Origin of the sequence: Bacteroides sp. 41_26, assembly GCF_949740115.1 — a bacterium.
In the GTDB taxonomy this organism is placed as follows: domain Bacteria; phylum Bacteroidota; class Bacteroidia; order Bacteroidales; family Bacteroidaceae; genus Bacteroides; species Bacteroides nordii.
Map to the genome: position 1 here is coordinate 1 of NZ_CATJGZ010000091.1, position 41,365 is coordinate 41,365.

A 41,365-nucleotide genomic window follows, 5' to 3' on the forward strand; every position below is an offset into this window, starting at 1 on the left:
CCTTCAGATTGCATTTCCTGTACCAATACTGTTTCGCCGAAGATGTTCTTACGTCCTGCGGCAGCCCATTCGTCTACATATTCAGCCATTGTAGAAGAGGGGGTGATGGGGTAGATGGCAGCTACTTCAGAAAACATATACGAGATATGTGCAGCAGCCTGGTTACCATCACAAGTGATGAATTTCTTCTGTTTAGTCATAACTAAAAATTAATATTTAAGTAAATAAATCATTTCAAAATTCGCATAGAGAGTGGATACTTCCACGTTTTTCCATTCAGCCCGTTAATGCCTCCTATAATGGGGAAGGCAACTGCCATGATACCGATGAGCAATGTGATCGGCCAGAAAGTGAAGATTACACCTAACGGAGAACCTATTCCACCGATTAGTCCCGGTATGAAACATGCAAAGAATATAGCCAGAAGAATGATTCCGAAAATAAACCAGGAAATATACCAATTCAGGATATATTTTCCCTGTTCGTCCACTTTTTCTGATTTCTCTTTGCCCATAACCCATAGTACAAGCGGTGCGACCCAGCCTACATAGGGGACAAATATCAGAAAATTCATTAATCCTAAGTATGAACTTTCCTGTAACCCGAATGGTAGTGGCTCTGCTATGGGAGGAAAGTCTTCATCATACAGTTTCTTTTTCTCTGTTTCAAATTCTTCTTCAGTCAGTGCTCCTGACAGACGCAAATTGTTTAACTCTTCTAATTTCTTGTAATCCATGGCATTTTATTAAGTGTTAGTATAAAAAGCCGAACATCCAAAGAGGTATCTGGTTACTTCTGCCTATTTCCGCTTTTTGCAAAGCATACGTCACACCGGGATTGTTCTTTATTTTCACCCCTTCGCAACATATCCTGAACGGCATCACTTCATCCACCAGGAACGAGGCATTCTTGTCTCCCTTATATACCTTGTGGTCTTTCCACAATGAATTTACAAAGAAAGTGTCGAGTACGTCTTGTTCTTCTACTTTCACCGGATAAATGGAATACATCAGATTGGAGTTGTGCATCATAATCTTTGACGGTTTCTTGGGGAATTCTTCTCCCTTTGGATATACCAGATTAATAAGACGGGCATCTGCCAGATACTTGATGTAGTTCATTACCGTAGCACGTGATGTCTGTATATCGGTAGCCAATTGGCTCACGTTGGGGGCCTTGGGACCGTCTACAGCCAACAAATATAGTAATTTTTTTATCTTTGAGAGATATTTCAGTTCAATTTGTTTGATAAGAAGAATATCTACCTCTACCATCATATTCATGGTTTTGAGTAGGTTTTCCGAGAAATTACGTTTTTCAAGAAAGAACGGATAGAAACCATGGTGCAGATAATCCTGAAAAAAGTCCAAGGGGCGAACTTTGGAAAGTATCCCTTTGGCTATCTGTTCGTGGTTACTGAGCAGTTCTTCAAGCGAGTAGGCACGGAACTTCATTCCGGTCTGAAGATTTAGGTATTCACGGAAGGAGAATCCCCGCAGGTTATAACTCTTCACAATGTCACGAAGTTCGAGGTTTTCTTCTTTCAGTCGCATCACCGATGAACCTGTGAAAACAATTTTCACATTGGGGAAACGGTCGTAACACATCCGTAGTTCTTTGCTCCAGTCCGGATGTTTGAACACCTGGTCTATCAGTAATACCTTTCCACCCCGGCGTTGAAACTCATTGACGAAATCGACAAGGCTATGGCCGGAGAAATAGAAGTTGTTCATGTTGATAAAAAGACATGAACGGTCTGTTCCGAATTTCTCTTTAGCGTATTGGAGGAGGAAAGTGGTTTTTCCTACGCCACGGGTCCCTTTGATACCAATCAAGCGGTCGCTCCAGTCTATTTCGTCCATTAGGTCACGACGGACAGGAGCATTGGTGTGCTCAACAAGGTAAGCATGTGTGCGGTAGAATGATTCCATTTCTTTTCTTAGGTTTTACGGGTGGCAAATATAGTTCTTTTTCTGGTAATTGCAAAGTAGAGATAGCAAAATTGTACTTTTATTTAAGTAAGTTTGTACTTCATCTACAAGGAGGTATGCTTCCCGTGCGGGAAAAGTTCACCAGGTGATGGTGATCGGAACTGGATTTTGTCGTTTTGTCAAAGTGATATTCCTGTTGTTTCGGGAAGGGTTTTGGGTGATCACCGGGGCGATTGAAACGAAAAAACTCAGTTATTTCAATTAGGGATTTGTTCTTTTGCTACTCTCTTTGTATGTTGGGTTGCAAATGTAGTAAAAGTTTGCTTATTTGGGGCTATTTGTGAGAATAAATATTGTTTCTTCTTTCTTTTTGCCTGCCGGATAGATCGATGGGAATTTTGCTAATAAATGGATGCAGGTGAAAAAAAGGGCGGTTTGGAGGCAAAAAGGCTTTCATAGGAAGATAATAAAGTTTTCTTCGGATGAAAAGAGGCTTTTCTCGGTATGATATTGCGATTCTCTTCGGTTGATATTGCGATTCAACTTGACCGAAAGTGCATTGGAATTCGGAGGAAGTACCGGTTTTACTACTGGAAAGTGCTATTTCTTGTGTATATTTGCGAAATGTGAACTGCCTTATTCGCTGGTCTGTCCTTTAGACAGGGAATGCTTGTTAGTCAGGAGTGGGAAAAGATGGATATGTGTAAGTAATATGTGAATAATGAAAATAAAATGATAAATCGTTCTCTCTATATCTTTAATCCGGACCATGATCTGGCATTGGCAAGTGGGGATGTGAATTATATGCCTCCTGCCTCTGCCCGGCAGATGGCGGCAGATCTGGCATTATTGCCGGTATGGTATGCTTCTCCCGGAAGTGCGGTACTGGCACCTTCGGCTTATAATCTTGACTTTCTTCGCGAGATGCAGCAGCATTTGTCGTTACCTGTAGAATTGATGACGGAGCCGGAAGTAGCTTCGGAAGAGAACTTGCAACCGATGCCTTGGGGGTGGAACCCGGCTTTAAGAAAGAGGTTACAACTTTTGGGAGTACTGGAGTCGGAATTACCAGCATTATCTCAATTGGAAAAACTGCGTGTCCTTTCACACAGAAGTCGTGCGGTGGAGTTATTATCTCATTTGCAGTTGGATGAGCTTTTCTGCGGAGAATCTTTTTATCTGACCGCTCTGGAGGAGTGGCAGCAGTTTGTAGAACGGCATTCGTCTTGTTTGCTGAAAGCCCCGCTTTCGGGTAGTGGAAAGGGCTTGAACTGGTGTAAAGGCGTATTTACTCCTTTTATCGCCGGCTGGTGTAAGCGTGTGGCAGCTTTACAGGGTGGAGTAGTGGCAGAACCTATATATAATAAGGTGGCGGACTTTGCTATGGAATTCTATTCGGACGGGAGAGGAAAGGTGGACTTTGTCGGTTATTCTGTATTCTCCACTAATGGCAGCGGAGCATACGAAGGCAATTTACTGCTATCGGATGAAGAGATTGAACGCAGGCTTTCCGTTTATGTCTGCAAGGAAGCTTTCAGCAAGTTAAGGTATCAGTTGGAAGAAGAGTTATCGGCTTGTTTTGGTTTTGGTTATTCGGGGTATCTTGGGGTAGATATGATGATTTGCCGGTTTCCTTCAACGGAGGTAGAATATAGAATTCATCCTTGTGTAGAGGTCAATTTGCGGATGAATATGGGGGTGGTAGCTCACCTCATTCATAAAAAGTATATTGCTTCCGGGACCACCGGACGCTTTTCCATTACTTACCATCCGGTCTCCGGTGAAGCTTTGCAGATACACGAAGAGATGAAGACTAAATTCCCTTTACAGATAAAAGACGGAAGAGTGGTTGATGGTTACATGGCACTGACTCCGGTCACGAATAAAAGTGTGTACCGGGCCTGGATAATGTGTGAGATGACGCTTTGATTATCTTTCTTGTATGGCTTTTCCTTCATTTCCATATCTGTCTATAGCTGTTACTGCAAAGTATTTCTTTCTGTCCCATGGCAGGAGAGAAGTATATACATATTCTGTACCCCGCACACTTTGGGCGATGATATTTTCTGGTTTTGTAGTATCTACAGGATAAGTTTCCGAAGCATAAATGACATAACGGGGGGCATTCACCGGGTCATTGTCTTTGGCAGCTTTCCAGGTCAACTGGGTGTATCCGTCTGCTGTTTCTGTAATACGCAGTTCCTCCGGGGCAGTGGGGGGAACATTGTCCAGCCAGGGCATGGCCGGTTGCAGTGCCGGATAGGCATAAAAGTTTTCTGCCAGTTCATCGTAGACTCCCTGTGTGTTGTCCATTAAGAATTTGGCACGATAATGTCCTTCTCCTGCCAGCTTATGTGCACGAATGAAGTTTATTTGTCGGTCTACGTCCTCCCGTACCCAGTTTCCTTCGCTCGGGTGCAGAAAGTAAATACCTAATCCCGGTATGATCTGCCGTCCGTTAGATTGTTCCTGCCAGTCGAGAGCAAAGGGGTAGAAATTATTTTGGCGGAAATACATCATTGGGTAAATCTGGTCTTGTATACCTTCGCCCAACCAGCCTTGTGGGTCCTGATAGACAGTATGGAAGGCATTCCAGCCTCTGGAAGAGTAGCGTGATGTGTCTTTGTACTTTCCTACCGGGCAGGTACTTACCTTAACCCACGGTTTAATCTCTTTTACACCTTTATATATATAGCGCACAATATCTGTGATATTGTCACGGCGCCATTGGTCCAGCGTCCTGCCTTTTCCATAGCGGCGAAAATCGTAGTTGTCCGGAAAGCGGGGAGCATTCTCCGGATAGCGCAGATAATCAAAGTGTACACCGTCTATATCATAGCGGGTTACGACTTCGCGCACCAGTTTCATTAGGTATTCTTTGGTAGACGGATGCCCCGGATTGAGGAAATATTCATTCTTATAGGGGATGCAGATCTCCTTTCTTTGTTTAGTAACGGATTTATTTCCTAAGCTGGCCACGTGCTTTTTGTTTCCCAAAGGAATAGCTACCATCCAGGCATGACATTCCATTCCACGTTTGTGGCATTCGCGCACAGCAAAGGCAAGCGGGTCGTATCCCGGATCGCCATCTACTTTTCCGGTCAAGATAGAATTATAGGGCTCGATAGAAGAATGGTAAAGTACATCTCCTCGCGTACGTGTCTGGAAAAGAACAGTATTGAAATTGGCAGCTTTCAGTTTATCGAGTATATCAGTCAGTTCTTCTTGTTGGCGTCGGATGGCAGTAGGGGTGGTTGCTTTGGTACGTGGCCAGTCCAATCCATATACAGCCGTCACCCAGGCTGCACGAACTTCATATTTGGGCTGTGCCTCTACAGGAGCTAGCAACAGTAGAAAGAGTAAAATAGTGAGATACCGGCGCATTGCAGTTTGAATATTGTTATAAATGGCAGCAAAGTTAGCAAAAGCGTCGGTATTCTTGTACGTTTCGTGAGATTATGTTACATTTGCCACAGTTAAACGAATAACACGCCATGATTACATTCACACTGTGCTTATTGGCACTTATTATCGGGTACTTCACTTACGGACGCTTTATGGAACGCGTTTTCGGACCCGATGACCGTAAAACTCCCGCCCTTACTAAGGCAGATGGAGTGGATTATATTCCACTACCCACCTGGAAGATTTTTATGATTCAGTTTCTCAATATCGCTGGATTAGGTCCTATCTTCGGTGCGATAATGGGAGCAAAGTTTGGTATCTCCTCTTATTTGTGGATTGTGTTCGGTAGTATTTTTGCCGGTGCTGTTCATGATTACTTTGCCGGAATGCTTTCACTGAGGAATGGGGGAGAAAGTCTGCCCGAAATCGTAGGCCGTTACCTGGGATTGACGACAAAGCAGGTCATGCGCGGTTTTACCGTAATTCTGATGATTTTGGTAGGTTCTGTATTTGTAGCTGGTCCTGCCGGGTTACTTGCCAAACTTACGCCGGAATCGCTGGACGCTACTTTCTGGATTATAGTGGTTTTTGCTTATTATATCATTGCTACTTTATTGCCGGTCGATAAGATTATTGGCAAGATCTATCCTATTTTTGCTGTTGCACTGTTGTTTATGGCAGTAGGTATTGTAGTGATGCTTTATGTACATCATCCTGCTTTGCCGGAATTGTGGGACGGATTGCAGAATACCAATCCTGATGCTGCCGTACTGCCAATCTTTCCAATCATGTTTGTTAGTATTGCTTGTGGGGCTATATCTGGCTTCCACGCTACACAAAGCCCTTTGATGGCACGTTGTATGACCTCCGAACGTCACGGTCGCCCTGTCTTTTACGGCGCTATGATTACTGAAGGCATTGTGGCTTTGATTTGGGCGGCAGCTGCTACTTATTTTTTCCACGAAAACGGGATGGAGGAGAACAATGCTTCGGTGATTGTAGATTCGATAACGAAAGGCTGGTTAGGTGTTGTAGGTGGTGTACTCGCTATTCTGGGTGTGATTGCTGCACCTATAACTTCGGGTGATACAGCTTTCCGTTCGGCTCGCCTTATCGTAGCCGATTTTTTGGGAATGGAACAAAAAAGTATGCGTCGCCGTTTATACATTTGTATTCCGATGTTTGTGGTAGCTATCGGCTTGTTGCTTTACAGCCTGCGTGATGCTGACGGTTTTAATATGATATGGCGGTATTTTGCTTGGGCCAATCAGACGCTTGCTGTGTTTACCCTGTGGGCTATTACAGTCTATCTGGCCCGTTCAAAGAAACCATATTGGATAACACTGATACCTGCTTTGTTTATGACGGCTGTTTGCTCTACTTATATCTGCATCGCTCCAGAAGGACTGGCACTTTTGCATTCGCTATCCTATAGTATTGGAGGAGTATGCACGTTAGTGGCTGCCATCTGGTTTTTTGTATGGAAAGGGCGTTCGGCTCAAAAGAGATTGAATGATTAATTTAGACCTAATGAAGAAAATAAAGAAATCAACCGGGGTTACTCTTGCCCTGCTTATTTATGTTTCTGTGACGGCTGCCTATTTGTTGCCGCGCAATACGGAAGTAAGCGATACAGAGAAGTATGTTACTCTTGCCGTTTCATATGTCATCGTCTTTGCCCTCTGGCTGGTGCTGAGAAAAAAAGAGAAGATGCAGCAACGGCGTCGTGAAGAAGAACATTATAATAATTTAAAGAAATGAATGTATGAAGAAATTTGCATTGGTTATTTGCCTGTTGGTAGCCTCATTAGGCGCTCGGGCACAGTTTGAACAAGGAAAGTGGATTATTAATCCGTCATTGACCGGATTGAATTTCTCATATAGCAACAGTGAGAAAGCACAGTTTGGTGTTGGTGCCAAAGCCGGTACTTTCCTTGCAGAAGGCATTGCTTTAATGGTAGAAGCCAGTGCCGATTGGAGTAAACCGATAGATGTGTATACGATAGGAACAGGTGGTCGTTTTTACTTTAATAAAACAGGTGTTTATTTAGGAGCAGGTATTGATCTGAACCGTTATCGTATGAAAGGCGGACATAGCGGGACGGAATGGGGACTGGGAATTGAAGCAGGATATGCATATTTCCTTTCAAAAACAGTAACCATTGAACCGGCTGTATACTACAAATGGCGCTTTAATGACAGCGATTTATCCAAGTTCGGTATTAAGATAGGTTTCGGATTCTACTTCTGAGAAGAGAATGGAGAAGGGAGAATGGAGAGGGGAGAAGTGGGCTGCGCTATCACGCTGCATAGTACTTCTCCCCTCTCCATTCTCCCTTCTCCATTCTCTTTAAGCAAGCTTTGCTTGTAAAAATTGTCCCGTATAGCTTGTTTCACAGGCTGCTACCTCTTCCGGTGTTCCTGTAGCTACGATATATCCACCTTTATCACCGCCTTCCGGCCCGAGATCTATTATGTGGTCGGCGCATTTTATCATATCCATATTGTGTTCGATAATGATAATGGTATGTCCACGGCGGATCAATGCATCGAATGCTTCCAGTAATTTTCGTATATCGTGGAAGTGCAAGCCTGTGGTAGGCTCATCAAAGATGAAGAGTGTCGGGTCTGCTTTCTCCTGACTTAGGTAGTATGCCAGTTTTACACGCTGGTTTTCACCTCCCGACAGGGTAGAGGAGGACTGACCCAATTTGATATATCCCAAACCTACATCTTGTAGCGGTATCAGCTTTTTCACTACCTTCTTTTGGCCATGCTCGGTAAAGAATTCTACAGCCTGATTTACGGTCATCTCCAGTACATCGTATATATTCTTATCATGGAACTTTACTTCCAGTGTATCTGCTTTGAAGCGTTTCCCATGACAGGATTCACACTCCAGTACAAGGTCTGCCATGAACTGCATCTCTACTGTGATCGTTCCGTCCCCTTTACACTCTTCACAGCGCCCTCCTTCACTATTGAAGCTAAAGAATCCGGCAGTATATCCCATCTGCTTTGCTAATGGCTGCTCTGCCCATAGTTTACGAATTTCGTCGTATGCTTTAATGTACGTAACCGGATTGGAACGGGAAGATTTACCAATCGGGTTTTGGTCAACGAATTCGATGTTACGTAAGTTCTGGATATCTCCTCCGATAGAAACGAATTCTCCCGGACGATCACTACACTCGTCCAATTCACGTTTCAATGCCCGGTAAAATATGTCGCGTACCAGCGTGCTCTTTCCCGAACCGGAAACGCCGGTTACTACCGTCATTACATTTAGCGGGAAACGTACATCTACTCCTTTCAGGTTATTCTCGCGTGCTCCTTTTATTTCTATATAGTTGTTCCACGGACGTCGGTGTGTCGGTATAGGTATTTCTTCTTCTCCCAGCAGGTAGCGTACCGTGTGGCTGTTACTTCCTTTTTTCAGATCTTTCATATCACCCTCGTAAACTACTTCTCCTCCCAGACGTCCGGCATTCGGACCGATGTCTATGATGTAGTCGGCAGCACGGATGATTTCTTCGTCGTGTTCTACTACTATGACCGTATTGCCTAATGCCTGCAATTCGCGCAGGACGCGGATCAAGCGGTCTGTATCGCGACTGTGCAAACCTATACTTGGCTCGTCAAGAATATAAAGGCTACCTACCAGACTGCTTCCCAGAGAAGTTGCCAGGTTGATGCGTTGGCTCTCACCACCCGAAAGCGAGTTACTTAACCGGTTCAAGGTCAAGTATCCCAGCCCCACATCAATAAGGAAACGAATACGGCTATTGATTTCCAACAGGATGCGGCGCGCTACTTCTGTGTCGTGTTTATCCAGTTGCAGGGTATCAAAAAACTGTTGTAATTCTGTGATAGGGAGATCAACCAATTCTGATATGCTACGTCCTGCTACCCGTACATATCCTGCTTCCGGTTTCAATCGTGTACCGTGACAAGTAGGGCAAAGTGTCTTCCCTCTATAGCGTGCCAGCATTACCCGGTATTGTATCTTGTATTGATTTTCTTCAAGCATTCTGAAGAAAGCGTTAATACCTTCAAAATACTTTGTACCTTCCCATAGCATGCGGCGTTGCTCGTCCGTCAATTCAAAATAAGGAGTAAATATAGGTAGCCCTGCTTTCTCTGCACCGCGTATCACCATATCTTTCCATTCACCCATTTTCTCACCTCGCCAGCATACTACTGCTCCGTCGTAAACCGAGAGTGAACGATTGGGTACTACCAGATGTTCGTCAATTCCAATCACTTTACCGAATCCTTCGCATACAGGGCAGGCTCCAATTGGAGAGTTGAATGAAAACATCTGGTCATTCGGTTCTTCAAACGTGATACCGTCAGCTTCAAACTTAGTACTGAATGTATGTAGCTTCGTTGTTCCATCCGGCAGATAAAAGCGAAGCATACACATACCATCTCCTTCGTACATTGCTGTTTCTGCTGAGTCTGTCAAACGGCTGATGGCATCTTTGGTACTTGCTGCAGACATGCGGTCTACCAGTAGATATACAGTGTCATTCTTTGCTGGTTTATATTCGTCAATGCGTACCATTTCTCCATTCACTTCAATGCGGTTGAAGCCCTGCTTGAGGTCTATCTCCAGTTGCTGTTCTATCGTCCGGCCTTCACGCAAAAGTATTTGTGTGAGAACAGTATAACGTGTACCTTCCGGATAAGAAAGCATGCAATTCACGATATCTTCCGGAGAGTGCTTTTTTACTTCCTGACCACTTATCGGACTGTATGTTCGTCCTACACGCGCATACAGCAGACGCAGGTATTCATAAATTTCGGTAGAAGTTCCTACAGTAGAACGGGGGTTACGGCTGTTTACTTTTTGTTCGATAGCAATCGCAGGGGGGATACCTTTGATGAAGTCGCATTCCGGTTTACTCATTCGGCCCAAAAACTGGCGGGCATAGCTACTCAGGCTTTCAACATAACGCCTTTGCCCTTCGGCATAGAGTGTGTCAAAAGCAAGTGATGATTTGCCCGAACCTGATAATCCGGTTATAACGACAAGTTTGTTGCGGGGGATATTTACATCAATATTCTTTAGGTTGTTAACCCTGGCTCCTTTGATTGATATATAGTTATTTTCTGACATATTTAATGGTCCTTTCTATAGATGGCTGGCAAAGTTAATGATTTTATCGTCAGGACGTAGCAGGAGCCTGCTTGTTCAACTGGTTAAGATATGTTATATTTTGAAACATATTATAACACGCTGTTAATTAAAGTCGTAATTTAGTTACGATTTATTGAATCTTGATAATATAAGGAATTAACGCATGAAAGGCATCCGGATTATTTCTTGTTTAATTATTCTTCTTTTGCTATGCAATCTCCCGTTACGGAGTACAAACAAAACAAAGAATTTGCAGATTTTGGTTGATAGTGCCCGGCAGATGATTGCTAAAGAGGGTTTTCTGGCACTCAATGACAGGTGTATGAAATTGGCACGTGAGCTGGATGATAGTACTCAGATAGAGAATGCCTATGGTGACTTGTTTGACCATTATTATCAGTTGGGAGAAGTTGATAGTCTGAAAGTTGTGGGATATGAACTAATGAACTGGCATGCCGGACGCAACAAGAATAATGCCCGTTATCAGATATGGCGTCAGTATATTCAGCGATTGACAGAGAGTGGCAGGCAGGAAGAGGCTATTGCCGAAACTGAATTGTTGAATAAAGATGCAGAGAAAAGTCGCAGTCGCTATGGACAGGCCTGTAGTGAAATGTGTATTGGTTATAATCACAGGGTATTTAGTAATAACATGAAACTCTGTATTGAATATTATAACAATGCTCTTAAAATATTCGAAGATGCCAAGTATTATGAAGACGCTTATGTGGTCTGTCTGAATATAATGCAAACTTATCTTTCCCGGCAGGAATACTCCAATGTTCTTCAATACTTTGATCGTATCGAAAAGCTGGCGACTGAGATGAAAGTTGCCGGACAGAAACTGCGCGAATCATTGTATATGCGTTTCTTACAGTTTCGGGTGATTGCCACTCTTGCCGAGAAGGGAACGGGGGCAGCTGCAAAATATATTCGTGAGGCTGACAGTCTTTATTTGAAACATCCGGATAGTATGGCTAAAGATGCCTGGTTCGGATATAAGATAATGTGTAGCCGTACAGCTAATAATATAAATCAGGTACTGACTTATCTGGACTCTCTGCAGGATTATCACAAGTCTATTGGTGCTTGTTATCCTTCTAATTTGTTTTATAAGGCGCAATGCCTGGAGAGTGTCGGGCGTTTTAAAGAGGCTTGTAAGGTATATGCTTCTTACTCTCAGGTTAATGATTCAGTGCGTTCGGCGGAGTTGGACGATAAACTGAGTAAATATACGATTCAGTTTGATGTGGATAAGCTGAAGATGGAAAAGCTTGAATTGAGTGCTGAAGTTAGTCGGAACAGACTTATTGCTGTGCTTACGGGTGGATGCTGTATTTTCGTTCTATTACTTATCCTTACTTATTACTATGTTCGTACGCTGGCTATGAATAAGAAACTCGATGCAGCCAACAAGGCTGTAATTAAGGCAAGCCGTATAAAGAGTTCTTTTATTCAACACATCACTCACGAAATTCGTACCCCGTTGAACTCTATTGTTGGTTTCTCTTCTTTGATTGCTGCCGGAGGGATCAGTGAAGAGGAAGAGAAGGAATATGCCGAACAAATAGAAATGAGTAACACTTATCTGCTTGATCTGGTGAGCAATGTTATTGATATCGCCGATATGGATTCTCAAACGGAAAATGTACCTAAGCAGATTATGGATGTAGATACCTGCTGTAAGGAGTGTATTTCCGAAGTCCTTCCGTCTTTGAGAAAAGGGGTTGAGTTACAGTATGAACCTTTGTCTGTACCTGTGACAATGCGGGCTGTCTATCCTTGGGTAAAGCGTGTACTTCTTGCTCTTCTTGGCAATGCGGCCAAGTTTACTGAATCCGGAGTGATTCGTCTTCGGTATGATGAAGATAAACAGAAACGAGTGGTGCGTTTTATTGTGGAAGACTCCGGGCCGGGTATTGATGTGGAATATAAAAACTCTATTTTTGAACGCTTTGTCAAAATAGATACTTTCTCTCCGGGCACAGGTCTGGGACTTGCTGTTGCGCGGCAGATAATGGATATTGTAGATGGGCAAATCTTCTTGGATACAACCTATACGGATGGGGCACGTTTTGTCGTGGAATGGCCGGTCGGATAGTTGTAGATAATGCAGATTGTATTATCTTTGCTCGAAAAGCGAAGATAAGCTGCACCTTGGCATAAAAAATGAATGAGTTCATTTTATTCTACTCTCGGTTTGCATTATCTTTGCGCCCTATATAATAGATTGAGAATAAACATATGAATCTGAGAACCTTTACTACTTTGTTTGTCCTTCTCTTGTCTTTGGGAGTAGGAGCACAGACGTCGGGTACTGCTTATCCGAAACGTGAATTTCGTGCTGCATGGATGCAAACCGTTAATGGGCAATTCAAGGGGATGCCTGCCGAAAAGCTGAAGCAAACGCTTATAGAGCAGTTGAACTCTTTGCAGAAAGCAGGTATTAATGCTATAATCTTTCAGGTACGTCCTGAGGCAGATGCATTGTATGCTTCACAACTGGAACCCTGGAGCCGTTTTCTGACGGGTGTACAGGGACAAGCTCCCTCTCCTTATTGGGATCCTATGCAATTTATGATTGATGAATGTCATAAACGAGGTATGGAGTTTCATGCCTGGATTAATCCTTACCGTACAAAAACAAATCTGAATAGTGATCTGGCTACTAATCATGTGTACAATATTCATCCGGAATGGTTTGTTACCTATGGAAACCAGTTATACTTTGATCCTGCTTTACCCGAAAGTCGTAAGCATATCTGCATGGTTATTACTGATATTGTTTCCCGTTACGATGTAGATGCCATTCATATGGATGATTATTTCTATCCCTATCCTATTGCTGGGAAGGATTTTCCTGATGATGCCAGTTTTGCCCGTTATGGTGGCGGATTTACTAATAAAGCCGACTGGCGTCGTAGTAATGTCAATGTTCTGATAAAAAAGATTCATGAAACTATCCGGGAAATAAAACCATGGGTGAAGTTTGGTATCAGTCCTTTTGGTATTTATCGGAATGAAAAGACTGATCCGTTGGGTAGTAAGACAAATGGTTTGCAGAATTATGATGATTTGTATGCTGATGTTCTTCTTTGGGCGCGTCAGGGTTGGATAGATTATAATATTCCACAAATATATTGGGAGATCGGACACCCGCGTGCCGATTATGAAACACTGGTGAAGTGGTGGGCTAAGAATACAGAGAATCGTCCGTTATTCATTGGTCAGTCTGTGATGAATACGGTTCAGCATGCCGATCCGAATAACCCTTCTGTCAACCAGCTTCCTCGCAAGATGGCTCTACAGCGTGCTTATCAAACGATTGGTGGGAGTTGCCAGTGGCCTGCCAGTGCTGTGGTGGAGAATGCCGGTAAGTACCGGGATGCGTTAACACAAGAATATCATAAATATCCGGCTCTGGTTCCTGTTTTTGACTTTATGGATAATGAAGCGCCTGGCAAAGTTCGTAAAGTGAAGAAAGTATGGACGGCTGATGGCTATATGCTCTTTTGGACAGCTCCTAAATATAAAGATGAGATGGATAAAGCTGTACAATATGTCGTTTATCGTTTTGATAATAAAGAAAAGGTGAACATTGATGATCCTTCACACATTGTAGCTATTACTCGCAATAACTTTTATAAATTGCCCTATGAGAATGGGAAAAACAAATACCGCTATGTTGTGACGGCTCTTGACCGCTTGCATAATGAATCCAAATCGGTAGATAAGAAAGTTAAACTATAAAGAGAATTGAGAAGGGAGAATGGAGAGGGGAGAAGTAAGCTGCGCTATCATGCTGCATAGTACTTCTCCCCTCTCCATTCTCCCTTCTCAATTCAATAAAGTATCAACCCTGCTATTCCGCAAGCTATAATCATTAATATAGGGTTCGCCTTATATTTTTTGGTTCCTATAAAAGCTACCAGGAAGATGATAACGCTGATTACAAATGTATAAGTGTCTTTCGTGGGTGAGCCGAAGTTTTCCGTATTCATCAGTACGAGTGCTGCTGAGGCCAGTAATCCTACTACGGCTGGGCGTAGTCCACTGAATACCGATTCAACGGCAGGATGTTTCTGATACTTCAGAAAGAATTTACTGATGGTTAACATTAAAATGAATGAGGGCAATACTACAGCAAAAGTTGCAATAACCGAGCCCCATATACTTCCTGTTGAGGTGAATCCGACATAGGTTGCTGCATTGATTCCGATAGGTCCCGGGGTCATCTGGCTGATAGCCACAATGTCAGTAAACTCTTGTGAACTAACCCAATTATAGCGGGTTACTACTTCTCCCTGTATCATGGATAGCATTGCATATCCACCTCCAAAGCCAAAAAGCCCGATTTTAAAGAAAGTATAGAAAAGCTGTAAGTAAATCATGAAATAAGTGATTAGTAATTAGTGATTAGTGATAAGTAATTAGTGATAAGCGATAAGTGATAAGTAATTAGTGATAAGTGGGCTGCGCTGTAATGCCGCACGGCACTAATCACTAATCACTAACCCGCTAATCACTCTTTTTAAGCTTCCCCCACAGGAATCCACCTACTCCTGCTATGATAATAATCCAGATAGGAGAGAAACCAAGCAACCAGATAAGTAATGCGGATACCACAGGAATCCATATGTTATAACGACTGATACGTGCAGACTTTGCCATGCTGAATGTAGGTGCGGCAATCAGGGCAACTACCGCCGGGCGGATTCCTTTGAAGATCCGTTCTACGATCACATTGTCCTGAAAGTTGTGGAAAAACAGGGCAATAGCCAGAATGATGATAAACGAAGGTAGGATGGTACCCAGTGCAGTGATGATACTTCCCGGAATTCCTTTTAGTTTGTAACCTATAAATATAGAAATGTTCACAGCCAAGATGCCGGGTGCTGATTGGGAAATAGCCAACAGATTAATAAAATCATCCTGGGTGATCCATTTTCGTTTAGTAACGATTTCATTTTCTATAAGCGGAACCATTGCATAGCCACCACCGATAGTGAAAGCACCTATTTTGAAAAAGATGCCGAATGCTTCAAAATAAATATTCATCTTAATTTAAGTATAATATTGCAGGCAGAATGTGTATATTCTGTCATTCTGCCGCATTAATCTTCTTCCTCTTCTTCTTTGCTGTTTTTGTTATCTTCTCCCTTCATATACTTACTGGGACTTACTTTGAAATGTCTCTTGAACACTTCACGGAAGTATTTAGCATCATTAAAACCAGTCATTTCTGCTACTTCAGTAATTGTATACTTTTCTGTTTTTAATAGCTGTGCAGCCCGTTTCAATCGAATCACGCGGATGTAATCTGCAGGAGCCTGGTCTGTTAGTGCTTTTATTTTGTTGTAGAAGCTTGTACGACTCATATTCAGTAATGTACAAAGTACATCTACATTAAAGGCCTGGTTGTCCATATTGTCTTCTACGCTTTTCTTCACGGTAGCAATAAATTTCCAGTCTATATCTTTGGAACAATTGATGCATTCTTCCTCTTCCTCATTATCACTTAATTCCAGGTTAGCATATTTATTACGTAATAGAGCGCGATTGGTCAACAGGTTCGTGATTGTAGCTTTTAATATGCCTATATTGAATGGTTTCACTACATACTCATCAGCACCAATCTTTAATCCCTCAAGAATATTCTTTTCATCATTCAGTGCAGTAAGCAGAATGATGGGAATATGCGAAGTGTCGATGTTATTCTTTATAGCTGTGCACAATTCATCTCCACGCATTTCGGGCATCATAATGTCCGAGATAATCAGTTCCGGTTTATACTCTTTCACAATAGTAAGAGCTTCTTTACCATTACTGCACATTTGTATGGTGTATGTCTCTGAGAGGGTATGTCCTAGATAATTGCGTAACTCGTCATTATCCTCAACAATCAGTAAGCGCTGGCGGTTTTCATTATGCTCGCTTTTGGCATTTTCATAAATTTCCGGTGAACTATAGATAGTCTGTTCATCTTCTTTCTTTTCCCGGCTTTTCACTGTCAGATGTGCTTTCTTGAATTGTTTGTTGTCTTTAGGGAATGATACTTTAATTATTGAACCCTGATGCTCGATACTATTCAGATGTATTTTTCCTTTATGCAGATGTACGAGCTTCCACACAAGCATTAGTCCGATACCACTACCTGTCACTTTAGAATTGATGGCATTACTTCCCCTGAAATGAATCTTAAATAGTTTTTTCTGTTCATTGGCGGGGATACCTATACCTGTATCTTTTACTTCTACACTCCATGTATCCTCGTTTTCACTGACGAATACATGTACACTACCACTCTCGGGTGTGTATTTTAAAGCATTGGATATGATATTTTTCAATATTGAGTCCATCTTTTCCTTATCGAACCACACATTCAGATAGCGAAAATTACTTTCGTACGTGAAGTTGATATGCTTCACTGTGGCATATGGGCGGAATGCATTGAATGTTTCCTCCATATAAGTGTTAAGCTCGTATTCTGATATATATAGTTCCGAAGAATAGACGTCAGCCCGTTCAAAGTTAATCAGATTAGTGGTCAGGCGTAGCAAAGCATTGACGTTACGCAATGCCGTATTTGTATTTGCTATACCATCTTTACTGAGTTGCTCTTTCTCACGCAACTCTTCCAAGGGTGCTTTGATCAGAGTGAGCGGTGTGCGGATGTCGTGTGCTGTATTGATAAAGAAGTGAATCTTTTCATCTGACACTTTTCTTTGTTTTCTTAAAATGATAACACGGATTATAATAGCACTGATAAGTCCTATGAGAATTGTATAAAATAATAGTGCCCACAACGAGAGCCAGATAGGCTGTGCTATGATGACTTTCATTTCGCGTTCTTCCAGTACAATCCGTTTATCTTCATTGGAAACAGCTCGTACGCGCAACATATATTCTCCCGGACTAAGGTTGGTAAAACGAATAATGTTTTCTTTTCCGGGACGGCTCCATTCGTCATAAAATCCTTCCATCTTGTAGGAATAGAGAATGTTGGACGGATAATCATAGTTGATAGACGATACCTTGATAGAGAATATGTTTTGATCATACTCTAATTTTAGTGTATGGGTCTCGTCTATATCTTTCTTTAGTGGGGAGTTTTCATCTCCCGGATACAGAGTTTGGTAAAAGAGACTGAAATCGCTGAAAACCATCTTTGACGAATATATTCTCGGTATTTTCATCTTTTTATGAAACTCTACTGCACCGTCCGAACTTCCGAATATGAATTTGTTGTTGCTACGTAATATACCCGATTCTGCATTGAAATGAATAGTCATTAAACCCTGCTCTTTTGTCCAGTTATGGAATGTTTTCATTTGTGGATTGAAGCTGACTAATCCATTTTCTGTACTGATAAAGATTTCTTGTTCATTGTCAGAAAGTATGGTATATATATTATTTGATATGAGAGCGCAGTTATCTGTATAATAATGGGTGAATAGCTTTGTCTTAGAATCATATATTAATAGTCCCGAACCGCTGGTTCCGATGTATAAACTCCCGTTAGACGCCTGTAATAATGAATAAATATAAGTTGATTCAACTGGCAGCTTGATACGTTCAAAACTTCCTGATTTCTTATCCAACAGAAATAGTCCTGTAGCTGTTCCTATCCATATCTGTGTACTGTCTTTTTCTACAATAGCCGTAATGGAGTTCAAGCCGTGGTAAGGTTGTATTGATTTTGTTTTTAAATCAATCTTTTTAAGATTGTAGTATCCTCCCGACCATATACTTCCCTGTGAGTCTTTTATTATGGTACGTATATACTTGTCCGAACGTATATTCAGATTGGCAAATGAAGAAGGGGAAAAGTATTCTACAGACAAGTTTCTTTTGTTAATTTCGTGGATTCCCGAACTGTATCCTCCGGCCCAGATTGTCCCGGGAGTCACTTCGCACAGAGTGATAAATATATGGTTTTTGTTTTGAGGATCTGTATCGAAAGAACTCAGGAAAGAATGCCATTGTCCGGTTTTAGAATAGTAGAGGCTGATACCATTATTAGTAGCAAACCATAGATCACCGTCAGAATCTTCAATGATACTATTCACCTGATCGTTGACCAGTGACTGTTTGTTTCCGATAGAATGTTTTATCCAGTTGTAGCTTGAATAACGGTTATTGCGTACGGTTATACCTATGGGATAATTTGCAAGCCATATGCGGTCCTCGTCATCTACATAGATATCATTGATGCTATTCCCATTCATAGCATTATTTTTGTTATAGTCAGCAACAACGTATGGAGTCGTGTAATATGAATCCATATTCATTTTAAATACCCCCGCACCGTCTGTGGCAATGAGAAGCTCTTTGTCATTTAAGGGTTTAATGGTATTTATACTAATGTCGCTGAGGCTTTCTTTGGGTTGGCTCGTTTGTTTGGTATTCATGTCATATACAAAAACACCACGTTGAAAAGTTCCTATGTATAGTTTTCGCACCTTGGGGGCAAAGTACAACTTGTTCATTTGAATGGCGATGTTATCCAGTTTATCACAATGAATATGAGTTATTGTTTCGTCTTTTAGTTCAGCGTAGTGTATTCCTTCTTCTGTAGCGATAAAAAAGCGCGTTTTGTCTATTTGAGCAATATCTGTGATGGTCTCTTCTATGGTGTTTTTCAGCTGAGATACTTCTTGTGATTTTGTATTATACAAATAGATTGTCTTGTCACAGCATAACCATATGTTGTGATTATCGTCAATAAAACTATGACTGACCGGTGCAGGGAGATCTTTGTTCTCTACAACAGGAAGTTTATATTCCAGTATGAAGGTATCGTGTATTGCGTCGTAACGAAAAATACGTCCTTTTTTACCAATTTCCCAAAGGGTTCCATCCGTATCAAGGTATAGCCAGTTCAGGTTGAGCAAAGAACCGGTTTCTTCTTTTCCGTCCTGTAATTTATAGTGTTTAAATTCTTTACCGTTATAGCGGTCTATCCCATCGTGTGTAAGAAACCACATATATCCTTTTTGGTCTTTCTGGATAGCGTATACCCGTCTATTGCTCAGACCATCTTCTACTCCAATGTATTTGTAGGTCTGTGCTATGCAAGTAAATGGAAACAATAATATGAGAAAAAGCCATTTTTTCATGTTAGTAAGACATTTAGAGTTACAGAACTTAGCTTTCTGGAGGGGGATTCAGATACAAAATTAAGAAGTATTTCTGATATAACAAAATATTTCCGTAAGATAGCGATTCGCTTTGCGTTGTCTGCTTGTTTAATGTATTCAAACGTTGCATAATGTGAATGTATCGATACCTCTGTTCTGATATTAGAAAGAAACAATACTGATTTTTCCCGTTATTAAGAAAACAAAAAGGCTGTCACTTTTGTAAGATAACAGCCTTTGATATATAAATGTAATATAAAAGTTTATTTCATATTCTTTTCTATCCATTTGCGTGCATTGACAAATGCTTCGATCCATGGTGTTATCTGGTCGCTGTTTACACGATCTGCCGGGTAATAGGCATTCTGCCAGGGGAAGATAGAACGTTCCAAATGAGGCATCATTGCCAAGTGGCGTCCGTCTTCGCTTGCCAGTCCGGCTATTGAGTAATCTGAACCATTCGGGTTACCCGGATATTCATCATAAGAATATTTTGCAACTACGTTATATTTGTCTTCTTCATATGGCAGAGAGAATTTTCCTTCTCCGTGAGCTACCCAGATACCCAGTTTGCTACCACTTAGTGAACCGAACATAACACTGCGGTTGGTTGGGATAGTCAAACCTATGAAAGTAGATTCGAACTTATGAGAATCGTTGTGAAGCATCTTGCCTTGCTTTTTGTGCTCCGGATTGATAAGTCCCAATTCCATCATCAGCTGACAACCGTTACAGATACCTAATGACAGGGTGTCTTTGCGAGCATAGAATTTATCGAGCGCCTCTTTGGCTTTCGGGTTAAACAGGAAGCCTCCTGCCCAGCCTTTGGCAGAACCCAATACATCCGAGTTCGAGAAGCCGCCACAGTAAACAATCATGTTTACATCTTCCAGTGTCTCGCGTCCGCTGATAAGGTCGGTCATTGTAACATCTTTCACGTCGAAGCCTGCCAGATAGAGTGAATAAGCCATTTCACGCTCACCGTTTGTACCTTTCTCACGAATGATGGCAGCACGGATACCGCTTGGTGTACGACGGTCCGGAGTGATGCCGTATTGTGACAATTTTCCTTTGAATCCCGGCATGAATGCGAACTCCAACGGCTGCATCTTGTAATTTTCAAAACGTTTCTTGGCGCAACCGTTCATAGATTGTTTACGATCCAACAGATAAGAAGAAGCATACCATACGTCGCGCATATAGTCGATACCGAATTGGTAAGTGGCATCTCCTTTAGATACCAGGATGTGACGTTCGTCAGTTGGTTTTCCTAATTTGATATAGCCTACACCTGCATCTTCGAGAATCTTTTTCACTTCATCCTTGTGCTTATCGGCAATTTGGATAACGATACCCGGATTTTCCGCAAAAAGAATTTTCACTATATCGGTCTCTTTTATCTTGTCGAGGTTAATTTCAAGACCACCTTCTACGTTGGCAAAGCACATTTCGAGCAAGGTAGTGATAAGACCACCGGCAGAGATATCATGTCCTGCAAGGATTAGACCTTTGTTCACAAGTTCCTGTACAGCCATGAATGCATCGCGGAAGTATTCGGCATCTTGTACGCAAGGTACTTCGTCACCTACTTTGCCAAGCGACTGTGCAAAGGCCGATCCGCCCAGTTTTAGTGTGTCAAAGCTGAAGTCAATATGATAAAGTGTTGTTTTTTCATTGTTTACCAGTACCGGAGAAACCACCTTCTTTACGTCAGACACTTCACCACCGGCAGAAACAATCACTGTGCCCGGAGAAATTACTTTCTCGCCATTGGGGTATTTTTGTGTCATAGACAGAGAATCTTTTCCGGTAGGAACATTGATTTGCAGCGCACAGCAGAAATCGCTCAATGCTTTTACGGCTGTGTACAAACGGGCATCTTCGCCTTCCTGAGAACGACACGGCCACATCCAGTTGGCTGACAGAGAGATACTGTCCATACCTTCTGCCATAGGTGCCCATACCAGATTGGTCAATGCTTCGCTGACGGATAGGATAGAACCTGCCGCTGGATCGGCGAGTGCAGCCTGAGGGGCATGTCCGATAGAGGTAGCGATACCTTTCTCGCCACGGTAGTCCAGTGCTACGACACCGCAGTCGCTCAATGGCAACTGAATTTCTCCCTGGCATTGCTGGCGAGCTACTTTACCTGTTACCGAACGGTCCACTTTGTTCGTCAACCAGTCTTTGCAAGCCACTGCTTCCAGTTGCAATACGTTTGTGAGGTATTCGTGTAGTTTGGAGAGTTCGTATTGCGGCATTTCATAATGACGCTCTACAGTCTTATCTATCATGTATGTTTTGGGTGACGAACCGAACATCTGTTCTACAGCCAGATCGAACGGGCGTACGCCGTCGGCCTGTTGGAAAGCAAAACGGTGGTCACCGGTTGTTTCACCTACCACATACATCGGAGCACGTTCACGTTCGGCAATCTTGCGCACATGTTCTATGGCTTCTTCTTTGATGAGAAGGCCCATACGCTCTTGTGATTCATTGGCTATGATTTCTTTTGCTGACAGGGTTTTGTCGCCAATTGGCAATTTACTCATGTCTATTAGTCCGCCACATTCCTCAACAAGTTCCGAGAGGCAATTGACGTGACCGGCCGAACCGTGGTCATGGATAGAAACCACCGGATTTTCATCTTCTTCACAGAGGGCACGTACTACATTATTGGCACGTTTCTGCATTTCGGCATTGGCACGTTGTACGGCATTCAGCTCGATACCGCTACTATAACGGCCTGTATCAACAGATGATACGGAACCGCCACCGAGTCCGATACGGTAGTTGTCACCACCGATGACAACTACTTTATTACCGGCTTCGGGTTTTCCTTTCAGGCAGTCGCGTTGCGTGCCATAACCCACACCACCGGCAAGCATGATTACTTTGTCATAGCCATATACCTCGTTGTTCTCTTTATGCTCGAAAGTCAGTACTGAACCACAAATCAGCGGTTGGCCGAACTTATTACCAAAGTCACTTGCACCATTGGAGGCTTTGATCAGAATCTGCTCCGGAGTCTGATACAGCCATTGGCGTACGGGCAGTATATCTTCCCAGCTACGTTCTTCATCCGTACGGGGATAAGAAGTCATGTAAACAGCTGTTCCGGCAATCGGCAATGAACCTTTACCACCACCCATACGGTCGCGTATTTCACCACCCGTACCGGTAGATGCACCATTGAACGGTTCTACTGTAGTAGGGAAATTGTGTGTTTCTGCTTTCAGTGAGATCACACTTTTAATGTCTTTTATTTGGAAGAAGTCAGGTTTGGAGTGGTCTGCCGGAGCAAACTGTTCTACTACCGGTCCTTCTGCGAATGCTACGTTGTCTTTGTAGGCTGAAATAATTTTGTTGGGATTTTCCTGTGTGGTTTTCTTGATCATCTGGAAGAGCGATGATTCCTGCTCTATACCGTCAATGATGAATGTTCCACCGAATATTTTATGACGGCAATGTTCTGAGTTGATCTGTGCGAAACCAAAAACTTCTGAGTCGGTGAGTTTACGTCCCAGATCATTTTCTACCTTTTTCAGGTAGTCCATTTCTTCTTTGGAGAGGGCAAGGCCTTCTTTTTCGTTGAACGTTTCCAGGTCCTCAATGTGAATAATTGGTTCCGGCTGGCGGTTGGTAATAAACACATCCTGATCCAGTCCCTTGTACATGCGTTGCAGCATTGGGTCACGATCTGCGTTTTCATCTTTCACAGGGAAGTACTCTTCGATACGGCTGATACCTTCAAGTCCCATGTTCTGGGTGATTTCTACAGCATTTGTACTCCAGGGGGTGATCATTTCGCGGCGTGGTCCTACGAAACAACCTTTCAGGTTTTCTTCACTTTCCGCTTTGGCTTCTCCAAATAGCCAGCAGAGTTTCTTACTATCGTCCGGGGTGAGCGGTTGGTTGCTCTCTACGGCAATCACACTCTTGGAAGGGGTTCTGAAAAAAAGAATCATGTTTTATATTTACGATTTAACGATTTACGATTTAACGATTGAAACTTCTTCGGGATATGAAGATAAGTCTCGTTTTCTTTACGGTGCAAAGATAAACAAATTCATCGGTATCCCGAAGTTATGAGCTGTTTTTTCATACAACCGGGAAGTGGATAGAGCGTAACCGGGAATTGGATCGGATGTAACCGGTAACCGTATGAAATGTAACCGGCATTTTTCTTTCTTTAGTAGTAGGTTTATAGCAGCATTATTGCACGCTAAAAGTGACTCTTATTCATGGACCTCTCACGGTGATGTTGTAAATGCCGTAAAAAAGTGTTTCCCGGTTCAGGTCATTTCCGGACGGATTCGTTTAGCTCAAATGTGACTGTAGAGGGGTTTTGTGTTATCGGATTGTGTTCCGTACAGCTCATGGTATTTTTGTTTCTTTAGGTGGTTTAGCTATAAATCTGTTGCCCGTAACAACTTTTCTCGCACAAACTCAGTCGAAAAAACGTTAATAACCTATGTCCGTCTCATAAAAAAGTGCGATATTTGCGACATGAATCAGATAGAAACAATTCTCGATATATTGATAAAGGGCTTTGCTATCGGCGTTATTGTCTCCGCTCCGTTGGGGCCGGTCGGAGTCCTTTGCATTCAGCGCACTTTAAATAAAGGGCGTTGGTATGGATTCGTGACCGGATTGGGAGCCTCTTTGAGCGATATTGCATATGCCCTGCTGACAGGCTATGGAATGAGTTTTATCTTCGACTATATTGATAAAAATATTTTCTATCTGCAATTATTAGGAAGCCTTATGCTGCTTCTTTTTGGTATTTATACATTTCGTAGTAATCCGGTAAAATCCATTCGTCCGGCATCTACCAACAAAGGTTCTTATTTTCATAATTTTGTCACGGCTTTTGCCGTCACACTTTCTAATCCGCTCATTATATTCCTGTTTATTGGTCTTTTTGCCCGTTTTGCTTTTCTGCAGCCGGGCGTATTACTCTTTGAAACAATCACCGGATATCTGGCTATCGCTGTCGGTGCATTAGCCTGGTGGTTTGGAATTACTTTTTTCGTCAATAAAGTGCGTAAAAAGTTCAACCTGCGCGGTATTTGGATTCTGAACCGTGTCATAGGTAGTATTGTTATGCTGGTATCCATAGTGGGATTGATCTATACCCTGCTTGGAGAGTCAATTTATTGAAATTAAGAAGGGAGACATTGAAGAGATGAAAATAGCACAACAACTAAAAGAGAAGAATATTGCCGAATACCTTATATATATGTGGCAAGTAGAGGATCTGATTCGTGCCAATGGGTGTGATCTCGATCAGGTAGAACAAAACATCATTGCCCGTTATCCGGAAGAAGACCGTCCGGCATTGCGTGAGTGGTATGGTAATCTCATTACCATGATGCGCGAGGAAAATGTCCGCGAGAAAGGCCACTTGCAAATTAATAAGAATGTTATCATTAACCTGACGGATTTACATAACGTACTGCTTGCTTCTCCGAAATTTCCGTTTTATAATGCTGCTTACTTCAAAGCATTGCCTTTTATAGTAGAATTGCGTAGTAAGAGCGGTAAAAAGGAAGAACCTGAATTGGAAACTTGTTTTGAGGCATTGTATGGTGTAATGTTATTACGTTTGCAGAAAAAAGAGGTGAGTGAAGGTACTACAAAGGCGATAGAGTCTATCAGTAGTTTCCTCTCGATGTTGGCAAACTACTATGATAAAGAGAAAAAAGGAGAATTGGAATTAGAATAAATAATGCGCCAATATAAATAATGTTCCAATTGGTTGCGCTATAACGATGCGCTGTATGATAATTGGCGTATTAGCACATTGAAAAATTATTGATTATGAATATACTGATAACCGGAGCTAACGGACAGTTAGGTAACGAGATGAAGGTACTTTCTGCAGAAAATGCACAACACACTTATTTCTTTACGGATGTACAGGAACTCGATATCTGTAATGAAGAAGCAGTTGAAGCTTTTGTTGCAGAGAATGAAATCGAATTGATTGTGAATTGTGCTGCTTATACTGCGGTGGATAATGCGGAAGACAATCGTGAGCTATGTGATAAGCTGAACCATATCGCACCGGGATATCTTGCCCGTGCTGCCCAGCGCCGGGGTGCGGCTATCATACAGGTGTCTACTGATTACGTTTTTGACGGAACAGCTCATATTCCTTATACAGAAGAAGAACCAACTTGTCCGGCTTCTGTATATGGCTCTACCAAACTGGCAGGTGAGCAGGCGGTGATGGAAGGTTGTGAAAAGGCTGTCATTATCCGTACGGCATGGCTCTACTCCATTTATGGTAATAACTTTGTGAAGACAATGATACGTCTGGGACGCGAGCGTGAAGCATTGGGGGTGATTTTTGACCAAGTGGGAACACCTACCTATGCCAATGATCTGGCACGGGCCATTTATGCTGTTATTAATAAAGGTATAGTGCGTGGTGTTTATCATTTTAGTGACGAAGGAGTGTGCTCCTGGTATGATTTTACAAAAACAATTCATCGTCTGGCAGGTATCACTACTTGCAAGGTACATCCATTGCATACGGCAGACTATCCTACGAAGGCGGCCCGCCCACACTATTCGGTGCTTGACAAAACGAAGATTAAAACCACTTTTGATATTGAAATCCCTCATTGGGAAGAGAGCCTTGCGCGTTGCATGGCATTATTGAATGATTAATTTATTGTATGGCAGATAATTCAGAAATACAGAGAAGGCGTACATTCGCCATTATTGCACATCCGGATGCCGGTAAAACTTCATTGACTGAAAAGTTATTGCTTTTTGGTGGACAGATACAGGTGGCAGGTGCCGTAAAGAGTAATAAAATAAAAAAAACGGCTACATCGGACTGGATGGAGATTGAAAAACAGCGTGGTATTTCAGTAACTACCTCCGTGATGGAGTTCGATTACCGCGATTATAAAATTAACATTCTCGATACTCCGGGCCATCAGGACTTTGCCGAAGATACATATCGTACACTGACCGCTGTGGATAGCGTTATCATTGTAGTAGACGGTGCGAAGGGGGTGGAAACACAAACCCGTAAGTTGATGGAGGTGTGTCGTATGCGTAAGACACCTGTTATCATCTTTGTTAATAAGATGGACCGCGAGGGTAAAGATCCGTTTGACCTGCTGGACGAACTGGAAGAAGAACTGATGATTCAGGTTCGCCCGTTGTCATGGCCTATTGAACAGGGGGCCCGTTTCAAAGGTGTATATAATATATATGAGAATAAGTTAGATCTCTATCAGCCCTCTAAGCAGGTGGTGACAGAGAAAATTGCAGTGGATATCAATAGTGAAGAACTGGACAACCAGATTGGTGCTACACTGGCAGACAAACTGCGTGGTGATCTGGAACTGATTGAAGGTGTTTATCCTGAATTTGACAATGAGACTTATCTGGCAGGAGATTGTGCACCTGTATTCTTTGGTTCGGCATTGAATAACTTTGGTGTGCAGGAACTACTCAACTGCTTTGTAGAGATAGCTCCCAGTCCTCGTCCTGTCCAGGCAGAAGAACGTGAGGTGGAACCGGATGAACCGAAATTTACCGGATTTGTCTTTAAAATTACTGCTAATATTGACCCGAACCATCGTTCGTGTATTGCTTTCTGTAAAATCTGTTCGGGTAAGTTCACGCGTAATGCTCCTTATCTGCATGTGCGTCATGGAAAAACGATGCGTTTTTCGTCGCCTACACAGTTTATGGCCCAGCGCAAGACTACGATTGATGAGGCATATGCAGGTGACATCATTGGTTTGCCGGATAATGGTACCTTTAAAATCGGTGATACGCTGACAGAAGGTGAGTTATTGCATTTCCGTGGTTTGCCGAGTTTCTCGCCCGAAATGTTCAAGTATATTGAGAATGCTGATCCTATGAAGCAGAAACAGCTTGCTAAAGGAGTTGATCAGTTGATGGACGAAGGTGTGGCACAGTTGTTTGTCAACCAGTTTAATGGTCGGAAGATTATTGGTACGGTAGGTCAACTTCAGTTTGAGGTGATCCAGTATCGTTTGCTGAATGAATATAATGCTTCTTGTCGTTGGGAACCGATAAGCCTCTACAAAGCGTGCTGGATTGAAAGTGATGATGCCGAAGAGCTGGAAGCATTCAAGAAACGTAAATATCAGTTCATGGCAAAAGACCGTGAGGGTAGGGATGTATTCCTGGCAGACTCCAACTATGTATTGCAAATGGCACAGATGGACTTTAAGAAGATAAAGTTCCACTTTACGAGTGAGTTCTGAGTTCAGAGTTCACCACAGAGTGACATAGAGTTTCACAGAGTACTATTTTTCTAGTTGAAACGCGGATTAACGCAGATTAACGCAAAAACACAGGTGCAAAAGAAAGAACATCAGCACTTTAATCTGTGCTAATTCGCGTTAATCTGCGTTTTATCCGGATAATAAAACTCCGTGAAACTCTGTGTCACTCTGTGGTGAGCAGAACCGTAAACTGTCATAGTCCACTATTGCAAGCCTTATTATTCTTTGTTTTTCCTCCTCTGATCTTCCGATTTAGCTTTTTTTATTCTTTCCTGCCTTTATTTTTTCTTCTTTTATTGGTAATTTCGAGCGATTTTTTGAAGACCGATCAAACAACTAATAACTTATTATATGGAAAACTTAGAGACAGCGTTTCTGCTGATGGTAGTTGGTATGGCTACCGTGTTCGTCATTTTACTTATCGTTATTTATCTTGGTAAATTACTGATCTCACTCGTCAATAAATATGCTCCCGAAGAGGTAGTGCCTGTCAAACAGACTTCTTCGCAAGGTCCTGCACCTGTTCCTGGGAATATCCTGGCTGCAATTACTGCGGCTGTTAATGTAGTAACTCAGGGGAAGGGTAAAGTGACAAAGGTAGAGAAATTATAAATAATAGATTAATGTGCCAATTTGCCAATGTACCGATTGGCTGCGCTTATGAGGGTTGTAATATACCGGCACGTTATTTAATTGACAAATTATCAAGACACAACTAAAAGAATATGAAAAGAGAAATCAAGTTTAGTCTGGTTTTCAGAGATATGTGGCAGAGTGCCGGAAAATATGTACCTCGTGTAGACCAGCTTGTTAAAGTAGCTCCTGCTATTATTGAAATGGGATGTTTTGCCCGTGTTGAAACCAATGGTGGCGGTTTTGAGCAAGTGAATCTGTTGTTTGGTGAGAACCCCAACCGTGCTGTCCGCGAATGGACTAAACCTTTCCATGAAGCCGGTATTCAAACCCATATGCTTGATCGTGCCCTGAACGGACTCCGTATGAGCCCTGTTCCTGCCGATGTGCGCAAACTCTTCTATAAAGTAAAGAAAGCTCAGGGAACAGATATCACCCGTACTTTCTGCGGATTGAATGATGTTCGTAATATTGCTCCTTCAATCACCTATGCCCATGATGCGGGGATGATTTCGCAATGTTCACTTTGTATAACTCATTCGCCCCTCCATACTGTAGAGTACTATACTAATATGGCTTTGGAACTGATAAAACTGGGGGCAGATGAGATCTGTATCAAAGATATGGCAGGTATCGGACGCCCTGTTTCCCTGGGAAAGATTGTAGCCAATATAAAAGCTGCACATCCTGATATTCCTGTGCAGTATCATAGTCATGCAGGACCTGGTTTTAATATGGCAAGCATTCTTGAAGTTTGCGAGGCGGGTTGCGATTATATTGATGTGGGTATGGAACCACTCTCCTGGGGTACCGGTCATGCTGATTTGCTTAGTGTGCAGGCTATGCTGAAGGATGCCGGTTTCAAGGTACCTGAAATAAATATGGAGGCGTACATGAAAGTACGTGGCATGATTCAGGAATTTATGGATGATTTTCTTGGACTTTACATCAGTCCGAAGAATCGTCTGATGAATTCCCTGCTTATTGCTCCGGGGCTTCCGGGTGGTATGATGGGGAGCCTTATGGCCGATCTCGAAACCAATCTGGAATCCATCAATAAATATAAAGCTAAACACAATCTGCCTTTCATGACGCAGGATCAGTTACTGATTAAGCTCTTCAACGAAGTGGCTTATGTATGGCCGCGTGTCGGTTATCCTCCTTTAGTGACCCCGTTCAGCCAATATGTTAAGAATTTAGCTATGATGAATGTGATAGCTATGGAGAAAGGCAAAGAGCGCTGGGGTATGATTGCTGATGACATTTGGGATATGATACTTGGTAAGGCAGGACGTTTGCCTGGTAAATTGGCTCCCGAGATTATAGAGAAAGCCGAGCGTGAAGGTCGTAAATTCTTTGAAGGTGATCCGCAGGATAATTATCCGGACGACCTTGATAAGTATCGCAAGTTGATGAAAGAGAATAAATGGGAAACAGGTGAAGATGACGAAGAACTCTTTGAATACGCCATGCACCCTGCACAGTACGAGGCTTATAAGAGTGGCAAAGCGAAAGAAGATTTCCTTGCTGATGTGGCCAAACGCCGTGCAGAACGAGATAAATCGCCTCAGGAAGATGCGAAACCCAAAACACTTACTGTGCAGGTAGACGGACAGGCTTATCGCGTTACTGTGGCTTATGGTGATGCCGAACTTCCTGCTGCTCCTGCTGCTGCCCCGGTAGGTGAGGGTAAAGATGTACTTTCTCCGTTGGAAGGTAAATTCTTCCTTGTAAAGAATGCACAGGAGACAGCATTGAAAGTTGGGGATACCGTAAAAGAAGGAGATGTACTCTGCTATGTGGAAGCTATGAAGACGTATAATGCCATTCGTGCCGAGTTTGGTGGTACAGTGACGGCTATTTGCAGTAATCCGGGAGATACAGTTTCTGAAGATGACATATTAATGAAGATAGGATAATGAACGAGATATTTGAAAACTTATACGATATGACTGCTTTCAGCAATATCATTGCCGAACCGCAGTTTCTGATAATGTATGCTATCGCTTTCGTTCTGCTCTATCTGGGTATCAAGAAACAATACGAACCGTTGCTATTGATACCTATTGCTTTTGGCGTGCTGCTTGCCAACTTCCCAGGAGGTGATATGGGGGTTATTCAGGCCGATGAGAACGGTATGGTGATGGTGAATGGTGTGATGAAGAGCATTTGGGAAATGCCTTTGCATGACATTGCCCATGAGTTAGGACTCATGAACTTCATCTATTATATGTTGATAAAGACGGGATTCCTGCCACCTATTATATTTATGGGAGTGGGTGCGTTGACTGACTTCGGACCAATGTTGCGTAATCTGCATCTTTCTATATTCGGGGCAGCTGCCCAGTTGGGTATCTTTACCGTGTTGCTGGTAGCTATCCTGATCGGTTTTACTCCCCAGGAAGCAGCTTCATTGGGTATCATTGGAGGAGCTGATGGTCCTACGGCTATCTTTACCACTATTAAACTGGCTCCTCATTTGCTGGGACCGATTGCTATTGCCGCTTACTCTTATATGGCACTGGTTCCGGTGATTATTCCGATGGTAGTCCGTTTGCTCTGTACTAAAAAAGAGCTGAGTATCAATATGAAAGAACAGGAGAAGAAATATCCTTCAAAGACGGAAATCAAAAATCTGCGTGTATTGAAAATTATCTTCCCGATTGCGGTGACTACTGTTGTTGCTCTCTTTGTGCCGAGTGCTGTGCCGTTGATTGGTATGTTGATGTTTGGTAACCTTGTGAAGGAAATAGGCAGCAACACCTTCCGTCTGTTTGATGCCGCTTCCAACAGTATTATGAATGCTGCAACTATTTTCCTGGGGCTTTCCGTAGGTGCTACCATGACTGCTGAGGCTTTCCTCAACTGGACTACTATCGGTATTGTAGTCGGCGGGTTTCTTGCTTTTGCCCTGAGTATTACCGGAGGTATCTTCCTCGTGAAACTATTCAACCTCTTCTCTAAGAAAAAGATTAACCCGTTGATCGGTGCCACGGGATTGAGTGCTGTGCCTATGGCAAGTCGCGTAGCAAATGAAATTGCCTTGAAGTACGATTCAAAGAATCATGTGTTGCAGTATTGCATGGCAAGTAATATCTCCGGGGTTATCGGTTCAGCCGTAGCTGCGGGAGTATTGATTTCATTCCTTGCCTGATTGGCATACCTCTGTGTGAGGTTCATGAATTAGTTTAAGAATGCCTCCCTAAAGTTTAGACAAGACTTTAGGGAGGCATTTCTGAAATCAGCAGAGAGCTTTACTCTTTTTATGTCTGTTTCAATGTAATAGAATTTATGTTAATAATCTGGCCGACTGCAATACAGTTAGCTTGCAATTATGTTATTAATGTGGGTCAGTTGTTGGATATTTGATAAATAATGAGCTAATTGGTACATTATTTGTGATCGTTTCAGAATGATTACTTATCAACATGAAACGGGATATTATGTATCTGATACTGTCAGTAATAGTTGTTATGTAACAATTGAGTGAAACTAATTTAATAAATAGAGTATAAAATGAATTTAGAAGAGGTCTTGAACTTCCGTCGTTCCGTACGAGTGTTTGATAAAGAAAAACCAGTAAAACCGGAAACGGTGAAACACTGTCTGGAATTAGCAACTTTAGCTCCCAATAGCTCGAATATGCAATTGTGGGAGTTCTACCAAATAACGAACCCCGAATTGTTGGCGGAGATTTCAAAAGCCTGTCTTGGGCAGTCAGCTACTGCTACGGCTTCAGAAATAGTTGTTTTCGTTACACGTCAGGATCTGTATAAGAAGCGTGCAAAGTCCGTTCTTGAATTTGAAAAAGGAAATATCATGCGAAATAGTCCGAAAGAACGTCAGGAGAAACGTATCAAAGACCGGGAATTATATTATGGGAAACTAATGCCTTTCATTTACGCCCGTTTTTTTGGAATCTTAGGCTTTTTGAGGGTAATACTGGCTAAGAGTATCAGCTTATTCCGCCCGATGATGCGGGAAGTTGCTGAAAGTGATATGCGTGTGGTCGTTCATAAATCCTGTGCACTTGCTGCGCAAACATTTATGATTGCGATGGCAAATGAAGGATATGATACTTGTCCTTTGGAGGGTTTTGATAGCAAACGAATCAAGAAGTTACTGAAACTACCTCATGGTGCCGGAATAAACATGATAATTCCTTGTGGAATACGAAATGGAAATAAAGGAATCTGGGGAGAACGGGGGAGAGTACCGTTCAATGAAATCTATCACAGAATGTAGTTATATACCTTTTTCATCCGATGCCTGAAGCCTCAGAAAAAATGGATTCAACAGGATAACAAAAAGAGAAGCTGCTAACAAATGAAGCAGCTTCTCTTTATTCTATTGGGTAGATAAGGAAGCGAAACCTCCTTTCTACTTTATTCCGGAACTTTTATTCAACAATGATTTTTGCGGAGACAGTTTGTTTGCCTGTATGTCCGTTCAGCAGATAGATTCCACGGGCAACATCTGTCGGAGCGTTATAGCGATCGCTGTTTACTTCGTAACTACCGATTGCCTGTCCGTTACTATTGTACATGATAAATCTGTATCCTTCGTATCCATAAATGCTGAGCATGTTGTCTTTGCAGTAAATTGTTTTTCCGGTTTCCACATCGTTAATGCCGGTACCACCGGATACTACTACATGAATATTCTTTTCTACAACTACGCCATTGGACTCAATTGCGAGTGTAATGGTTGTTTCACCGATAGCTTTTGGAGTTACAGTCAGTGTATTACCTTCTAATGTTGCAGTAGCAATACTTTCATTGCTCACACTTTTTAATGTTTTACTGATATTGTACGTTAGGTTGTCCTTATCGGTCACTTTGTCCGTCAGATCAATAACAGTAGGTGCGCTACTTGTGGTAAATGATAATGTACTTTCTACGCCATTTACTTCCGGTGCATATTTGTCCGGGAAGATAGGCATGGCCTGGAACCAATAGTATTGTTTCAGTTTGATAGTCTTTTTCAACTCTCCGGTTGTACCGTTCACAATATGAATCCAGTTGTGTTCGTAATCCGTTCCGGCTCCTTTTTGTGTCGTCATTACGATTAATTCATCCGTACGGTCGTCATAGCGGGGTGTTCCATAAGAGGTCTGAAGTTTTCCTTCTGTTGCTCCCGGTAGTTCGGCTACACTGAAGAACGGCTTGATAGTACTGATATCCGTACCTATCTCGTAACGATAATATCCGGCTCCTCCATACATGACGCTACTGCCTCCTGACCAATAAAGTATATTTTTCGTGCGGCTTGCACAGAATGGAGTAGGTCTCCATGCTCCCCATGAGCAGCTGATTTCTGCACCTGTCGGTAATTGCAGGGTTTCTTCTATCGTCAGAGTTTCCGGATTCAGACGTTCCAATGTATTGGTTGATCCCAGCCATACACTACCGTCGGCACCTTGTGTAATGCCTTGTATCTTGCTGTTTTCAATGCATTTTACCAGCTTGTCGGTTTCTGTATCAATAATGTTTGTACCTTTACTTTGCTGGATGGCAAATACATATTTGCCGGCTTTTACCATATCTCCGGTCTGTCCGTTGTATAAGCTTGCACCTTGTGTTCCTTCAATGATATCACCTACTTTGAGGTTTTTAACATCAAATACAACTACACCGGCAGTAGTACTGATATAGACTTTATCAGGGTTTACGCCTACTATGGCACGTCCGTCACCGCCTCCGATAACATCGAATCCGGCGATTTTCTTTAATGTCTTGGCATTCATCACTACCAATCGGCCACCACCGGGAGTACTGTCTCCTCCGTCTTTGGGTTGTTTAGAGATAACAAAGAACTTATCAGCATAAATCATACCGTAGCAAGAAGTGGCACCAAAGGCTTCTCCCGGATTCTCCCGGTCGTATACACGATACATCAGTTCCTTATCTTCGGTAAGGAAATTCATATCACCGTTTTCGTGTCCGAACCAGGCTTCATTCAGGATAAATGTACCATCCTGATATCCGGCATAAGGAGAGTGGTCACGTTCTTTCACAATTAGTTTTACGGTAGTGCTTGCTCCTTTTCCGTCTTTGGCGGTTACAGTCATGGTAGTTTCTCCTACCTTTTTCGCAATGATATTAGCCTGATAGAAGCTGGCGATGTCAGGATCTGCAATCTGGTAAGTAACATCGGTATAGTCAGCATCGGCAGGGGTGATAACAGGAACCGGGCAATAGATGTCTTTGAATTCTATTTCAATCACTTTGTTTTCACCACCAAGTTCAATCTTCTCTACTGCTTTCTGGCATTTTACGGTCAGCTTAAATGAAGCTGTTACATTTTCATCGTATACACTGGTAGCAGTGATGATTGTCTCCCCTTCGGTAGCAGTAGTCGTGATTTTTCCGGCTGTGCTGACGGATGCCACTTCTTTATTGCTGCTGGTGTAAGTGAGAGCGGTGTAAGTCGCATTGGAAGGAGTAAGAGTCAATGGGTTTTCCACCGTTTGCTTGATTCCTGACTCCATTTCTGCCTGTTGGAATGCAATTTTTGTGATAGGCTTTTCGGGTGCTGTTACTGTAATCTTGCAGGTGTTAGATTGAAAATAGTTTGCACTGTTTCCTATCTTTGTTTTAAAGTAAACATAGGCATCTCCGGTTTTATTTCCGGCAAAAGTGACTGCACCATTGAAAGCATCTTTAGTACTGCGTATCGTTTTGATAAGGGTATTATCTTTTTGAGACTCTTTATCCTGGATGGTCCACAGCATGGTACCGGCTGTTTCACCATTACAGCCCAGAATAGTAGGCAGTACACCACCGTCTGAAATAGGAAGCGTAATCTCATCCGGAAGATAGATACCTGTTTCCGGAGTGGGAACATAGAAGTAATAGTTTATTTCGGCTGCTTCACCCGAACCGGAGAAAGAAGAAAATGACCATAAGTCGAGAGAGCCATCGGTCAATATACGGCTGGAGGCTCCTACACTGCTATAATCCGGCTCTTCTGTAAGATTACCGGCTGTATAGTAGCTCCAATATCCACTATACCATCCTGAGGCCCAGTGGTCGGCAGCATCTATGGCGGTATAGTCGTCAAAGTCATATGCTGAGGTGTGTACTAACCCCTCTTCATCTGTTTTTTTCTCTTCATCACCTTTTTTCAAGCCAATGTTTCTATTGCCATTCAGGTCGAATCCAAATCCACCTATGGCAGATCCGTATTGTGTATCACCGTAAACCAGCATATAGAAACGTGGGTCGGCTTTGGCTATAGCTCTCAGCATAGCGTCACCGGTAGCTTTTGCGGCATCTTCCCATTTGTATCCCCAAACAAGGTTTTCGGCACCTCTACCGTCGTTCCATCGTATCACGAGTACGGAGGTTTTGCTTCCTTCGCCTACATAATACTTGATTTTTGAAGCATCGATTGAGATACCGGTACTTTTCAGTGCTTTCGGGAGAGTCGAAACTTGCCGGGGTACTCCCTGCACGAACATAGTTTGTTGTGCCTGCAACCCAATGCAGACAAAGCACATTAATCCTAATAGCGATAATAGTTTTCTCATAATTGTTTTGAATGATTAGTTATTTAATAGATGTAAGTCATTAATTCCCATTACTTCGGTAGATGTTTCGCCCAGCCAGCCACAGTATTGGTTGACTCCGGTATAAATCTTCACAAAATCAATACCTGGCAGATGTACCGGATTGCCTTCGGCATCTACAGCCCATTCGATGTTGAAGTTGGAGGTTTCATCTACATTAAGTCCGTTATCGGCATATCCCCATGGATAAGCGTAAAGCACCCAGTACTTACCTTCACCGCTTTCGTCTTTTGCATTATTGGGCAGCAGTGTACCTTTGAAAGAGAGTTCATCTTCTTCCAGCCATTTCGGATAATAATCCTGCCGGTGGTATATGTTTTTAGGCATAAAGCCCTGCGTATTCCGGTTATCTTGCCATGCGATATATTCCGCATCTGTATTCCAGGATTGTTCGTCTTCGGGTGCTTCTACCGGTTCATGATATTCGTCCGGACGATAATAGGTAATCTGATAATTTTTGAGAGTGGTTTCTTTGGTATATTCACTTCCTGCCAGTTCATACCATTCATCGTCATCGGCAATGCCGTTTTTATTACGGTCGTATGCCACCATGACAATACCCGGCTCACAGCTTCCGCCTTCTTCCGGTGCTTCCGGGTTAGGGTTAGCATTAGCATGAAAAGCATTACCAAGAATTTTGAGATCATACTGACCCGGTACATTTACAATGGTGTGATCGAAGCCACAGATTACATAACCGCCATAACCGCCCAAAGTAATCATTCCACGGGTATTGTATCCGATGGCTTCGAGTACTTTTTGGTTGATAGCCCTTTGAGTATCTCCTTCTTCGTATTTGGGAAGCTCGTTGACGAACTGTCCCGGTGCCGGCTTATATTCCGGTATGGAAGTGATATAGGGGGAGTAGTTTTTCTCTTCCTGCTTTACGGTGACAGTAAAGTCCAGTGTACTCTTTTTTTGTTCGCTGTTTGTAGCTTGCAATGTGATAGAATACTGTCCCGGATTGAGTGCTATAAATTCCAGTTCTTTTTGAGAAGAGATGACGGAATCTCCTATGCTCCATTGTATTTCGTAAGTTTCTTCTCCTGTCAGAACAGGAGCGATGGAGAGTATTTTACAGCGGGGGATCTGAAGTCCTCCGGCAGGAATTTCGATAACGATCTTGCCATCATCGGAGGGTACTTCGATAGGATCGGTTATTTCGACAGGAGGGTCGGGGTTTTCTGAGCACGCAGCAAACCATAGGCAGCAACCGGAAAAGAGGCTTGCTGTCAGATAAGAATGTAATTTGAAGTGGATCATATAAATAGATGTTTAGTAATTGTTGAACTTTCATATCATAGATGATACTGTGCTTATTATTTATGCACAAACACAAAGTGTGCAGGAATATCACCTGTGGTCACTGACCATTTCTTCTTTCCTTCCGGGGTGAAGCAATAGAGTGTACCCGGAGATACATAGTCTTTGGCATCTGTTACAAAAAACTCTTTCGTCTCCGGATTAACGGCTATACCATAAGGTTTCTTTATTGATTTTTCTGTTCCGTCTGTGATAAAGTTCCGGGTAACAACCTTTCGGGTACGGGTATCGATCAGGGCATAGGTAATCTCCCATTCCTGCTGGCTGACATAGCTGTATTCGGTGCTGTAGAGATAGAGATTATCATCATCAATACATAGCTCGGATGCTGCAATACCCAGCTTCTCTACTACTTTATCTGTACGGCTGTCTATTACATAGAGGTCGGACGGGATGGTGTAATAGTCACCCCGTGAACTTACATAGAGGTAGCCATAACGGTCTGCTTTGAGCCGGTGCAGATTGATGGCAACATCTATTTTGTAAAGCTCGGTGAAAGTATTCAGGTCGATGACCGAAACGGTGCGGTCATAATTAGGAAAGCGGTAACCACCGGAATTGGCTACATAGAGTTTATTGCCTGTAATCACCATCTCTTCCGGCTGATATCCTACAAGGCATTGGCTTACTATTTGGAGAGTGGCTGTGTCTACTTTGGCTACGTATCCCAGGCGGGCATTGGGATCTATCTGTACGGGGCCGGCATAGGAGCTGACATAGGCGTATCCCTCATGAAAGGTTATGTAACGGCAGTTGGGGATATCAATAGTGCCCAGATGGCGGGCATTGTTTTTATCCATTACTTCAATGAAGTGCGAGCAGTTGATAACGGCATATAGTTTATCACCGTAAATCTGAATATCATTGCCTACATCTCCCAACTCCATCACAACAGACGGATTGGTCTCGGCATAGATGTTTTTATGGTAATATCCGGTGGTATAGTCAAAGAAGTCCAGGGTACATTTATTACTTCCCATGTTTCCTTCATTCAGTAGATAGAAACCTGTAATAAATTCCGGATGAGTAGGGGGCTGTACTTGTGTTCCGGTAGAATGTACAAGTACTTCATCGTCGCCTGTGCACGAAAAGATCAGAAGGCAACCGGTGAGTAAGAGGGTAATGAACGATAGCTTTTTCATCTGTTTGTCTATATATGAATAGTAAGAATAAATTTATAATTAGTTCCCGGCATGGGGTAGCTCTTTACTACTTCAAACTGCTGATTGAAGAGGTTATTAACCTCTGCGGTCAGTCGGTAGTTCAGATTCTTTATCTTGAAAGTACGGGATAATGACAGGTCGTTTGTATACCATTCCGGTACATAATTTTCCGGAATATTGGCACGCATGTCATACCGTTCTCCCGTATATATGAAACTGTAGTTGAGATCCCATTCCCGCCAGTTAGCATTTATAATCAGTGAACCGCTGTGCCAAGGGATGTAGGGTAGCTGGTCACCGTAATAATCGTCTTTAATGTCGGTAAAGTCTTGTGCTTTCTGGTAAGTGTAAGTGAGCCGGGCATCAATGGATATTTCCTTTGGTAGTTTCCAGTCGCTTTGTATGGCTACGTCTACTCCCCGTATTTCTACCATCCCAAGATTCTTCATCGTCCAGCGGAACTGGTTGGAGGTGGGCATTGCTACAATTTTATTTTCTACTTCGTTGTAATAGGCATCTGTTTGTATCTCGATGTTTTTTAGCCATTTCCCTTTGATGACAGGTGCATAGGTGAATCCCAGGTTATACTGGGTAGTAAATTCCGGCTTCAACTTGATATTGCCGATAAATGTATAGTATAAATCGTTTAGAGTAGGCATACGGAAAATATTCTTGTAGAAACCGCGCAGGTGGAAGTTTACTTTACGAAACGGTTTGTAAGAAGCCGCCAAAGTAGGGGTAATCTGCTTTTTGTTCTCCATAGACATCGTATCTATGCGTACATGATCTACGACGAATGTTCCCAGTACACTGGCTTGCAGCTTGAATTGTTCAAAGTCGAGTGCACTTGCCACCGATACCAGTGTGGTATGGCGGGTGGGATAGGGGAATTTATATAAATCGGCATTCAGTTTGTTCCACTGATAATCCAATGCCATAGATACACTCCAGTGTTTATTGAATGAGTAGAGGTTGGCAGCTGAGAAGTAAACTTCTTGCTGCCGGTAGTGGTTTTCAATATACATCATTGTAGTGTCTTTCTTCGTGTCGGCAAGGTAGTGCAGATAGTCATACGCATACTTTCCGTTTATCAACAGACTGTATTTTTCTGAAAAATGTTTTCTGACGGACGACTGCACAAATAAATTCGTATCCCATTGCTGGTCTTCGTGAAACAGTTTGTTACGAACCATTGCTCCGGGGAGTCCTCGTTCTGATTTATAAAAGTAGGCTTTACTTTTCCACTCTCCATTGGTTATTTTGCCATATAGACCACCTTCTATACGGATAGAATTCACATTTCCATTCTTGCGTACGGCCGTGGTATCATATCCTCCCGTAGTTTTGTAGCGGTATTTATAATGTCCGGTGGTAAACATGTATTCGGTACTGAATGAACTGGAAAGGCGGTCGTTGATATTCTGTTCCCAAAGCATCGACGGATTGACAACACCAAAAGACCCGGTTTTGAAGCTGCCTCGTATATTATAACGTTTGGAATCTTCAAACTTAGGGGTACGGCTTTGCATGTAAATGGAGCCTGATGAACCAAAATCTTTAGCTGATTGGAAGATAGCACTACGCTGTCCGTTGTAGATGGAAACAGCTTCCATATTATCGAGTGAGAACCGTCCGAGGTCAACCTGTCCGTTTTGTGCATTGCCCAATTCGATACCGTCATAGAATACTCCCACGTGGTTAGTTCCCATGCTGCGTATATTAACTGTTTTCAATCCACCGATACCGCCGAAGTCTTTAATTTGTATGCCCGAAAAGTAACGTATGGCATCTGCTACGGAATGGACGCTTAGCTTTTCCAGCTGCGCCCCTTCCATAATTTGTACGGGGATAATTTCTTTCGACAACTTTTTGGATGAGGTGACTGTCACCTCATCTATCCAATAAGTATGCAATGTATCTACTTTGTTGCGTTGAGCATATACTAAAGTAGTCAATAACAGAAAAGTGACAGTAATCCACTTCGCCTTATTTCCCATGCGTTAACTAATTTGATAATTATTATTCATTGTTATTATCAAATAGCTGTAAAAAGGTCCAAATATGTATGATGATAGAGAAGTTGTAGCCACTCTTTGTCAAAGAGCTACAACGTTTCCGTCCTCACAGCTTGTCCTCGAAAGCTATTGAGTAAATATGCATGGCAGGTCTTCTGACTCGTTTCCGTAAGTAAACGCCTTCCCAATCGACTTGAAGTCTTTCAGTGGCATGAAGTATGTGTTTACTACGTTTGAATGAAACATACAGCAACGGGACTGTTCAGGATTCTCACCTGATTCCCTTTTAATCATCTTCTCCGAATGCATGGAGAAGATGAACCAATGCGGGGCAAAGTTAGAAATTAATTGGGTAAAAATGAAAGGGAAGGGAGGAAATATTTGTTTGTTCTGAGGGCAGGACTTGAGATATATTTAAAACCGTACAGTAACGAAGATGATGGCCCTGTCTTTTCGATGGCGGAAGTGCCCATAGACGGCATTGTTACCCTTGCCCGGTATTATACTTTGTCTTTCTCGGAAAGGAACGTTCCTTTCCCCGGTGAGCAGTATTGTTTTACATGTACATGTAAAGCAGCATGAGATGCACATGTCGTGCTGTCCCACATGTACATGTCGTACCGCTTTACATGTACATCTAAAACAACGTTACACACCGAGGCTCAGGGCCGACGCATTAAATAATTTACTATTGCATATGTACTTTTCTTATTGTTATTTAATTGAATATTAATTATTTAGTATTATTTTATTTCGTTTA

General features: G+C 42.5%; 27 protein-coding genes and 1 riboswitch. Of the genes, 14 read left to right on the plus strand and 13 right to left on the minus strand.

Translation table 11 applies throughout. From position 1 onward, the window contains the following. The 3 genes from QX565_RS14180 to QX565_RS14190 form a co-directional block, all read right to left on the minus strand. Positions 1-200, minus strand: a 200-nt coding sequence (locus tag QX565_RS14180; protein WP_289293163.1) for a hypothetical protein, incomplete at its 3' end; no start/stop codon positions are given. 29 nt (positions 201-229) lie between these two features. Continuing rightward, positions 230-736, minus strand: a complete 507-nt coding sequence (locus QX565_RS14185; protein WP_221649869.1) for a DUF4870 domain-containing protein — start codon at positions 734-736, stop codon at positions 230-232. A 16-nt stretch (positions 737-752) separates the two neighbouring features. Next, complete coding sequence (locus tag QX565_RS14190; RefSeq protein ID WP_221649868.1) at positions 753-1,931, minus strand: ATP-binding protein; 1,179 nt, start codon at positions 1,929-1,931, stop codon at positions 753-755. 732 nt (positions 1,932-2,663) lie between these two features. On the opposite strand from QX565_RS14190, the gene QX565_RS14195 reads away from it, so the two are divergent. Next, the gene (locus tag QX565_RS14195; RefSeq protein ID WP_289293164.1) at positions 2,664-3,860 is read left to right on the plus strand and encodes a hypothetical protein; all 1,197 of its coding nucleotides are present in this window, start codon (positions 2,664-2,666) and stop codon (positions 3,858-3,860) included. Here QX565_RS14195 and QX565_RS14200 read toward each other — a convergent pair whose 3' ends face one another. Beyond that, entirely contained in the window at positions 3,861-5,315 is a 1,455-nt protein-coding gene (locus QX565_RS14200) for a glycoside hydrolase family 10-like protein (RefSeq protein WP_221649866.1), read from the minus strand. A gap of 110 nt (positions 5,316-5,425) precedes the next feature. Between QX565_RS14200 and QX565_RS14205 the strand changes: the two genes are divergently transcribed. From QX565_RS14205 to QX565_RS14215, 3 genes are read left to right on the plus strand one after another with little or no spacing between them, the layout of a single operon-like run. Next, positions 5,426-6,856 (plus strand): carbon starvation CstA family protein, encoded by a 1,431-nt coding sequence (locus tag QX565_RS14205; RefSeq protein ID WP_289293165.1) that lies wholly within the window; start codon positions 5,426-5,428, stop codon positions 6,854-6,856. A 10-nt stretch (positions 6,857-6,866) separates the two neighbouring features. Further along, entirely contained in the window at positions 6,867-7,097 is a 231-nt protein-coding gene (locus QX565_RS14210) for a hypothetical protein (protein WP_002561056.1), read from the plus strand. A gap of 4 nt (positions 7,098-7,101) precedes the next feature. Next, complete coding sequence (locus QX565_RS14215; RefSeq protein ID WP_221649864.1) at positions 7,102-7,587, plus strand: outer membrane beta-barrel protein; 486 nt, start codon at positions 7,102-7,104, stop codon at positions 7,585-7,587. A gap of 99 nt (positions 7,588-7,686) precedes the next feature. On the opposite strand, the gene uvrA is transcribed toward QX565_RS14215, so the two are convergent. Further along, positions 7,687-10,458 carry an excinuclease ABC subunit UvrA gene (gene uvrA / locus QX565_RS14220; RefSeq protein WP_289293168.1) on the minus strand — a complete coding sequence of 924 codons (2,772 nt, stop codon included), beginning with the start codon at positions 10,456-10,458 and terminating at the stop codon, positions 7,687-7,689. A 184-nt stretch (positions 10,459-10,642) separates the two neighbouring features. Here uvrA and QX565_RS14225 point away from each other — a divergent pair, with 184 nt between their 5' ends. Both QX565_RS14225 and QX565_RS14230 read left to right on the plus strand, forming a co-directional pair. Then, on the plus strand, positions 10,643-12,580 hold the full coding sequence (locus tag QX565_RS14225; protein ID WP_289293170.1) for a sensor histidine kinase: 1,938 nt from the start codon (positions 10,643-10,645) through the stop codon (positions 12,578-12,580). 143 nt (positions 12,581-12,723) lie between these two features. Beyond that, the gene (locus QX565_RS14230; RefSeq protein WP_289293172.1) at positions 12,724-14,229 is read left to right on the plus strand and encodes a glycoside hydrolase family 10-like protein; all 1,506 of its coding nucleotides are present in this window, start codon (positions 12,724-12,726) and stop codon (positions 14,227-14,229) included. Positions 14,230-14,321: 92 nt separating this feature from the next. Here QX565_RS14230 and QX565_RS14235 read toward each other — a convergent pair whose 3' ends face one another. The 4 genes from QX565_RS14235 to purL all read right to left on the minus strand — a co-directional run bounded on the left by QX565_RS14235 (position 14,322) and on the right by purL (position 23,587). Then, entirely contained in the window at positions 14,322-14,870 is a 549-nt protein-coding gene (locus tag QX565_RS14235; RefSeq protein ID WP_025867013.1) for a chromate transporter, read from the minus strand. A gap of 127 nt (positions 14,871-14,997) precedes the next feature. Further along, on the minus strand, positions 14,998-15,537 hold the full coding sequence (locus QX565_RS14240) for a chromate transporter (RefSeq protein WP_221649860.1): 540 nt from the start codon (positions 15,535-15,537) through the stop codon (positions 14,998-15,000). Between the two features lie 56 nt (positions 15,538-15,593). Then, complete coding sequence (locus tag QX565_RS14245; protein ID WP_289293176.1) at positions 15,594-19,598, minus strand: hybrid sensor histidine kinase/response regulator transcription factor; 4,005 nt, start codon at positions 19,596-19,598, stop codon at positions 15,594-15,596. Between the two features lie 284 nt (positions 19,599-19,882). Beyond that, on the minus strand, positions 19,883-23,587 hold the full coding sequence (purL, locus tag QX565_RS14250) for a phosphoribosylformylglycinamidine synthase (RefSeq protein WP_289293178.1): 3,705 nt from the start codon (positions 23,585-23,587) through the stop codon (positions 19,883-19,885). Between the two features lie 541 nt (positions 23,588-24,128). Between purL and QX565_RS14255 the strand changes: the two genes are divergently transcribed. The 8 genes from QX565_RS14255 to QX565_RS14290 all read left to right on the plus strand — a co-directional run bounded on the left by QX565_RS14255 (position 24,129) and on the right by QX565_RS14290 (position 32,779). Further along, positions 24,129-24,782: a LysE family translocator gene (locus QX565_RS14255; protein ID WP_221649857.1), complete on the plus strand. Its 654-nt coding sequence runs from the start codon at positions 24,129-24,131 to the stop codon at positions 24,780-24,782. Positions 24,783-24,807: 25 nt separating this feature from the next. Further along, the gene (locus QX565_RS14260; RefSeq protein ID WP_289293181.1) at positions 24,808-25,347 is read left to right on the plus strand and encodes a DUF4924 family protein; all 540 of its coding nucleotides are present in this window, start codon (positions 24,808-24,810) and stop codon (positions 25,345-25,347) included. A gap of 95 nt (positions 25,348-25,442) precedes the next feature. Then, the gene (gene rfbD, locus QX565_RS14265; RefSeq protein ID WP_289293183.1) at positions 25,443-26,297 is read left to right on the plus strand and encodes a dTDP-4-dehydrorhamnose reductase; all 855 of its coding nucleotides are present in this window, start codon (positions 25,443-25,445) and stop codon (positions 26,295-26,297) included. A gap of 8 nt (positions 26,298-26,305) precedes the next feature. Next, positions 26,306-27,880, plus strand: coding sequence for a peptide chain release factor 3 (locus QX565_RS14270; RefSeq protein WP_221649854.1), 1,575 nt, complete (start codon positions 26,306-26,308; stop codon positions 27,878-27,880). 372 nt (positions 27,881-28,252) lie between these two features. Continuing rightward, positions 28,253-28,513 carry an OadG family protein gene (locus QX565_RS14275; protein ID WP_221649853.1) on the plus strand — a complete coding sequence of 87 codons (261 nt, stop codon included), beginning with the start codon at positions 28,253-28,255 and terminating at the stop codon, positions 28,511-28,513. Between the two features lie 113 nt (positions 28,514-28,626). Then, positions 28,627-30,453, plus strand: a complete 1,827-nt coding sequence (locus QX565_RS14280) for a biotin/lipoyl-containing protein (protein WP_221649852.1) — start codon at positions 28,627-28,629, stop codon at positions 30,451-30,453. Then, positions 30,453-31,688: a sodium ion-translocating decarboxylase subunit beta gene (locus QX565_RS14285; RefSeq protein ID WP_221649851.1), complete on the plus strand. Its 1,236-nt coding sequence runs from the start codon at positions 30,453-30,455 to the stop codon at positions 31,686-31,688. The genes QX565_RS14280 and QX565_RS14285 overlap by 1 nt, the downstream gene beginning before the upstream one ends. A gap of 362 nt (positions 31,689-32,050) precedes the next feature. Further along, entirely contained in the window at positions 32,051-32,779 is a 729-nt protein-coding gene (locus QX565_RS14290; protein ID WP_289293186.1) for a nitroreductase family protein, read from the plus strand. 154 nt (positions 32,780-32,933) lie between these two features. Here QX565_RS14290 and QX565_RS14295 read toward each other — a convergent pair whose 3' ends face one another. Genes QX565_RS14295 through QX565_RS14310 form a run of 4 tightly spaced genes read right to left on the minus strand, consistent with a single transcriptional unit; the run spans position 32,934 to position 40,587 of the window. Further along, positions 32,934-36,065: a DUF5074 domain-containing protein gene (locus QX565_RS14295; protein WP_289293188.1), complete on the minus strand. Its 3,132-nt coding sequence runs from the start codon at positions 36,063-36,065 to the stop codon at positions 32,934-32,936. Between the two features lie 15 nt (positions 36,066-36,080). Next, entirely contained in the window at positions 36,081-37,367 is a 1,287-nt protein-coding gene (locus QX565_RS14300; protein WP_289293190.1) for a PKD-like domain-containing protein, read from the minus strand. A 56-nt stretch (positions 37,368-37,423) separates the two neighbouring features. After that, positions 37,424-38,569: a YncE family protein gene (locus QX565_RS14305; RefSeq protein WP_221649847.1), complete on the minus strand. Its 1,146-nt coding sequence runs from the start codon at positions 38,567-38,569 to the stop codon at positions 37,424-37,426. Between the two features lie 8 nt (positions 38,570-38,577). Continuing rightward, a complete protein-coding gene (locus QX565_RS14310) occupies positions 38,578-40,587 on the minus strand; it encodes a TonB-dependent receptor (protein WP_289293192.1) in 2,010 nt (669 codons plus the stop codon). A 147-nt stretch (positions 40,588-40,734) separates the two neighbouring features. Further along, a riboswitch (cobalamin riboswitch) is annotated at positions 40,735-40,946 on the minus strand. Positions 40,947-41,365: the final 419 nt, after the last annotated feature.

Excerpts from the sequence above, each read along its gene's own strand:
- QX565_RS14185 (WP_221649869.1), bottom strand. The coding sequence starts at position 736 with ATGGATTACAAGAAATTAGAAGAGTTAAACAATTTGCGTCTGTCAGGA.
- QX565_RS14190 (WP_221649868.1), bottom strand. The coding sequence starts at position 1,931 with ATGGAATCATTCTACCGCACACATGCTTACCTTGTTGAGCACACCAAT.
- QX565_RS14195 (WP_289293164.1), top strand. The coding sequence starts at position 2,664 with ATGATAAATCGTTCTCTCTATATCTTTAATCCGGACCATGATCTGGCA.
- QX565_RS14200 (WP_221649866.1), bottom strand. The coding sequence starts at position 5,315 with ATGCGCCGGTATCTCACTATTTTACTCTTTCTACTGTTGCTAGCTCCT.
- QX565_RS14205 (WP_289293165.1), top strand. The coding sequence starts at position 5,426 with ATGATTACATTCACACTGTGCTTATTGGCACTTATTATCGGGTACTTC.
- QX565_RS14210 (WP_002561056.1), top strand. The coding sequence starts at position 6,867 with ATGAAGAAAATAAAGAAATCAACCGGGGTTACTCTTGCCCTGCTTATT.
- QX565_RS14215 (WP_221649864.1), top strand. The coding sequence starts at position 7,102 with ATGAAGAAATTTGCATTGGTTATTTGCCTGTTGGTAGCCTCATTAGGC.
- uvrA (WP_289293168.1), bottom strand. The coding sequence starts at position 10,458 with ATGTCAGAAAATAACTATATATCAATCAAAGGAGCCAGGGTTAACAAC.
- QX565_RS14225 (WP_289293170.1), top strand. The coding sequence starts at position 10,643 with ATGAAAGGCATCCGGATTATTTCTTGTTTAATTATTCTTCTTTTGCTA.
- QX565_RS14230 (WP_289293172.1), top strand. The coding sequence starts at position 12,724 with ATGAATCTGAGAACCTTTACTACTTTGTTTGTCCTTCTCTTGTCTTTG.
- QX565_RS14235 (WP_025867013.1), bottom strand. The coding sequence starts at position 14,870 with ATGATTTACTTACAGCTTTTCTATACTTTCTTTAAAATCGGGCTTTTT.
- QX565_RS14240 (WP_221649860.1), bottom strand. The coding sequence starts at position 15,537 with ATGAATATTTATTTTGAAGCATTCGGCATCTTTTTCAAAATAGGTGCT.
- QX565_RS14245 (WP_289293176.1), bottom strand. The coding sequence starts at position 19,598 with ATGAAAAAATGGCTTTTTCTCATATTATTGTTTCCATTTACTTGCATA.
- purL (WP_289293178.1), bottom strand. The coding sequence starts at position 23,587 with ATGATTCTTTTTTTCAGAACCCCTTCCAAGAGTGTGATTGCCGTAGAG.
- QX565_RS14255 (WP_221649857.1), top strand. The coding sequence starts at position 24,129 with ATGAATCAGATAGAAACAATTCTCGATATATTGATAAAGGGCTTTGCT.
- QX565_RS14260 (WP_289293181.1), top strand. The coding sequence starts at position 24,808 with ATGAAAATAGCACAACAACTAAAAGAGAAGAATATTGCCGAATACCTT.
- rfbD (WP_289293183.1), top strand. The coding sequence starts at position 25,443 with ATGAATATACTGATAACCGGAGCTAACGGACAGTTAGGTAACGAGATG.
- QX565_RS14270 (WP_221649854.1), top strand. The coding sequence starts at position 26,306 with ATGGCAGATAATTCAGAAATACAGAGAAGGCGTACATTCGCCATTATT.
- QX565_RS14275 (WP_221649853.1), top strand. The coding sequence starts at position 28,253 with ATGGAAAACTTAGAGACAGCGTTTCTGCTGATGGTAGTTGGTATGGCT.
- QX565_RS14280 (WP_221649852.1), top strand. The coding sequence starts at position 28,627 with ATGAAAAGAGAAATCAAGTTTAGTCTGGTTTTCAGAGATATGTGGCAG.
- QX565_RS14285 (WP_221649851.1), top strand. The coding sequence starts at position 30,453 with ATGAACGAGATATTTGAAAACTTATACGATATGACTGCTTTCAGCAAT.
- QX565_RS14290 (WP_289293186.1), top strand. The coding sequence starts at position 32,051 with ATGAATTTAGAAGAGGTCTTGAACTTCCGTCGTTCCGTACGAGTGTTT.
- QX565_RS14295 (WP_289293188.1), bottom strand. The coding sequence starts at position 36,065 with ATGAGAAAACTATTATCGCTATTAGGATTAATGTGCTTTGTCTGCATT.
- QX565_RS14300 (WP_289293190.1), bottom strand. The coding sequence starts at position 37,367 with ATGATCCACTTCAAATTACATTCTTATCTGACAGCAAGCCTCTTTTCC.
- QX565_RS14305 (WP_221649847.1), bottom strand. The coding sequence starts at position 38,569 with ATGAAAAAGCTATCGTTCATTACCCTCTTACTCACCGGTTGCCTTCTG.
- QX565_RS14310 (WP_289293192.1), bottom strand. The coding sequence starts at position 40,587 with ATGGGAAATAAGGCGAAGTGGATTACTGTCACTTTTCTGTTATTGACT.